The 57,671-nt window shown below is 46.5% G+C and carries 46 protein-coding genes, 4 pseudogenes and 1 riboswitch (1 of these 51 running past the window's edge); of the genes and pseudogenes, 28 read left to right on the top strand and 22 right to left on the bottom strand.

Annotation, left to right across the window (positions count from 1 at the left end; translation table 11 throughout):
* From V8Q34_RS23495 to V8Q34_RS23485, 3 genes are all read right to left on the bottom strand, one after another.
* On the bottom strand, positions 1-482 hold the 5' portion of the coding sequence (locus V8Q34_RS23495; RefSeq protein ID WP_033144066.1) for a TetR/AcrR family transcriptional regulator. The gene continues 97 nt to the left of window position 1, outside the view; 482 of the gene's 579 nt are visible here — the first part of the coding sequence; the start codon lies at positions 480-482; its stop codon lies beyond the left edge, outside the window.
* A gap of 78 nt (positions 483-560) precedes the next feature.
* Positions 561-1,448, bottom strand: a complete 888-nt coding sequence (locus V8Q34_RS23490; protein ID WP_227210195.1) for a DMT family transporter — start codon at positions 1,446-1,448, stop codon at positions 561-563.
* Positions 1,445-2,077, bottom strand: coding sequence for a PhzF family phenazine biosynthesis protein (locus tag V8Q34_RS23485; RefSeq protein ID WP_227210196.1), 633 nt, complete (start codon positions 2,075-2,077; stop codon positions 1,445-1,447). Before V8Q34_RS23485 ends, V8Q34_RS23490 begins: the two co-directional genes overlap by 4 nt.
* Positions 2,078-2,181: 104 nt before the next feature.
* On the opposite strand from V8Q34_RS23485, the gene V8Q34_RS23480 reads away from it, so the two are divergent.
* The gene (locus V8Q34_RS23480) at positions 2,182-3,051 is read left to right on the top strand and encodes a LysR family transcriptional regulator (protein ID WP_227210197.1); all 870 of its coding nucleotides are present in this window, start codon (positions 2,182-2,184) and stop codon (positions 3,049-3,051) included.
* 32 nt (positions 3,052-3,083) lie between these two features.
* Here V8Q34_RS23480 and V8Q34_RS23475 read toward each other — a convergent pair.
* A pseudogene (locus tag V8Q34_RS23475) lies at positions 3,084-3,929 on the bottom strand (nucleoside recognition domain-containing protein); the annotation flags it as partial.
* 91 nt (positions 3,930-4,020) lie between these two features.
* On the opposite strand from V8Q34_RS23475, the gene V8Q34_RS23470 reads away from it, so the two are divergent.
* From V8Q34_RS23470 to V8Q34_RS23455, 4 genes are all read left to right on the top strand, one after another.
* Positions 4,021-4,863, top strand: coding sequence for a tyrosine-type recombinase/integrase (locus tag V8Q34_RS23470; protein ID WP_033144069.1), 843 nt, complete (start codon positions 4,021-4,023; stop codon positions 4,861-4,863).
* Positions 4,864-5,243: 380 nt separating this feature from the next.
* On the top strand, positions 5,244-5,636 hold the full coding sequence (locus V8Q34_RS23465; RefSeq protein ID WP_227210199.1) for a hypothetical protein: 393 nt from the start codon (positions 5,244-5,246) through the stop codon (positions 5,634-5,636).
* A gap of 113 nt (positions 5,637-5,749) precedes the next feature.
* Positions 5,750-8,116, top strand: coding sequence for an alpha-xylosidase (yicI, locus tag V8Q34_RS23460; protein ID WP_227210200.1), 2,367 nt, complete (start codon positions 5,750-5,752; stop codon positions 8,114-8,116).
* A gap of 5 nt (positions 8,117-8,121) precedes the next feature.
* A riboswitch (purine riboswitch) is annotated at positions 8,122-8,219 on the top strand.
* 78 nt (positions 8,220-8,297) lie between these two features.
* Positions 8,298-8,948: a CatA-like O-acetyltransferase gene (locus tag V8Q34_RS23455; protein WP_227210201.1), complete on the top strand. Its 651-nt coding sequence runs from the start codon at positions 8,298-8,300 to the stop codon at positions 8,946-8,948.
* A gap of 39 nt (positions 8,949-8,987) precedes the next feature.
* Here V8Q34_RS23455 and V8Q34_RS23450 read toward each other — a convergent pair whose 3' ends face one another.
* Entirely contained in the window at positions 8,988-9,749 is a 762-nt protein-coding gene (locus V8Q34_RS23450; protein WP_227210202.1) for a GntR family transcriptional regulator, read from the bottom strand.
* A gap of 355 nt (positions 9,750-10,104) precedes the next feature.
* Between V8Q34_RS23450 and udp the strand changes: the two genes are divergently transcribed.
* From udp to V8Q34_RS23405, 9 genes are all read left to right on the top strand, one after another.
* Positions 10,105-10,872, top strand: coding sequence for a uridine phosphorylase (gene udp / locus V8Q34_RS23445; protein WP_103731584.1), 768 nt, complete (start codon positions 10,105-10,107; stop codon positions 10,870-10,872).
* Positions 10,873-10,958: 86 nt separating this feature from the next.
* Positions 10,959-12,470, top strand: coding sequence for an ABC transporter ATP-binding protein (locus tag V8Q34_RS23440; RefSeq protein WP_227210247.1), 1,512 nt, complete (start codon positions 10,959-10,961; stop codon positions 12,468-12,470).
* On the top strand, positions 12,464-13,561 hold the full coding sequence (locus tag V8Q34_RS23435) for an ABC transporter permease (RefSeq protein WP_227210203.1): 1,098 nt from the start codon (positions 12,464-12,466) through the stop codon (positions 13,559-13,561). The genes V8Q34_RS23440 and V8Q34_RS23435 overlap by 7 nt, the downstream gene beginning before the upstream one ends.
* On the top strand, positions 13,558-14,511 hold the full coding sequence (locus V8Q34_RS23430; protein WP_227210204.1) for an ABC transporter permease: 954 nt from the start codon (positions 13,558-13,560) through the stop codon (positions 14,509-14,511). Before V8Q34_RS23435 ends, V8Q34_RS23430 begins: the two co-directional genes overlap by 4 nt.
* A 14-nt stretch (positions 14,512-14,525) precedes the next feature.
* Positions 14,526-15,623 (top strand): BMP family ABC transporter substrate-binding protein, encoded by a 1,098-nt coding sequence (locus V8Q34_RS23425; RefSeq protein ID WP_033140259.1) that lies wholly within the window; start codon positions 14,526-14,528, stop codon positions 15,621-15,623.
* Positions 15,624-15,646: 23 nt separating this feature from the next.
* Positions 15,647-16,858 carry a phosphopentomutase gene (locus tag V8Q34_RS23420; RefSeq protein WP_227210205.1) on the top strand — a complete coding sequence of 404 codons (1,212 nt, stop codon included), beginning with the start codon at positions 15,647-15,649 and terminating at the stop codon, positions 16,856-16,858.
* A gap of 47 nt (positions 16,859-16,905) precedes the next feature.
* The gene (deoC, locus tag V8Q34_RS23415) at positions 16,906-17,559 is read left to right on the top strand and encodes a deoxyribose-phosphate aldolase (RefSeq protein ID WP_227210206.1); all 654 of its coding nucleotides are present in this window, start codon (positions 16,906-16,908) and stop codon (positions 17,557-17,559) included.
* Positions 17,560-17,591: 32 nt separating this feature from the next.
* Positions 17,592-18,005, top strand: coding sequence for a cytidine deaminase (cdd, locus tag V8Q34_RS23410; protein ID WP_033140257.1), 414 nt, complete (start codon positions 17,592-17,594; stop codon positions 18,003-18,005).
* A gap of 421 nt (positions 18,006-18,426) precedes the next feature.
* The gene (locus tag V8Q34_RS23405) at positions 18,427-20,040 is read left to right on the top strand and encodes a recombinase family protein (RefSeq protein WP_227210207.1); all 1,614 of its coding nucleotides are present in this window, start codon (positions 18,427-18,429) and stop codon (positions 20,038-20,040) included.
* A 7-nt stretch (positions 20,041-20,047) separates the two neighbouring features.
* On the opposite strand, the pseudogene V8Q34_RS23400 reads toward V8Q34_RS23405, so the two are convergent.
* The 4 genes and pseudogenes from V8Q34_RS23400 to V8Q34_RS23385 all read right to left on the bottom strand — a co-directional run.
* Positions 20,048-21,064 (bottom strand): annotated as a pseudogene (locus tag V8Q34_RS23400) (FeoB small GTPase domain-containing protein); the annotation flags it as partial.
* Between the two features lie 75 nt (positions 21,065-21,139).
* Positions 21,140-21,409, bottom strand: coding sequence for a FeoA family protein (locus V8Q34_RS23395; protein WP_052099190.1), 270 nt, complete (start codon positions 21,407-21,409; stop codon positions 21,140-21,142).
* Between the two features lie 75 nt (positions 21,410-21,484).
* A complete protein-coding gene (locus tag V8Q34_RS23390) occupies positions 21,485-23,086 on the bottom strand; it encodes a response regulator transcription factor (RefSeq protein ID WP_256129730.1) in 1,602 nt (533 codons plus the stop codon).
* Positions 23,067-24,833 carry a sensor histidine kinase gene (locus V8Q34_RS23385; RefSeq protein ID WP_227210209.1) on the bottom strand — a complete coding sequence of 589 codons (1,767 nt, stop codon included), beginning with the start codon at positions 24,831-24,833 and terminating at the stop codon, positions 23,067-23,069. The genes V8Q34_RS23390 and V8Q34_RS23385 overlap by 20 nt, the downstream gene beginning before the upstream one ends.
* 258 nt (positions 24,834-25,091) lie before the next feature.
* On the opposite strand from V8Q34_RS23385, the gene V8Q34_RS23380 reads away from it, so the two are divergent.
* The 5 genes from V8Q34_RS23380 (at position 25,092) to bglX (ending at position 32,693) form a co-directional block, all read left to right on the top strand.
* Positions 25,092-26,594, top strand: a complete 1,503-nt coding sequence (locus tag V8Q34_RS23380; RefSeq protein ID WP_227210210.1) for an ABC transporter substrate-binding protein — start codon at positions 25,092-25,094, stop codon at positions 26,592-26,594.
* 74 nt (positions 26,595-26,668) lie between these two features.
* The gene (locus V8Q34_RS23375; protein ID WP_033140252.1) at positions 26,669-27,625 is read left to right on the top strand and encodes an ABC transporter permease; all 957 of its coding nucleotides are present in this window, start codon (positions 26,669-26,671) and stop codon (positions 27,623-27,625) included.
* A gap of 15 nt (positions 27,626-27,640) precedes the next feature.
* The gene (locus tag V8Q34_RS23370) at positions 27,641-28,534 is read left to right on the top strand and encodes a carbohydrate ABC transporter permease (RefSeq protein WP_118593820.1); all 894 of its coding nucleotides are present in this window, start codon (positions 27,641-27,643) and stop codon (positions 28,532-28,534) included.
* Between the two features lie 45 nt (positions 28,535-28,579).
* A complete protein-coding gene (locus tag V8Q34_RS23365; protein WP_227210211.1) occupies positions 28,580-30,460 on the top strand; it encodes a beta-N-acetylhexosaminidase in 1,881 nt (626 codons plus the stop codon).
* Between the two features lie 7 nt (positions 30,461-30,467).
* A complete protein-coding gene (gene bglX, locus V8Q34_RS23360) occupies positions 30,468-32,693 on the top strand; it encodes a beta-glucosidase BglX (RefSeq protein ID WP_227210212.1) in 2,226 nt (741 codons plus the stop codon).
* A gap of 248 nt (positions 32,694-32,941) precedes the next feature.
* On the opposite strand, the gene V8Q34_RS23355 is transcribed toward bglX, so the two are convergent.
* From V8Q34_RS23355 to V8Q34_RS23320, 8 genes are all read right to left on the bottom strand, one after another.
* Positions 32,942-33,727, bottom strand: a complete 786-nt coding sequence (locus V8Q34_RS23355) for a creatininase family protein (RefSeq protein ID WP_227210213.1) — start codon at positions 33,725-33,727, stop codon at positions 32,942-32,944.
* A 28-nt stretch (positions 33,728-33,755) separates the two neighbouring features.
* Positions 33,756-34,604 carry a carbohydrate ABC transporter permease gene (locus V8Q34_RS23350; protein ID WP_227210214.1) on the bottom strand — a complete coding sequence of 283 codons (849 nt, stop codon included), beginning with the start codon at positions 34,602-34,604 and terminating at the stop codon, positions 33,756-33,758.
* On the bottom strand, positions 34,601-35,503 hold the full coding sequence (locus V8Q34_RS23345; protein WP_054351007.1) for a carbohydrate ABC transporter permease: 903 nt from the start codon (positions 35,501-35,503) through the stop codon (positions 34,601-34,603). Before V8Q34_RS23345 ends, V8Q34_RS23350 begins: the two co-directional genes overlap by 4 nt.
* A gap of 68 nt (positions 35,504-35,571) precedes the next feature.
* Positions 35,572-36,933, bottom strand: coding sequence for an ABC transporter substrate-binding protein (locus V8Q34_RS23340; RefSeq protein WP_103732990.1), 1,362 nt, complete (start codon positions 36,931-36,933; stop codon positions 35,572-35,574).
* A 102-nt stretch (positions 36,934-37,035) separates the two neighbouring features.
* Positions 37,036-38,616, bottom strand: coding sequence for a response regulator transcription factor (locus V8Q34_RS23335; RefSeq protein ID WP_103732989.1), 1,581 nt, complete (start codon positions 38,614-38,616; stop codon positions 37,036-37,038).
* Entirely contained in the window at positions 38,609-40,474 is a 1,866-nt protein-coding gene (locus tag V8Q34_RS23330) for a sensor histidine kinase (RefSeq protein WP_118593819.1), read from the bottom strand. Before V8Q34_RS23330 ends, V8Q34_RS23335 begins: the two co-directional genes overlap by 8 nt.
* The gene (locus V8Q34_RS23325; protein ID WP_306800695.1) at positions 40,471-40,722 is read right to left on the bottom strand and encodes a hypothetical protein; all 252 of its coding nucleotides are present in this window, start codon (positions 40,720-40,722) and stop codon (positions 40,471-40,473) included. Before V8Q34_RS23325 ends, V8Q34_RS23330 begins: the two co-directional genes overlap by 4 nt.
* Before the next feature lie 38 nt (positions 40,723-40,760).
* A complete protein-coding gene (locus V8Q34_RS23320) occupies positions 40,761-40,859 on the bottom strand; it encodes a hypothetical protein (RefSeq protein ID WP_335836449.1) in 99 nt (32 codons plus the stop codon).
* A gap of 249 nt (positions 40,860-41,108) precedes the next feature.
* Between V8Q34_RS23320 and V8Q34_RS23315 the strand changes: the two are divergent.
* From V8Q34_RS23315 to V8Q34_RS23285, 7 genes and pseudogenes are all read left to right on the top strand, one after another.
* Positions 41,109-41,499 (top strand): annotated as a pseudogene (locus tag V8Q34_RS23315) (flavodoxin family protein); the annotation flags it as partial.
* 735 nt (positions 41,500-42,234) lie between these two features.
* Positions 42,235-42,798: a biotin transporter BioY gene (locus V8Q34_RS23310; RefSeq protein ID WP_225305268.1), complete on the top strand. Its 564-nt coding sequence runs from the start codon at positions 42,235-42,237 to the stop codon at positions 42,796-42,798.
* A gap of 316 nt (positions 42,799-43,114) precedes the next feature.
* A complete protein-coding gene (locus tag V8Q34_RS23305; RefSeq protein ID WP_335836432.1) occupies positions 43,115-43,249 on the top strand; it encodes a hypothetical protein in 135 nt (44 codons plus the stop codon).
* Positions 43,250-43,540: 291 nt separating this feature from the next.
* Complete coding sequence (locus tag V8Q34_RS23300; RefSeq protein ID WP_033140243.1) at positions 43,541-44,287, top strand: DUF5714 domain-containing protein; 747 nt, start codon at positions 43,541-43,543, stop codon at positions 44,285-44,287.
* Positions 44,288-44,357: 70 nt separating this feature from the next.
* Entirely contained in the window at positions 44,358-44,891 is a 534-nt protein-coding gene (locus V8Q34_RS23295; protein ID WP_033140242.1) for a histidine phosphatase family protein, read from the top strand.
* Positions 44,888-45,247, top strand: a complete 360-nt coding sequence (locus tag V8Q34_RS23290) for an inorganic pyrophosphatase (protein ID WP_335836431.1) — start codon at positions 44,888-44,890, stop codon at positions 45,245-45,247. The genes V8Q34_RS23295 and V8Q34_RS23290 overlap by 4 nt, the downstream gene beginning before the upstream one ends.
* A gap of 37 nt (positions 45,248-45,284) precedes the next feature.
* The gene (locus V8Q34_RS23285; RefSeq protein WP_033140272.1) at positions 45,285-45,539 is read left to right on the top strand and encodes a TfoX/Sxy family protein; all 255 of its coding nucleotides are present in this window, start codon (positions 45,285-45,287) and stop codon (positions 45,537-45,539) included.
* Between the two features lie 136 nt (positions 45,540-45,675).
* Here V8Q34_RS23285 and V8Q34_RS23280 read toward each other — a convergent pair whose 3' ends face one another.
* From V8Q34_RS23280 to hutH, 4 genes are read right to left on the bottom strand one after another with little or no spacing between them, the layout of a single operon-like run.
* The gene (locus V8Q34_RS23280) at positions 45,676-47,670 is read right to left on the bottom strand and encodes a urocanate hydratase (protein ID WP_335836430.1); all 1,995 of its coding nucleotides are present in this window, start codon (positions 47,668-47,670) and stop codon (positions 45,676-45,678) included.
* Between the two features lie 21 nt (positions 47,671-47,691).
* Positions 47,692-49,692: an oxidoreductase gene (locus V8Q34_RS23275; protein ID WP_033140240.1), complete on the bottom strand. Its 2,001-nt coding sequence runs from the start codon at positions 49,690-49,692 to the stop codon at positions 47,692-47,694.
* A 35-nt stretch (positions 49,693-49,727) separates the two neighbouring features.
* Complete coding sequence (locus tag V8Q34_RS23270) at positions 49,728-51,074, bottom strand: YjiH family protein (protein WP_033140239.1); 1,347 nt, start codon at positions 51,072-51,074, stop codon at positions 49,728-49,730.
* A gap of 18 nt (positions 51,075-51,092) precedes the next feature.
* A complete protein-coding gene (gene hutH / locus V8Q34_RS23265) occupies positions 51,093-52,643 on the bottom strand; it encodes a histidine ammonia-lyase (RefSeq protein ID WP_033140238.1) in 1,551 nt (516 codons plus the stop codon).
* Between the two features lie 278 nt (positions 52,644-52,921).
* Between hutH and V8Q34_RS23260 the strand changes: the two genes are divergently transcribed.
* On the top strand, positions 52,922-55,750 hold the full coding sequence (locus tag V8Q34_RS23260; RefSeq protein WP_033140271.1) for a tetratricopeptide repeat protein: 2,829 nt from the start codon (positions 52,922-52,924) through the stop codon (positions 55,748-55,750).
* A gap of 39 nt (positions 55,751-55,789) precedes the next feature.
* On the opposite strand, the gene V8Q34_RS23255 is transcribed toward V8Q34_RS23260, so the two are convergent.
* Positions 55,790-57,094 (bottom strand): RNA-binding domain-containing protein, encoded by a 1,305-nt coding sequence (locus V8Q34_RS23255; RefSeq protein WP_033140237.1) that lies wholly within the window; start codon positions 57,092-57,094, stop codon positions 55,790-55,792.
* A gap of 397 nt (positions 57,095-57,491) precedes the next feature.
* Here V8Q34_RS23255 and V8Q34_RS23250 point away from each other — a divergent pair.
* A pseudogene (locus V8Q34_RS23250) lies at positions 57,492-57,671 on the top strand (Rpn family recombination-promoting nuclease/putative transposase); the annotation flags it as partial.

Here is a 57,671-nt window from a genome sequence, read left to right as displayed (position 1 = left end):
ATAAACTGGGAGAAAGATTTTGTGTCGGAGATGGAGATTGTTCCGTTTGCGTTCAGGCTGTCAAAAAACTCTGCGGCAAAGGGCAGCATATAGTCACAGATAGAGTAACTGAGCAGTGTGTGGAAGGTCCGGTTTTCCTCCTTGTGGAAAAAGGCATCGTATTTTTCTCTGCTGCCGGAAGTCAAAAAAAGAGCGGCGGCCCGGTCAAAAGCGGAGGACATATCTCCGCTGTGTTCTTTCAGGGCACGTACAATGGGAGCGCAGTAATCAGAGACGTACTGTCTGACTGCCTGTTCAAATAATACCTGTTTGGATTCAAAATAGCGGTAGCAGAGACCGGGAACAACACCCACCGCTGATGCGATATCCCGCATGGTGGTCTGCTCATATCCCTTTTCCGCAAATACACGCATGGCAGTGTCCATGATTTCCTGCCTGCGCTCTTCCGGGGGTTTGGAAACCCTGATCTTATCTTTTGCCATATGATCATCTCACTTTCTGAAAACAGTATAGCACGATGAGTGAACAAATGTCAATGAACAATAGTCAATAATACCGGATTAAAGGGATTCCGCCGGAATTTCTGCATTAACCGTTTCGGCAGCAGGCATAAATTTTGACAGGATCACACCGGAAAGTATCAGACCTGCGCCCAGATAATCTGTCCAGTCCAATATCTCATGTAGAATAAGAAAGGAAAGAACCGCGGAAAATACTGGCTCCAGGGAAAAAATCAGTCCGATTCTCTCAGCCGTGGTATATTTCTGGGCCACAGACTGCGCGAGAAAACCATAAGCACTGCACATCAGTCCAAGACAGAGTATGGCTGCCCACTGTGCGGGGGAAGCCGGGAGGGACGGCGTTTCAAACAACATCATACAGACGGAGGCACACGCGGCAATAACACCAAACTGGATGGTGCTGAGAAGGAAGGTGTCTGCAGTTTTAGAGGTTTTTTCAAGCAGAAGGATATAAACAGCATAAAAAAACGCACCTGCCAGGCTGTAGATGGCCCCGCCATTCAGGGAAAGCCCATTTTTGGCGGTCAGAAGATACAGGCCGGCTCCGGCAAGAAGAATACTGGACAGTACCAGCCTGCGGGGGAGTTTTCTCCATATGATACTCTCCAGAATGGGAATAAAAATAACGGTAGTGCTGGCTAAAAACCCTGCGGTGGATGCAGTGGTACGGCTGACACCATAAACCATCCCGGAAAATGTGAGAAACAAAAGAATTCCCATCAGAATCCCTTTTCCTATATCGGAAGGCTTGGCTGAGCGGTACTTTTTGGAAAAAACCAGTGTCATAAAAAGAAACGCGATTCCGAAACGCAGTGCGATCAGGTTAAAAGGGGCAATGCTTCCAAGCCCTATTTTCATCAGCAGATAAGAGGACCCCCAGACGAAAGAGACGCTGACCATCAGTATTTCAGCCTTTTTGCTGTTCATAAGTCATCCCGCCTTTCCTGCACATACAATTCAGCGACGGAGTATAGGGCGGCTTCTCCAGCAATGAAAACCCTGTCCCCGGAAAGACGGCAGTATAAAATACCGCTTCTTTCAGAAGCCTGCAGGGCGCGGAAATCCTGCCTTTTCAGCTTTTCTGCCCACATAGGGATGACATGGCAGTGACCGGAGCCGCAGACCAGATCACGTCCGAGCCATGCTTCGGCCGGCATAAATCCCACGGCCGCTGCCATCTCCTCTGTGACCGGTATTCGGTGCAGGGGATAGGACGGCATGTCCAGTTCATATCGTCCGTCCTTTTTTCTGACGGTAAGTTCTCCGCTTTTGGTCAGAAAGGATATCCTGGTCCTGTCCTTTATGACAAAACGCATCAGCACATAGGCAGCAGCGAGAGTGGCATGCCCGCATAAATCAATTTCCCCGCCGGGTGTAAACCAGCGCAGTTCATACGCATCCCCTTTTGTGACCGTAAATGCCGTTTCAGACAGATTGTTTTCCCTGGCAATATTCTGCATCAGCTCATCCGGTATCCACTGTTCCGGAAGACAGACAGCGGCAGGGTTTCCTTTGAATACAGTATCAGTAAAAGCGTCTGCAATGTAACATTTCATTTTCTTCCATCTCCTTGTCTTTGGTTTTATATTAGTATATACTGGTTTTTAAAATAAGGAAAATAAATAGATATTATATAAATATGCAGAAAGGTTATTTGAAAATGCAGCGTTATATTGCACTACAAAAAATAGTTGAACTTGGAAGTTTTACAAAGGCGGCCAACCTGCTGGGATACACACAGCCTGCCATGAGCCAGATGATCTCATCCCTGGAAAAGGAGCTGTCCATCAAACTTTTGTATCGTTCCCGCTATGGCGTTCATCTGACGCTGGAGGGGGAGAAATTGTATCCGTTTATCCAGAGGACCGTGGCACAGTACCAGTCCATGCTGGAGATGGTGAAGGAGATCCGGGGGCTGGAATCCGGGGTGATCAAGATCGGCACTTTTTCCAGTGTATCAGCACACTGGCTGCCAAAGCTGATCAAAAAGTTTCAGATACAGTACCCCAATGTACAATTCGTACTTCATCAGGGGGACTATACTACGATACCGGAGTGGGTGCGGATTGGGGAGGTGGATTTCGGATTTGTGAACCCGGACGCGGTCAAGGGGATCAGGACCAGGCTCATAAAGGAGGACAAACTGATGGCTGTGCTCCCCACCGGCCATCCCCTCTGTGAACAGGAGTATGTCACCATGCAGGATCTGGCAAAGGAACCGTTTCTTCTTCTGGAAGAAGGGGCTTTCAGCGAGACTCTGACTGCGTTTCATGCCGAACAGATAGAACCGGACATAAAACTCCGTGTCCATGATGACTACTCCATTTTATCCATGATTGAGGAGGGCCTGGGGGTCAGCATCATACCGGAGCTGATCCTGTGCAAATCCAGCCACCAGGTGGCAGTGCGGCCCATACAGCCGGTTGTGAAGAGAAAAATCGGGATTATCACACAGGATAAAAACACGATTCCCATTGCAAGCAAGGTGTTCATTAAGTTCTTACTGGAAAACGTGGATATCCTGCCTTAGGGCGTGTTCGTTTTGGCAGCGGGGACGGCTGTTCATATGAACAGTTGCACCATACAATTAAATAAAAAGCAAAAGACGAAGCCTAAAACCGTGGGAATGAGAAATGCCAAAAACGTCCATTTCAAACTGTGTGTTTCCTTTTTGATGGTGAGAAGTGTGGTGGCGCAGGGCCAGTGCATGAGTGTGAACAAAAGCATGGAAACAGCAGTAAAACAGGTCCAGCCGTTTTGTACAAGCAAAGTGTGCAGGGTTGCAAGACTGCCGGAATCGGTCAGTGTCCCCTGTGCCGTGTAAGCCATGATCATGATGGGTACCACGATCTCATTGGCCGGCAGTCCAAGGATGAAAGCCAGCAGAATGATACCGTCCAGTCCCATAAGCCGTCCCACAGGTTCCAGGAATCCGGCAAAATGCAGCAGCAGGGAAGTATCCCCCACAGTTACATTTGCCAGTATCCAGATAATGAGCCCTGCAGGGGCCGCCGCGATCAGTGCCCGCCAGAGTACGTGAAGGGTGCGGTCCATAACAGAGCGCACCAGCACACGGAAGAACTGGGGCCGCCGGTAAGGCGGAAGTTCCAGCGTAAAAGAGGAGGGAACCCCCTTCAGTACTGTCTTAGACAAAAGCCAGGATGAGAAAAACGTCATGAAAATACCCAGCAGTATGGTGGCCGCCAGTAAAAGCGCAAGGGACAGGGAAGTAAAAAGCCCGGTGCCGGCGGCAAAGAACATGGTGAGAACAGCTAAAATAGTGGGAAATCTTCCGTTGCAGGGAACCAGGCTGTTGGTCAGTATGGCGATCAGGCGCTCCCTGGGGGAGTCTATGATACGGCATCCGGTGACACCCGCTGCGTTGCATCCAAAGCCCATGCACATGGTTGGTCAAGATCAGGATTTTTTGATATCTGCGGAGCATAACTTTTTTCTGTATGCGGTAGAATAAGTAAAAACAGAGAAAGGAAGCAGGAAAATGAAAAGAAATACACAGAAAATTCTGGGAGAATATGAAGAACATTTGCTGTATCAGGAACGCAGCCAGAAGACTGTTGAGAAATACATCCGTGATCTGCGCGCCTTTTTTACGTTTCTGGATGGGAAGAAAATGGATAAAGAAGCAGTTCTGAGATGGAAGGAAAAGCTGAGAGAAACTCATGCGCCTGTCAGTATTAATTCTATGCTGGCCGCTGTGAACAGCTATCTGGAATTTGCAGGTATGCCGCAGATGAAGGTAAAGCCGCTGAAAGTACAGAGGGAGATCTTTTCCAGACCGGAAAAAGAACTGACCCGTGAGGAGTATGTGCGTCTTGTAAAAGCAGCAGATCAGAAGGGAAACAGAAGGCTCTCCCTTTTGCTGCAGTCTATCTGTGCGACGGGGATTCGTGTATCGGAGCTTCAGTATATTACGAAAGAAGCCCTGAGTACGGGACAGGCATTCGTAGCGTGTAAAGGAAAAAGCCGTACCGTTTTTCTGCACCGGGATTTATGCCGCGCGCTTCGGAGTTACTGCAAAGAGACCGGTATTGAGAGCGGTCCCGTTTTCCGCACAAAAAGCGGCAGACCTCTGGACAGGAACAATATATGGAGAGATATGAAATCTCTGTGCCAAAGTGCCGGGGTGGAGCCGAAAAAGGTGTTTCCCCATAATCTGCGCCATCTGTTTGCAAAGGCTTATTATATGCTGGAGAAGGATTTGGTAAAACTGGCGGATTTATTAGGGCACGCAAATATTTCCACGACACGTATCTATACAATGGAAAGCGGAAGAGAACATTTAAGACAGCTTGAAATGATGAAGCTTGTTATCACTACATGAATTGACTGCATAATGGTGATTATGCCATCATGCACCTGGAATCCTCAATGAAAGTTACATAGTGATATTCTAACATACCTGGTTAAGAAAAACAAATATTTGATCCGCCGGCTTATTTTCTGCCGGTTTTAGACGCCTGATGTATAAGAGAACATGGAAAAAAGACCGGAGCCGTTATTTTCCGCACACCGGTCTGCTTTTCATGTGTTTCTAAAACAATATGGCTGCATTTCTCAATGATAGAAAGAACATTACAGTTTTTGGGTATATGATATAGAATGCTTTGAACTGTAATTTTACGGCATAATCACCATTATGTACTCAACCCATAAATGAACAGATCACATAGGATAACCGACAGTACATAGGAGGATTGAGAAATGAAAGGCGGAGATTTTTTTATTCATGTGGAGACCATCAGAGAGAATACGCCGAAAGGATGGATCATGAACCCCAATTATAGTGAAATACTCAGGTTTCATGATTTTGGGGACATGCTGCTGAAAATAAACACAGTTTTATCCTATCTGGAAAACAGCCGGGCAGGAACTGCCGAACTGCCGGAGTTTCATTCCCTGCAGGATTCCGGATTTGGGAAAAAGGCGGCGTGCTTTTATCTTCTGCAGATATTCTGCACACAGCATAACAGCTGGCAGGGGCAGCTCAGGGGCGCGGACGGAAGGAGGAGGTATTTTAGAAGTGCGCTGGAAGCTCTGTGCATGATGGAGGAGGGAATCCGGGAGACAGCCAAGAATCCTGAAAAGACGAATTAGTCATGGTAGTATCGCAAACTTGTAATGGAAAATCAAACAGGATAGCTTACAATGGAAATATCAGCAGAAGCGGAATAGGCAATAGCTATGCATAGTTTGAAAGGAGATTGACAATGCGGTTTACAGACGGATTATGGGAGTCGAGAAACGGATATAAGCTTCACAGGGCTCATTCCCTGTGGGAGTGGAGGGCAGAGAAGAATCAGGTACATTTCATGGTGCCCTGTACGGAGATACGGTCACTCAGGGATACGATAGCCGGACCGGTCCTTCATTTTACCATCACTGCCCCGAAGGCGGACATACTGGCCGTCAAGGTCTATCATTTTACAGGCAAAAAGGAGTGCGGGCCATACTTTGACCTGGATGTTTCCTATCGGGATATGGAAGTATGCGAGATGGAGCAGGAAATCACTGTAACAAACGGCAGGATGAAAGCAGTGGTAAGGAAAACTGGAGATTTTGGAATCGCTTTTTATTTCGACGGACATTTCCTTACAAGATGCGGGGAAAAGGGAACGGCTTATGTCACAGACGCGGAATATGAGGCAGATAAGCTGTGTGACTATAATGGAAGAAACGGCAGAAGCAGCCAAAACGAAAACTATATTCGGGAAATGCTGAGTCTGGATGTGGGAGAATATATCTACGGTCTGGGAGAGCGCTTTACTTCCTGTATCAGGAACGGGCAGTCTGTTGACTGCTGGAACCGTGACGGAGGTTCCAACGGAAATCAGGCTTATAAGAATATTCCCTTTTATCTGTCCAGCAAAAGCTACGGTGTATTTGTAAATACCCCTGCCAGAGTGGGCTTTGAGGTGGCCAATGTGAGTGTGCGCCACGTGGAGATCGCAGTGCAGGAGGAGGAACTGGAGTATATGGTGATCGGGGGCAGCGAACCGAAAGAGGTTCTGTCAAATTACACGGCCCTCACCGGAAGGACACCGGTTCCACCTGCCTGGACCTACGGCCTGTGGCTCTCCACAAGCTGGATGCCGGATTCAGACGCGCAGATCACACTGGATACCATTGACAAGATGAAAGAATATGACATCCCCCTGTCCGTGTTTCATTTCGACGCGCGCTGGATGGATGATTTTAAATGCTGTGATTTTGTCTGGTCAAAGCGGTTCGGGGATGCCAAAAAGCTGCTGGATGCTATCCATGAAAGAGGTGTGAAGGTCTGTGTGTGGATCAACCCATACATAAGCCAGGAGTCTTATCTGTTCCGGGAGGGCAAAGACAATGGATACTTTTTGAAGACAAAGGACGGGGATGTGTGGCAGTCCGATAACTGGATGTCAGGGATCGCAATTGTGGATTTTACAAATCCTGAAGCGGTACGCTGGTATCAAAGCAAACTGGGTGCTCTGCTGGATATGGGAGTGGATGCACTGAAGACGGATTTCGGAGAGAGGATTCCAACGAATGTGGTCTATTTTGACGGTTCAGATCCTGCGAAAATGCATAATTATTATCCCTATCTCTATAATCAGGCGGTTTATGAGCTGATTCAGGAGAAGAAGGGGGAGGGATGCGTATTTTCCAGATCTGCTACGGCCGGAACCCAGAAATTCCCCTTTAACTGGGGCGGGGATAATGAAGCTTCCTATATTTCCATGGCGGAAAGTCTGAGGGGCGGTCTGTCACTCTGCCAGTCAGGGTACGGGTATTGGGCCCACGATATCAGCGGATTCTGCAGGACAGCGACACCGGACCTGTATAAACGATGGGTGCAGTTCGGCCTGCTGTCCACGCACAGCAGGCTTCACGGGGAGCAGAGCTACCGGGCACCCTGGTATTTTGACGAGGAGTCCTGCAGGGTACTGAAGGCGTTTACGAACCTGAAATGCAGGCTGATGCCTTATCTGTACAGCGGAAGTGTGCAGGTATTGGAGGAGGGAGTTCCCCTGATGAGGGCCATGATGCTGGAGTTTCCCCAGTGTCCCACTTCTCTGCATCTGGAGCGCCAGTATATGCTTGGAAGTGACCTTTTGGCTGCCCCTATTTTCAATGAAGAGGGCCAGGCGGAGTTTTTCCTGCCGGGAAATGGGTGCTGGACCAATTATCTGGACGGCGAAATCCTGGAGGGCGGCAAGTGGTACAGACGGAATTATGATTATTTCCATATGCCGCTGTTTGTCCGTCCGGGAACCATTCTCCCGGTGGGCGCAGAGGAGGATACTCCGGTCTATGATTACGCGGATGGGGTGACGTTTCAATTGTATGAAATACCCGAAGCGTTTGAAAAGGACTGCAGGGTCTATAATACCTCAGGGGAGCCGGTCCTTAAGCTGAATGTGAAACGCATGGGAGAAAATATAACATTGGAGCTGCAGGGGCAGGCAGGACATGTCTTTGTACAGCTCATGCATGTCAATGACATCAGATGTGACGGGGAAGTACGGAGAGAGAAATGTGAAAATGGTATCCGCTTCGAGATGCGGGAAGGTATCCTGGAATTTGCATTGCAATCATAACCGCAATCGTTTATAATGAAAACAGTTATATAAGCTCATAATATGGTTGAGCGTTTCTACCAACTGCCGTAAATAGTTGATTATAATTCTTTGGATTATAGTCATCTGTTTACGGCTTTTTTATTCATGCAGCAGAAAGTCCGCCGGGCGTACTTTTGGTGCTTTATTTCAGGAGGTATTTATGGAAAGAAAAAAACGAATTTTAAAGGATTACAAACGGGAAAGCCACTTTGATTATTTCAACAGTTTATCTTACCCGTACGTAGGAGTAACAGTCAATGTTGAGATAACAGATTTATTAAAAAAGGTTAAGGCAGAGAAACTGCCCTTTTTTCTCACGTTCTGCTACTGCGTGTCAAAGGCGGCAAACGGTGTCCCTGAATTCAGGCAGCGTATTGTAAATAACAGTATTGTAGAATATGAATCCTGCAGAACGTCACACACAGTGGCATTGGAGGATGGAACATACTGCTACTGTACTCTGGAAAGCAGTATGCCGTTTCCTGATTATCTGGACTACGCTGTACGGGCGCAGGAAGCGGCAAAAAACGAGAGGAGTATTGAGGAGGACAGGGAGGAGAGCAATGACAAAATATTTATCTCAACGCTTCCCTGGCTGACCTACACCTCGTTTATCCAGCCTGTCCCCATTCCTGCGGACAGCAATCCGAGGATCACCTGGGGAAAGTATTACAAACAGGAGGAAAAAGTCCTGATGCCAGTATCCGTGCTGTGTAACCATGCTCTGGTTGACGGAAAACATATGGCTGATTTTTATGAGGCTCTTGACAGGGAAATCTGCGCAGTCTGCGGGCCGGTATCACTTCTCTGAGCTGTTTCCGGCCTCTGGGTCTGTTTCCGGTTTCTGAGTCTATTTTCGGAAAGTCAGTACCAGGTTGCAGGATTCCAGAGGGATATAGTGCTTGGAAGCTGCCAGGGTGAGGCCGGAGTCATCGTACAGATTTTCCTGTATCATCAGAAATGTATTTTTTTCGGACAGCCTGTATTTCTGGGCCGTGAAGTTGCCTGTGTCTGATCCTCTCAGATTCAGAGTGGAGGAGACAGCATGGCTGTATACATCCTGGTTCAGAAATTGTGTCAGGCTGTCCGTGTCTGTAAAGTCAATATTGAACCTGGTAACTGTCTCGATAGGGATAAAGCTGAGGGAGTAGGCAAATGTGCTTCCCGGCTGGTCTTTATACCACCGGTCAATAATGGCGACTACAGGGGTTTTCCTGCCGATGATATTGCTGATAAAATCCGTGGGAGGTTCCAGGCGGTATTCTGTCTCCGTCTCTGTTATGGTCTGGCCGCATTGGAACACAGGATTGCATAGATTGGTGAAGTCTTTTACAGGCGCCTTCTTTGTTTCCTGTACAAAATTACCCTTTCCCTGTACGTTGTGGATCAGTCCGTCTTCTCTGAGCAGGGCCAGTGCCTGGCGGAGTGTCATACGGCTCACCCCCATCTTTTTAGACAGGTCCGGCTCGCTGGGGAGCTGTGATCCCCTGGGATATTCCCCGCTCAGAATCTGGGCATAGAGCTGATCATAGACCTTTACATGCTTCAATTTTCTTGATTTTTCTTCGGACATTCCTGTTTTGGGAACCTTGTTGTCTAGTGGCTCATTCATATCATTCTCCTCCGTCGGCAATATGGTAATATCAAAATAAGATATGACAATTATACAACTTTACATTATATTAGTCAATTTGAAAACATGTACTGATTATTCAGTCAGATCTGGGTATGCTGCTATGTGCTCTGCATCCTGCACTGGCTCTACACTAGGTCTGTAAAGAGTAACATGTCTAATGTTTGACGGATAAATGTAAGCACCTTAACAGATGGAGTTGTAATATGTGCACAAAATTAGCGGATAAATATTGTATATATTATGCATAGTAATTTGATTGACAGAAAATTATACAAGTGGTAATATACATGTATAGAAAAAATATACAGGTACAAACAAGGAGGAAATACATATGAATTACGCAGAAGAGGGTGTGCAGTATCATCTGAATATAAGGAAAGGGGATGTGGGAAGATATGTGCTTCTTCCGGGAGACCCTAAGAGATGCAGTAAGATCGCGGCATACTTTGACAACCCTGTACTGGTGGCAGACAGCAGAGAATATGTGACATATACGGGATATCTGGACGGAGAAAAAGTCAGCGTCACATCAACGGGAATCGGCGGGCCGTCAGCGTCCATCGCCATGGAAGAACTTGTAAAGAGCGGGGCAGATACCTTCATCCGTGTGGGCACATGCGGCGGTATGGATGTAAATGTAAAGGGCGGAGACATTGTGGTTGCCACAGGCGCCATCCGCATGGAAGGTACCAGCAAAGAATATGCCCCCATTGAATACCCGGCGGTCGCTGATTTCGGCGTGGCCAACGCGCTGGTAAAAGCAGCCCAAAACTGCGGATATGAGTATCACGCAGGAGTTGTGGAGTGCAAGGATGCATTTTACGGACAGCATGAGCCGGAGACAAAGCCGGTCAGCTACGAACTGATGAACAAATGGGAGGCATGGCTGAGACTTGGCTGCAAGGCTTCAGAGATGGAGTCGGCCGCACTGTTTGTGGTTGCCAACTACCTGAGAGTGCGCTGCGGTTCCAATTTCCTGGTAGTAGCCAATCAGGAACGTGAGAAACAGGGGCTTTCCAATCCGGTGGTCCATGATACGGATGCTGCTATCAAGGTGGCTGTGGAAGCGCTGAGAATATTGATCCGGGAAGATAAATAACGCAGAAGGCTGGAATCCCACACAAGAGAGGGGAGAGGCTGAAACACGGCGGAGGAGGTTTTTAAGTGGAGCAGTATGTAATTGAAATGGAACATATCACCAAGGAATTCGGCAGTTTCAAGGCAAATGACGACATTACGCTGAAACTGAAAAAAGGTGAGATTCACGCGCTGCTGGGCGAAAACGGTGCAGGAAAGTCCACCCTGATGAGTGTACTGTTCGGGCTGTACCAGCCGGAGCAGGGAACGATCAGGATGAACGGAAAGCCTGTGACGATCAATAACCCGAACGATGCCAATGCGCTGGGAATCGGAATGGTACATCAGCATTTTAAACTGGTACATAATTTTACGGTGCTGGAGAGCATCGTGCTCGGACATGAATCGGTAAAACACCGTTTTCTGAAAATGGATGAGGCCAGAAAAAAGGTGGTGGAGCTGAGCGAACGCTATAAGTTTAAAATTGACCCTGACGCTTTGATCAGCGATATCACGGTGGGAATGCAGCAGAGAGTGGAAATCTTAAAAATGCTCTACTGCGATAATGATGTCCTCATCTTTGACGAACCCACCGCTGTGCTGACACCCCAGGAGATCGATGAGCTTATGAAAGTCATGAAACAGTTGGTATCCGAAGGAAAATCCATTCTGTTCATCACACACAAGCTGGCTGAGATAAAGGCGGTGGCAGACCGCTGTACCGTACTTAGAAAAGGACGCTGTATCGGAACCATTGATGTGGCAGGTGCCATCAAGGAGGAGATGTCCGAAATGATGGTAGGCCGCAAAGTGGACTTTGTCGTGGAGAAGAAAGAAATGAAGCCTCTGGGAACAGCGCTCTCGGTTCGTGATATGACGATCCGCTCCAAACGTACAGGCAAAAATGTGGTGGACCATGTATCCTTTGAGGTGAAGAAGGGAGAGATCGTCTGCATTGCAGGAATTGACGGCAATGGCCAGTCAGAGCTTGTCTACGGGATCACCGGGCTTATGGGGATCGACGAGGGTCAGGTGTTTCTGAATGGTAAGGATATCACAAAAGAAAGTATCCGCAGAAAATGTCTGGACGGTATGGCCCATATTCCTGAGGACAGGCACAAGCATGGAATGGTTCTGGATTACACACTGAAGGAGAATCTGATCCTCCAGAATTATTACACCCCGCAGTTTGATAAGCATGGATTTTTAAGATTTGATGAAATCGACAAATATGCGGAGAAGCTCATAGAGCGTTATGATATCAGAAGTGCCCACGGCGCGGAGTCCATTGCCAGAGGCATGTCAGGCGGCAACCAGCAGAAGGCAGTGATCGCCAGGGAGCTGGACAGAAACCCGGAGATCGTGATCGCGGTTCAGCCGGTCCGCGGCCTTGATGTGGGGGCCATAGAATATATACACAGACAGATCATAGCACAGAGAGATGCCGGGAAAGCAGTTCTTTTAGTATCCTTTGAGCTGGATGAGGTCATGAATGTCAGTGACAGGATACTTGTCATGTATGAAGGGAAGATCGTTGCGGATGTGAAGCCGGAAGATGTGACGATCCAGGAACTGGGGCTTTATATGGCCGGAACAGGAAAGGGGGATGCGGCATGTTAAAACAAAAGAATAAGAAGGGAAATGAGGGAGTGGAAAGTTTTCTCTCCTCCGTGCTGGCGGTGGCAGCGGGGCTGCTGTTCGGACTGTTTATCCTTCTGATCACCAACTCCAATGAAATGTTTTCCGGTTTCCTCACGATTTTACAGGGTGGATTTGTGGACGGCATGAGCGGGATATCCCAGACTCTTTATCTGGCAACCCCCATTGTGATGACAGGACTTTCTGTTGGGTTTGCCTGGAAGACAGGGCTGTTTAACATAGGCGCATCCGGGCAGTTTACCGTGGGAGCCTATGTGGCGGTTCTCATTGGCGTGAAGTGCACCGGACTTCCGGGCAGTATCCACTGGCTGATCGCAATCTTAGGCGCAGCCGCGGCCGGTGCGTTGTGGGGCCTGGTGCCGGGATTTTTAAAGGCAGTGGCAAATGTAAATGAAGTGATCTCCTCTATCATGATGAATTATATCGGCCTTTATCTGACAAACCTGCTGATCACAAAGACGGTCTACGACCAGACTGGCAACCAGAGTGTCCCGGTTGCGAAGACCGCTTATCTGCCAAAGGCAGGTCTGGACAAGCTTTTTCCGGAGGCCAATCTGAATATCGGAATCCTCATCGCAGTCCTGTTCGTGGTGGGAATGTACATATTGATCAATAAGACGGCGTTCGGGTATGAGCTGAAAGCCTGCGGCAAGAACCCGGATGCCAGCCGTTATGCAGGCATCAATGCCAGAAAGAATATCATACTGTCCATGGTTATTGCGGGCGCACTTTCAGGTGTTGGCGGAGCACTTTTATACCTGTCTGATTTCGGAAAGCATATGCAGGTGCTGGATGTGATCGCGTCTCAGGGATTTTCAGGAATATCCGTTGCACTTTTGGGATTGTCCAATCCTTTCGGCATTCTGTTAGCCAGCCTCTTTATTGCACATATCACCATAGGCGGCTATAATCTTCAGCTTTTGAGCTTTACCCCTGAACTGATAGATATCATCATTTCCGCTATTATATACTTTGGGGCATTTTCCCTGCTGTTTAAGACATTTATCCGCAGATGGACGAAGAAATCGAAAAGGGAGGAGACAGCATCATGAACATTATCTATTTTTTGATACAGCAGACCATGTTTTTTTCCATTCCCCTTTTGATCGTGGCATTGGGCGGAATGTTCTCTGAGCGAAGCGGCGTGATCAATATCGCTCTGGAAGGTATTATGGTTATGGGTGCGTTTATCAGCATTGGGTTTATCAATGTATTTCAGGACCGTTTGAGCGGGCAGGGGCTGTTTCTGCTGGCATTTTTAGTGGCTGCGGTAGCAGGCGCTTTATTCTCTCTGCTCCATGCGTTTGCCTCCGTCAATCTGAAAGCAGACCAGACGATCAGCGGTACGGCACTGAATATGTTTGCACCGGCCTTTGCTCTTTTTATGGCGAGAATGGTACAGGGAAAATCCCAGGTTCCTTTTACGGATACCTTCCATATTGAAAAGGTGCCGGTTCTGGGAGATATTCCGGTTATTGGGCCTATGTTCTTCCAGAACTGCTATCTATCCACATACATTGGAATACTGATCTTTATTGCAGCCTCCGTTCTGATCAGCAGGACCAGGTTCGGTCTTCGGCTGCGTGCCTGCGGCGAGCATCCCCAGGCAGCGGACTCTGTGGGAATCAATGTGTATAAGATCAGATATGCGGGGGTTTTGATCTCCGGTGTCCTTGCAGGTGTGGGCGGACTGATCTTCGTGATACCGACTTCCACCAATTTTAATGCAAGCGTGGCAGGATACGGTTTCCTGGCACTGGCAGTGCTGATCTTTGGTCAGTGGAGGACTAAGGGGATTCTGGGTGCGGCGTTTTTCTTCGGTATTTTGAAGACACTTGCCAGCACGTACTCAGGGATTCCGGTCATCAAGGACCTGCCCATACCCAATGAGATCTATAAAATGCTGCCGTATGTGGTCACACTGATCGTACTTGCCTTTTCTTCCGGCAAATCAAAAGCTCCGAAGGCGGAAGGCATTCCATATGACAAAGGAAGCAGATAGGAGGGTATAAGAGAATGATGAAAAAAGTGATAAGTCTGTTTCTGGCGGCAGCGCTTTGTGCATCCCTGACAGGATGCGGGCTGGGCGCAAAGCAGGCGGCAAAGGTCAGCAGCGGAAAAGGTGCGGAGCTGGCCCTGAGTACAGACGTGGGAAGCATTGATGACCGTTCTTTCAACCAGGGATCATGGGAAGGACTTGCAAAATATTCGGAGGAATTCGGCATTACCCATAAGTATTATCAGCCCACTGAGAAATCAGATGAGGCATTTACCACCTCCATCAATCTGGCGGCAAAAGGCGGCGCCAAGGTGGTGGTGTGTCCGGGGTATCTGTATGAGATTCCCATCCACACCATGCAGCAGAAGCACCCGGAGGTGAAGTTCATAATTTTGGACGGGACGCCTCATTCCGCAGATTCTGCAGAACCGGATATCGGGGAGAATACAGCGTCCATCTATTTTGCGGAGGAGCAGGCGGGTTTTCTGGCAGGTTATGCGGCGGTCTATGAAGGCTGCACAAAACTGGGATTTATGGGCGGGATTGCAGTTCCGGCGGTTATCCGTTATGGCTATGGATTTATTCAGGGCGCGGACTACGCGGCAAAAGAAAAAGGCATGGCTCCGGGCAGTATTGATATGAAGTACACCTATGTGGGAAATTTTGAGGCATCCCCGGAGAACATGGCTAAAGCGGCATCCTGGTACAATGAGGGTACAGAGGTGATCTTCTCCTGCGGCGGCCCTGTGGGCAACTCCGTCATGAAAGCAGCGGAAAACGCAGGGAAAAAGGTGATCGGCGTGGACGTGGACCAGAGCGCAGAGTCGGAGACTGTCATGACCTCTGCCATGAAAAATCTGAGCAAAGCAGTCTATGACTATCTGACGGATTTTTATAACGGGGAATTTAAAGGCGGAGAGAGCATTACGCTGGATGCCTCAGAGGATGGCGTGCAGCTTCCTATGGAAACTTCCAGATTTACGGTATTTACACAGGAGCAGTATGACGCCATATACGAAAAGATAGCGGATAATGAGATCACCATTTTAAAGGATGAGGGAATCGCCGACGCGTCAGAAATAGAAGCTGAATATGTGAATGTGAAACTGATTTAAGAGCAGAATAAAGGAGACAGATTATGGAGAAATTCAAACGTATCTTTGTGGTTGTGCTGGATTCCCTGGGTGTAGGGGCTATGCCGGATGCGGTGCAGTTCGGAGACGCAGGTGCCAATACCCTGGGCCATATAGCGGATTACAGATACAGGAAAGGGCAGCCTCTTCGGATTCCCATCCTGGAGAAAATGGGGATAGGGAATATCCTTCCCCTTAACGGGGTTGACAGTACGCCGTCTCCTCTTGCCTATTATTCGGCCATGAGAGAGGCCAGCAGCGGAAAGGATACCATGACCGGACACTGGGAGATGATGGGGCTTCGCACTACCAAACCCTTCCAGACTTTTACAGAGCATGGTTTTCCGGAAGAACTGATTCGTGAGCTGGAAAAGCGCACCGGAAGAAAAATCATCGGAAATAAAAGCGCCAGCGGCACGGAGATCCTGGAGGAGCTGGGGGAGGAAGAAGTGAATGAGGGTCACCTCATTGTCTATACCTCCGCGGATTCCGTCCTGCAGATCTGCGGAAATGAGGAGACCATGGGTCTTGAGAACCTGTACCACTACTGCGAGATCGCCAGGGAGCTGACCATGCGGGAGGAATGGATGGTGGGCAGAGTGATCGCCCGCCCCTATGTAGGCAGAAAAAAAGGAGAGTTCAAACGCACGGCAAATCGTCACGATTATGCGGTGAAGCCTTTTCAGAAAACGGTTCTGGATGCGCTGAAAGAGGCATCCTGTGATGTGATCTCTATCGGGAAGATCAAGGATATCTTCGACGGAGAGGGGATTACCCGGGCATACAAATCAAAAAGCTCCCTTCACGGGATGGAACAGACCATAGAGGCGGCGGGGAAAGAATTTCACGGACTCTGCTTTGTGAATCTGGTGGATTTTGACGCCCTGTGGGGACACAGAAGGGACGCGGAGGGATATGCCCGTGAGCTGGAACAGTTTGACGAAAAGCTGAGCGTACTGCTTGGCAGTCTGGAAAAAGAAGACCTGCTGATTCTGACAGCGGACCACGGCAATGACCCCACATATACCGGGACGGACCACACACGGGAGAAGGTTCCGTTTCTGGCGTATTCACCTGCATTTCAGTGCGGGGGAGAGCTGGAGGAGAGCAGTGACTTTGCAAGGATCGGGGCCACCATAGCAGATAATTTTCATGTAACAATGCCGGATGGTACTATAGGGATTTCCTGTCTGGACAAACTGACAGTATCGGAATAGAATAGAAGAATATCATGACAGTGAAAAATTATGAGGAGGATATCAGAATGGAACAGAAAGAAATATTAAGTAAAGTTGACCATACACTGCTGGCGCAGACAGCTACCTGGGAGGAAATAAAGGTTATATGCGATGACGCGGTGGCTTATCAGACGGCATCTGTCTGCATACCGCCGTCTTATGTGAAACAGGCAGCAGAGTACCTGGGAGACAAAATGCCGGTATGCACAGTTATCGGCTTTCCCAATGGGTACAATACCACTGCAGTGAAAGTTTTTGAGGCTGCGGACGCTGTGAAGAACGGAGCAGAGGAAATTGACATGGTCATCAATCTGGGATGGGTGAAAGAGGGCCGATATGATCTGGTTAAGGAAGAAATCCAGGCGGTTAAGAAAGCCTGCGGCGGAAAACTTCTGAAGGTCATTATTGAGACATGCCTGCTCACAGAGGAGGAGAAGATCCGCATGTGCAGAACAGTCACAGAGTCAGACGCGGAGTACATCAAGACTTCCACGGGCTTTTCCACCCATGGGGCAACAATTGACGATGTGAAGCTTATGAGAGAACACACGGGAAGCGACAAGAAAGTAAAAGCAGCAGGAGGAATCTCCTCCTTTGCCGACGGGGAAGCGTTTGTAAAACTGGGGGCGGACCGCCTTGGCACCAGCCGTCTGGTAAAGGTTGCAAAGGCACAGCAGTGACAACGGGAAATAGACTGAAACGGGGTGAGATTATGATTCCAGTAAAAGAACTGATCAAACAGGCGGTTAAGGCAATGGAGAACGCATACACGCCGTATTCTAATTTTAAAGTGGGGGCAGCACTCCATACACCGGAGGGGAAAATATATAAGGGCTGCAATATTGAAAATGCATCTTATACCCCCACCAACTGCGCGGAGAGAACGGCATTTTTCAAAGCGGTCAGCGAAGGCGAGCGCGAGTTTGATGCCATCTGTATTGTGGGCGGGAAAAATGGTGTCCTTACAGAGTACGCGGCTCCCTGCGGTGTATGCCGGCAGGTGATGATGGAATTCTGTGATCCGGAGAGTTTCCAGATAATCCTGGCCACAGATACGGAACATTATGATATCTATACATTAAAGGAGCTGCTGCCTTTGGGATTCGGACCGGCGAATCTGGCGTGACAAAGCAGGATTCGATCAGTGTGGTGTGGCAGCATATCTTGTCAGTGACAACTGTCTGAAGGCTTCTGTTGAATAAGAGCTGATTTTTTATGAAAGGGGTTGTGTATTATCGGTTAGCCGGTAGTACGCAGCCCCTTTTAGAATCTTTCGGGAAGAAATCCTGTTTTTGAGGTTCAGCAGATATCATACCGTACAAGCAGAGCATCATAAATTATCTATGAAGAACCTATGCATAGTTTTCTATGTAAAATGTGAGAAGGGATAGGATATGGATGAGAAAACCACAGGTATTGTTGCGGAAGTAAGATTTTCCGACGGACCCACACTGAAGGAGCTGCTGCTGGAGATACTGACGGAGAAAATAGGCGCTGCCGACAGTTGATGCCCGCCGCCGGAAGATTTGCTCTGAAGGGGGAATAGCTTGAGAAATCATATGCTGCCTGAAAACAGAAAGTATTTTGCGGCTCTCTATATGCGCCTTTCAAAAGATGATGAAGGAAAGGGCGAGAGTGCCAGTATCACTACGCAGAGAAAAATGCTCAGGGCTTACGCAGCCGAGAATCATTATCCTGTCTATGATGAGTATGTGGATGACGGCATTTCGGGCACCACCTTTGAACGCCCCGATTTCCGGCGTATGATACGGGATATAGAAAGCGGCAGGGTCAATATGGTGATCACCAAGGATTTGTCGCGTCTGGGGCGCGATTATATTCAAACCGGACAGTATACAGAAATTTATTTTCCGACGAAAAAGGTGCGGTATATTGCCATCAATGACGGATACGATTCCGACAGCCCCTGTACGGATATCGCTCCGTTTAAAAACATTATCAATGAGATGTACGCCAGGGACATCAGCAAAAAAATACGTTCATCCTTTACCACTCACATGCAGGAGGGGGCTTTTGTCGGTGCATTCGCTCCTTACGGCTATATGCGGGACCCTGCGGACAAACATCATTTGGTCATAGACAGGGAAGCGGCAAAGATCGTAAGGGAAGTATTTCTTAAGGCTTCGGAGGGTATCCTGCCCATTGACATTGCGCGGGAACTGAACCGGCGGATGGTGCCTACCCCTCTGGAATACCGCCGGAATCAGAGGCCGGCAGAAGAGGAGGAGTTTGAAAAGCGGAGAGGCTGGACATCATCGACCATCACGAAAATGCTACGCAATGTGGTATATCTGGGGCATATGGCTCAGGGAAAAACTACAAAAATATCTTTTAAAAGCCGGACTTCCGTTAAAAATCCAAAAGAAGACTGGTACGTAGTAAAACACACACATGAGCCGTTGGTCAGCCGGGAGGTATTTTCCATGGCGGGACGCAGAAGCAGACAGCGCACCTGCGCCGGGAAAGGGGAGTTTACGAATATATTTTCCGGGATTGCCAAATGCGCAGACTGCGGCAGGAATATGTCCATTGTGGGAACAAGAAAAAGAGACGCCTCCGGGAATCTCGCCTGCGGTGCATATAAACTCTATGGGACAAAAGGGTGTACCAATCATTTTATGGATTATGATACGCTCTGCCGTATCGTATTAACCGCTATCCAAAAGTCTGTCCGGATATCCGAACAGGAGGAGCGTGAAATTCTGGAGCATGCCCGGAAGTACCTGGAAAAACAAAATATCCAGACAGACAGGATACAAGAGCTTTCCGCCCTAAAAAAGCGCCTGCATGAGCTGGACAGACTGATCGAAAAACTCTATGAGGACCATGTGGAGGGACTGCTCAGTGAGGAGCGGATGAAGAAACTGCTGAGGAGATATGAGAGCGAGAACCGTGAGGTTTCTTTTAAGATGGAGGTTTTGAGGAGAGATACAGGCACAGAAAAAAAGGAAGATGCCATGGAACAGCTGAGAAAGATGCTGCACGGCTTTACGGAGCCGGAGGAATTATCCAGGGAGCTGCTTTTTCATTTTATCGACCATATTGAGATCGGGCAGGGAAGTTTCCGGGAAACGGAACAGGGGCGTATAAAGGAACAGACTGTGAGGATTTATTTCAGGTTTGGCAGGGACATATCCTGATATCAACCATCCACATGGTGAGCGCCTGCTTACCGCAGGCACAGCACTTCTGGAAACAGTGGTCCAGATTAAAGGCTACACGGGGAAGATACCCATAGTCCTCAAGCAGAGTAAAAAGCGGGAAGAAAATAGCCATGGGAGGGAGCATCACGCTTACCACCCAGGCTGCGACCCGATATACTCCGTAGATCAAAACCTGACAGAGGATTTCAGGAACTCCCAGCATGAGAAGGCCGTGGTAAAAACGCGGCTCCAGCCAGAACAGCCCTTGATTCAGCAGGTCAGAGGGGACATTTGCCCCCACAATGGTGATCCAGAAAATGCAGAGCAGGAACAGGAGCATAATGGGAAACCCCGTGCATCTGCTGGTGAAAATCCGGTCCAGTTTCCTGTCCCTTCTGGCATAATCCGGATTTTCCAAAGTGACACAGGCCCTGCAGATCGCCGCGGCCTGCTGGACATAGGTGCCGCAGTATTCCGCGGAAGCGCAGCACATCTCCGCGTTTCCGCGGTAAATGTCGGGAACCGGGGAAACGGCCTCTGTGTTGGAAAGGGCATCTTCAATCCCCCCGAATATGCGTTCCAGGCCTTTCCGGCTCCTGGCCGTTATGCCGATAACAGGAATCTTCAGTTCTTTTTGGAGCCGCAGAAAGTCTATGCGGATATGCTTTTTTCTGGCCTCGTCCATGAGATTTACACACAGGAGCACATGGGGGGTAACAGCACAAATCTGGAGAACCAGATTGAGATTTCTTTCCAGACAGGTGGCATCGCAGACAGCCACCACCACATCAGGATGGCTCTGCAGGATATAATCACGGGAGATCTCCTCCTCACTGGAGCGGCAGGAGAGGGAATAACAGCCCGGCAAATCTACAAAACGGTATTCCCGTCCCCGATAGATCCTGTTTCCTGCGGCGCATTCCACTGTTTTTCCGCACCAATTCCCTGTATGCTGATGCATACCGGTCAGCGCGTTGAACACAGTGCTTTTACCTACGTTGGGATTGCCGATCAATGCTATATTACGGAGGGGAACCTCCTTTTTCTTTTCTTTCTTCAGAACTATTCACCTCTTAATTCATAGGACAGAAGAATGTCACAGCACACTTCTGTCCCGGATTTTTTTAACAAGAATCAGTGAAGCCTCTTCTTTTCTGAGAGCCAGGACAGCGCCCCGGATGAGAAAAGCCTTGGGGCTTCCAAAGGCACTCACTCCAACACAGGTAACTTTCGTGTTTTCAATCAGACCTAGATCCATAAGGCGTTTGATGGTCTGCTGCTGCGCCGGACTGGCATTGTCCGTCAGAATGGATTTGACAATCCCTGTCTCATCCGGAGACAGGGTAAAAAGCGGAGTAAGAGACATTTTTTCCTCCATTACCGACCGGAAAATCCCGGACGGGAGAATCTATTGTATAGTATGCAGAGGGGAGAAAGAAGTTCAAAAGGGAGGAGAATCTTTGCCGGTGCTGTCTGCTGCCTGGGACTGTTTCCTGTAGTTCATGGGAGTCATCCCGGTGATCTCCCTGAAAATCTTGGAAAAATAAGCAAAATTACCATAGCCAACCTGAAGCGCCACCCGGTTGATGGGCATACGGCTTTCCGCCAGAAGGCTGCACGCAGCCGTTATACGTTTTTTCGTTACATACTGCATAAGGGATAGGCCCGTTTCTTTTTTGAATAGCCGGGACAGATGATCAGGGCTGACAAACACAATATCAGACAGATCATTTCTCTGGATATCCTCTGCATAGTGGGTATCTAAAAAGTTCTGTATGATTTCCACAGCGCTTTTGGAATTGTCAGTGATAGTGGCATAACAGAGGGCGCGGTCAATCAGGTAACTGCAGTAAGCGTACATATGGTCAATGCTCCGGACTGCGTTTTGATAGAGGCGGTCACTTTCGGCATCACCGAAAAGCCGGTGGGCCTGGATCTCTTTCTGTTTTAAAAAGCTGTACACCATCTGGGCAAAATCCTGACGGATTTCCTGCATATTTTCCGGTGTGAGAAGCGAGGCTTTGGACTGCAGGAAGGTATACAGGCTTTTTTTCAGAGCTTCTTTGTCCGCAGACTGCAAAAGAGTCTCCCAGAGCCTGATTTCGGACTGGGTGCAGGTGGTGCCGCGGGGGAGAGTTTGATCTTTGTACAAAATTCTGCCTCTCCGGTTCATGGTGCTGTCCAGCAGCTTTTCAAGTTCCGACACTTCCCGGTAAATATCTCTATAGGACACGGCATTGCCCATACTGATACTGAGTTCCATATGCATGAATTTTCCCGCGGTATCCTGCAGAACATCCAGACGCTCTTCCAGGGGGGAGAGGTCTGTCTCCGGTCCGCTTACGATGCTGACCACAGCCAGCCAGCGGCCGGGAGTCAGGGAAATGACGCACCGGGGCAGCAGGTGCTCCTGTTCCAATATCTCATAACCTACATTTTTGACAGCATACTCCCACATGGGGTCATCAATCTGGCTTCGTCTGTCATCCTGAAAGGCTTCGATCAGAACAGGAGTGAAAAGCTGGGTTTCCCCGTATCCCAGTTTCCGGGGCAGGGAATAGACCTCAGCCAGAAAACCACGGGCAGTTTTGTTCCAGAAATATTCCGCCGTATTTTTTTCCTCATCCAGCCAGTACTGGCTGTATTTCTTTGCCGTGTTCATCTGGCGGGACAGCTTTAACCTCTGTACAGCTTTTTCCACCGCGCTTTGCAGCGGTTCCGCGGAGACGGGCTTCAGCAGATATTCCACCACATTTAAGTCTATGGCACGCCGGGCATACTCAAAACGGGCATAGCTTGTCAGAAGAATACAGGGGATGCCGCTTTCCGAGTTCTGCAGTGTCTCCATGAAATCAAGCCCGCTGCTTCCGGGCATTTCAATGTCGCATATAATGACGTGCACAGGAACCTGGGCGATCATTTTCAGGGCTGAGGCGGTGTTTTCGGCGGTATAGACTTTCTGGAACCCAAGCGCGTTCCAGTCCAGGATTTCCTTTAGATCCTGGAGCATCAGCACATCATCATCAACCAGCAGTAAATTCATTTTGCTCCTCCTTACAGGGGAGGTGCAGTTCTGTCACTGCGCCTCCCAGCGGACTGTTGTATAATTTCATCACAGCATTTTCATGGTAAAACAACTTAAGACGTTTGGAAGCATTGGCGATTCCGATATGAGAGCCGCCGCTTCTTGCCAGGTCTTTTCCCTGAGCCCATACATCCAGACATGTTTGGGGATATCCGGGACCGTTGTCCGTGATAAAGATGGTCAGCATTTCCCTCTGCCCGGATGTTTCCGTGCATTCGATCAAAGCGGAGATGCTCAGTTCCATTTTGGTATCCGCCGTGATTCCGTGCTTGACGGAATTCTCCACAAAAGTCTGGAGAAGAAGGGGCGGTACTGCCTGCAGCAAGGCCTCCTCCTCAGCGAAAATCTCATATTGGAAATGGTCCGGGTAGCGGATCTCCATAATGGACAGATAGTCACGCAGATGATTCAGTTCCTGTCCAAGCTCCACACAGGAAACATCACTCTGGAAAATGTACCGCAGATAACTGGCTGTGATCTCGCTTAGCCGGGCTACGTCCTGACAGTTTCCGTGGCTGGCCATGGAATGGATCAGATTCAGGCTGTTCAGGAAAAAATGCGGTTTGATCTGCATCTGCATGTAGTCCATCTGTATTTTCTGCCGTTCCAGCTCCTGCTCATAGGCACGGATACGCAGACGGTTAATTTCTTTTGTGAGGTTGTTGAACTGCCTGCTGGCTGCGGACAATTCCTCCAGTTCCGAACTCATCTCTATGAGTACCGGCTTATCCGGATCATAGGATTTCAGCCTTTCCGTAAACAGGCGGAGAGGGCGCAGTATCTTTTTCTGGGTGTAGGACATGGCCAGTATGACAGCGCTTAACAGGATAACGATGATCACCAGAACCCCGGTCTGGAACAGCACAGCCTTCTCGAACTGCCCATAATCCTTGATGAACAGCTTCAATTGAAAACCGGTGTCCGATACAGAGGAATCCACCACCAGCCACCGCTGGCCTTTATGCCAGAAAGGTCCGCGGCCTGCAAGGGCTTTATCCGGTGAGAGCCCTTCACGGGAAAGATTCCCGGCACCGGCGGCAAGTTTTCCGTTTTCTGTGAAGAGTACAGGGAAGCTGACACTTTTGGGATAGATGCCCACCAGAGGTTTGATGAGGGCCTCCGCCGGAATACAGCTTCCGTTCCACACATCCTGGTACTGATAAAGACGGATGGCATAATAGGTATCCCCCACCGGAAGCAGGGTCCACTGGTCCGACACGCTGCTGGGGTGATAGCCGGAGTCGAGAAGTTGGATCACAGCGTCCTGCAGCCCTTCTCTCTGGGGATAGGCAATGTAGCGGGAGTGTACGGCAGTTAAAAATTCCCTGCTTTTGGGAAAATAATAGAAAAGTGAGTAGTCATTTCCGGAATTTCCCGATATATAAATAAGGCTGTCGATCAGCGTCTGCCGCGCCTGTATCCTGGTAAGGGAATCTTCGCTTTGAGCCTGCGAAAGGGCAGTGCCCTGTCCCTGCGTCACCAGGGTCTGTTTTAAATGCTGGTTCAATATGAAAAAATTATTCTCCACCTGTTCCATACGGTTCTGGACCATAACACTGGCGTTCTGGGCCGTTTGTTTTCGTACCATGTGAATGGCCCACACACTGACACTGAGTTCCAGAGCTGTGGCAGCCACCACCATACAGAGCAGAAGTTTGTGCCGTCCGAAGGCGGAATGTGTTTTTTTCCTGTGTTCCTTTTTCATATCTGTCCTTTCCCGGATTTTAGCCTGTGATTTTATCAGGATTTATAGTAATGTTTAATTATACACGTTTGAAAATGCAAATTCAATTACGAAAACGATGGGGAAGTATAAGAAAAACGACGTATTTCGGGGCTTTGCAAAGGAGCACGTTTTTGTGATAACAGGATGTCGGTATTGTGATTGAAAGTGGTTTGGGCCGGAAGTAAAATGAAACCACAAAACAGGCAGAGACCTGGAAATACGAAAAGGAGAATGAAGATGAAAACGAAATGGATTGCAGGACTCATGACTTCCGTGCTGGCAGTTTCCATGCTGGCCGGATGCGGCAGCTCTGCGGATACGGAAGAGAAAAGCAAAACAGAATCCGCCGGCAGCAAACAGGATGGCGGGGAGGAGCCTTACACAGTGACTATGATGTTCATCGGAAACACACAGGACGATGAACAGAAGGTGGAGGAGGCTATCAATAAGCTGACCATGAAGGACCTGAACATGAAGCTGGATATTATGCTGGTTCCCTGGGCCAATGCCAATGAGCAGCAGCGCCTTATGCTGTCAGGAGGGGAAAAGCTGGACCTGATGGTAGGACAGGCGTATCAGGCAGCCAATTTTGTCTCCACCCAGGCCGTCTACGACTTAAGTGAAATGATAGACAAATACGGCACCAATATTAAGGAAAATATGGGTGACAACGCAAAAGTGGCAAATATCAACGGATTCGTGTACGGCATTCCAAATGTCTGTGACTGGTACCGCCAGGCGTCCATTATGGTGAGAAAAGACTGGCTGGAGGAGGCCGGTTTTCAGGAAGAGGATATTAAGAGTGTGGATGACCTGGAAGGGGTATATGAGGTGGTTGCCAAGAATCATCCGGAGGCAGCCATGCTGGCTATGAGCAAGGGACAGAAATTCGACTCCGACTGGTATCAGTGTGACCCGCTGGGAGATGGGTACGGGGTACTGCTCAACTACGGCGAAAAACCGGTGGTGGAAAACTGGTATGCAAGTGATGCGTATAAAGCGTTCCTGGACCGTCAGTACCGCTGGGCACAGAAGGGATGGATCGGAAAGGACGCTGCCACCACCACAGATTCCATTGAGGTGCAGATGAGCAATGGCAAGGCCTTCAGCCTGGTTTCCACCTATCAGCCGGCAATAGCCAATGAGGCCTCTGTTGCCTATAAGACAGAGATGGCGGTGATTCCGCTGTACGATGCCTTTACCACCAGCAGCTTTACGGCAGGTTTTTACTGGTCAGTGGCACGCAACTCCGAGCAGCCGGAAAAAGCGTTCCAAATGCTGGATTATATCTATGGAAATCCGGAAGCGGCAAACCTTCTGAACTGGGGTATCGAGGGAGAACACTACAAGCTCACAGAGGACAGACATGTCACCTTCCCGGATGGAATGGACAAATCCAGTGATCCCTACAACGCTTATTTCGGATTTATGCTTCCGAACCAGTACATTTCTGATGTATGGGAAGGACTTCCTCTGGATGTGGGAGAGCAGGTCATGAAACTGAATGAGGAGGCAAGAAAATCCTGTGCTTATGGGTTTACCTACGACGGCACCGCCCTTGCCAATGAACTTGCTGCCCTGGACAATGTGAAAGGCCAGTATATTGATGCTCTGAACACAGGTTCCGTGAATCCGGACGAGGTACTTCCGCAGTTTTTGGCTGACCTGAAAGCAGCCGGTCTTGATAAGGTCATGGAATCCAAACAGCAGCAGCTTGACGACTGGCTGGCTAAACAGTAATCGTATCAGAAAACATATCACGGGCGCCGCTTGGTAATGGCGGTGCCCCTTTTTTACCACAGGAGGAGTTTTTTATGTCAAATACTGCTGTTTACGGACGTCCGGCGGGGCAGAGCCGTTTCAGAAAATGGAAGCGCTGGGTACCTCTTTATCTGATGATGCTGCCGGGACTTTTGTATCTGTTTATCAACAATTACATACCCATGGCGGGCCTGGTGGCTGCATTTAAGAATGTGAATTTCGCGGACGGAATCTGGCACAGTGACTGGGCAGATCCGCTGCTTAAAAATTTTGAATATCTGTTTGTGACAAAGGATGCCTGGGTCATCACCAGGAACACCATATTGTACAATCTGGCATTTATCATCATCAACACAGCAGCCGGAATATTGATCGCGATCCTTATCTGTGATATTGCCTCGCGCAGGTTAAAGCGCCTGTATCAAAGTTCTATTTTGCTGCCGTTTTTAATGTCCTATGTGATCGTTTCCTACATTGTGTTTGCCATTTTGTCCAATGAGAACGGTCTTCTGAACAAAAGTCTGCTGCCAGCGCTGGGTATGGAACCTGTGCAGTGGTATGCTTCGGCTAAGTATTGGCCGTTCATTCTGGTCCTGGTGAATTTTTGGAAGGGCATGGGATATAACTGCCTGATCTATATTGCGTCAATTAACGGTATAGACCCGTCCCTCTATGAGGCAGCCAAACTGGACGGTGCCGGACGCTGGCAGCAGATCAGAAATGTTACGCTCCCGGGGATCAAGAGCAGTGTCATCACCCTGACCATGCTGAATATCGGGCGTATCTTCTATTCGGATTTCAGCCTGTTTTATCAGGTGCCCCAGAATTCGGGCCTGATATATTCCACGACCAATACACTGGATACCTATGTTTACCGTGCTTTGCTGAATTCGGGAAATATTCCTATGGCCGCTGCCGCCGGATTTTACCAGTCGCTGATCGGCTTTGTGGTTGTACTGGCTGCCAATCTGTTCGTGCGGAAGATCAGCAAAGAAGACGCGCTGTTTTAAAGGAGGAGTGAAAGGATGCATATCAGCAGACATGACAGGGTTTATCAGACCCTTGCAAATATATTTCTCATTATTCTTGTAGTTGTTATCATTTTACCGTTTCTCCTGTTATTTATATCATCCATAACAGAGGAAGGCACACTGGTCAGGGACGGATACACCCTGTTTCCGAAGGAATTAAGCCTGGCAGCATACAAATATATCTTTGTCAACAGCAATAAAATTTTCAGGGCTTATGCCATTACCATCGGCGTTACCATAGTGGGAACCGCACTGCATTTGATCTTGTCTTCCATGCTGGCATATCCCCTGTCCCTGAAAAAACTGCCGGGGAGAAACTTTTTTTCCTTCTTTGTCTTTTTTACCATGTTGTTTAACGGCGGTCTGGTGCCCACTTACATGATGTATTCAGGTACCTTTCATATAAAAAATACTATTTTCGCCATGATCGTTCCGGGATTCTTGATGAGTGCCGTAAATGTACTGCTGATCCGGACATATTTTTCCAACAATATCCCCGAGGCTCTCTATGAAGCCGCGGAGGTGGATGGGGCAGGTCATTTTACGGTGTTTACAAAAATCGTGCTCCCTCTGGGAAAACCGATCCTGGTGACTGTGGGGCTGTTCGCAGGCCTTGGATACTGGAATGACTGGACAAATGGTCTTTACTATATATCAGACCCGGATCTGTGGGGCATCCAGAATCTGTTAAACAAAATGATCAGTGATATCCAATTTCTGCAGAGCGGCAATTCCACAGTCACAACAGCCATGTCCATGGGGCCTCTGCCAAGTACCAGCGTCAGAATGGCCATTGCTTTTATTGCCATGGTGCCGATCCTCATCCTATATCCGTTCCTGCAGAAATATTTTGCCAAGGGAATCGCTATGGGCGCTGTGAAGGGTTAGAAAAAATACCATTATATTGAACTTACGAATAAAGGAGAAAAACAGATGGAGAAACCATGTCTTATTCCAAAGCCTCAGGTTTACCTGCAGAGGGCCGGATATTTTGTAAAAAAGGCGGCAGTGTCTAAGGAGCGTATGCCCAGTGGACTGGAAGCGCCGCTGGCTGTGATCTGGCCGGAAGTAACAGGTACTGAGGATACGATACAGTTTACGGAAAAAAAGGAACTGCAGAAAGAGCAGTATGTCCTGGAAATCACGGAGGAGGGGATTGAGATATCCTGGGGTTCCCCAGCAGGGGCATTTTATGCTGTGATGACGCTGCACCAGCTTGTACTTTTTTCTGAAGGGAAAATAGCCTGCTGCCGTATAGTAGACTTCCCCGGCCTCAGGGACAGGGCCGTGATGATAGACATTTCCCGGGGGAAAGTACCGAAAGTGGAGAGTCTGAAAGCAATGATCGACCTGCTGGCCGGCCTTAAGATAAACCAGTTTCAGCTCTATGTGGAGGGCTTTTCTTTTGCTTATCCATCCTTTTCGGAGGTGTGGGAAAAGAGGGCAAAGGATTACCTGACACCGGCAGAGATCAGGGAACTGGATGCCTACTGCGCAGAGCGGTTTATAGAACTGGTTCCCAATCAGAACTGCCTGGGGCATATGAATGCCTGGCTGGAGACAGAGGCCTTCGGACATCTGGCGGAAAATCCGGGTGGGCTTCAGATAAAGGGAACCACGCTTCCCCCTGCAACAATGGACCCCACAAACCCGGAATCTCTGAAGCTGATCGAACAGATGCTGGATGATCTGCTGCCATGTTTTCATTCCCGAATGTTTCATGCGGATTTGGATGAGACCTTTGACCTGGGGTATGGAAAAAATAAAGACAAAGCCGAAAAAGAGGGTGTTGTAAGCATTTATCTGGACTATGTAAAAAAGCTCAGTGAAAAGGTTAAGGCCCGTGGCCATAACATGATGATGTGGGGAGATGTCCTGAGCAAAGAGGAGGATGCCGCAGCGCAGCTTCCGAAAGACATAATCGTTCTCGACTGGGGATATGAGAAGGAACACCCGGTACGCAGACGGGCGGAAAGGCTGCAGAGGGCAGGCGTTGAATTTTATCTCTGCCCGGGTACAAACAGCTGGTGCAGTTTTACGGGAATCACGGATAACATGATGCAATGTACGGAGAACGCGGTGTCTGCTGCCTATGATTTTCATGCCAGAGGGCTGATGGTCACAGACTGGGGTGATTTCGGGCATCTCCAGTATTCCCTGTTTTCCCTGCCGGGCATTCTGTATGGAGCTGCAGGGGCCTGGAACAGAGAACTTGTGACGGAGGAGGAATTGGCAGAGGCTCTTAACCGGTATGTGTTCAGGGATGAGACGGGCATTTTCGGGCGGCTGTGTCTGGAGGCCGGAAGATACAGCCGAAAAGAAGAGTTTTTATTCCCATGCAGAACGCTGGCGTTTATGACACTGCAGACTGGATGTGTGAGCAGAGACCGATTTGAAGCGTCTATTAAAAATATGGTGGATTCCATGCGCTTTTTCGTGGAACCGTGTGTATATCTTCCCTGTGAGGAGGCATATGCAGGGCGCAGCGGGATGGAGGAAGAGGCAATTCTGGAGTATCTGGATGAGCTGGCTGTACAGGCTCGGAAAGCAGACCCTGCCTGTCCGGATGGTACTCTTCTGAAAGAGGAGATGATAAACGGGCTTGCCATGGTGCGGGCTGCCACCAGAACCAGAGCGCTGTGTTACGGGCTGGAGGACGGCAGCGGACTGGAAAAAGAGATTGAGGACCTCTGCGAAAGACACAGGAATCTGTGGCAGAGGCGGAATAAGATAAAGGGACAGGAGGACAGTCTGCTGGGATTTACCACACTTCTGGAACAGCTCAGGGAGAGAAAACAGGAAGAAGAGGAGTAGCGGGAAAATGAAACAGGAAGAATTAAAAAAACTGCTGGACACCATGTCACTGCAGGAGAAGATCGATCAGATGTTTCAGCTTACCGGAGACTTTTATCAGGACGCAGACAGCGTTCTCACAGGTCCGGCAGTACAGCTTGGGGTGACCGGGGAGGATGTCCATATGGCAGGCTCCATACTGGGAACCTGCAGGGCGGAAAAACTGATCAAAATACAGAAGCGCTATATGGAGAATCATCCGCACCACATTCCGCTGCTCTTTATGATGGACATTATACACGGCATGAAGACCATATTTCCCATTCCGCTGGGACAGGGAGCTTCCTTTGAACCGGAGCTTTCCAAAAGATGTGCGGCAGCAGCGGCGAAGGAGGCGGCTGTATCAGGCCTTCATGTGACCTTTGCACCTATGGTGGATCTGGTCCGGGATGCCAGATGGGGGCGTGTTATGGAGTCCACAGGGGAGGATACCTGGCTGAACAGTCTTTTTGCAAGAGCCATGGTGGAAGGCTTTCAGGGGGATGACTTAAAGGAGCCTTATAAAGTAGCTGCCTGTGTTAAACATTTTGCGGCCTACGGGGCACCTCAGGCGGGGAGGGAATATCACACGGTGGAGCTGTCTGAAAACACGCTCCGGGAGTATTATCTTCCCGCTTACCAGGCCGGAATTGATGCCAAAGCTGCCATGGTCATGACCTCTTTCAACACAGTGAACGGCATTCCGGCCAGCATCAACAGATGGCTCATGCGTGATATTCTGAGGGAGGAGATGGGATTTGACGGCGTGCTGATCTCAGATTTTTCCGCCATTTTGGAAACCATTGCCCACGGCTGTTCCGAAGACAGCCGGGAGGCAGCGGTAAAGGCTCTTGAGGCCGGGGTGGATATTGATATGATGACAAATGTATACGCTGCCAATCTGAGGAAACTCACTGAGGAGGGCGTTGTACAGGAAGCCTGGATCGACCAATGTGTTATGCGGATCTTGGAACTGAAGAATAAACTGGGATTATTTGAAAATCCATACAAAGACGCTGATACAGAGAAGGAAAAAGAAATTTTTCTGTGTCCGGAACACAGGGCACTGGCAAGAGAAGCGGCTGTGAAATCTTTTGTCCTTTTGGAAAATGACGGCGTTCTGCCTCTGGATATGGGCAGAAGAACGGCATTTATCGGTCCCTATATGGACAGTAAACAGATAAAGAGCAGCTGGTCTTTTACAGGAGATGACAAGGACTGCGTAAGTATAAAAGAGGCAGCGGAAAAGGTCTTTGATGGCAGCCGCACGGTATATTTAAAAGGCGCTCCTGTACTTGGGTCTGACAGTAAAGAGAGTGAAGCCAGGCTGACCGGATTTACGGGGGATGAATGCGGGATCATGACGCGTGAAGAAGAGGAACAGATGCAAAAAGAGGCTGTGGAGGCGGCAAAAGAGGCAGATCTTGTCATTATGCCGCTGGGAGAGCATTATCTGCAGAGCGGTGAGGCAGCCAGCCGTGCCCAGATCACAGTGCCGGAGGTGCAGATGGAGCTTTTCAGGGCAGTACACAGGGTGAATAAAAATATTGTGGTGGTGCTGTTCTGCGGCCGCCCCCTGGATATAAGGGAAATCAGCCAAAAGGCCAGAGCCGTGCTGGTGGTGTGGCGCCCCGGGACGGAGGGAGGCAGCGCTGTAGTGGACGTGCTGACGGGAAAAGAAAACCCCTCCGGCAGACTGCCCATGAGTTTTCCGTACTGTGTGGGCCAGGTGCCTGTCCACTACAATGAGTTTTCCACAGGAAGACCGGACCGGAAGGGAATACAGGAGCGTTTCCGCTCCAAATACCTTGATATTCCAAACGAACCACTCTATCCTTTCGGCTATGGCCTTGGCTATACACGGTTTTCTCTGTCTCAGGTAAAACTTGATAAAACAGAGATGAGAGAAGGGGATACCATCCATGCCGGAGTAATGCTTAAAAATATCGGAGAACGGAAGGGAACAGAGACTGTACAGTTCTACATCCGGGATATGGCGGCCAGCGTGGTCCGGCCTGTAAAAGAGCTGAAAGGGTTTGAAAAAGTTACCCTGGAACCGGGAGAGGAACGGGAAATTATCTTTGCGGTAGAGGAGCCTATGCTCAGGTTTTATACGGAACAGAACGGATTTGCCAGCGAAGCGGGGGAATTTCTGGTATTTGCGGGAACGGACAGCAGGACAGAGAACCGGGCTGGGTTCAGGCTTGTAAAATAGAAAATTACAATGTATGAAAAGAGCTGCGCTTAGATATCTGCGCAGCTTTTTTCTATTAACTTGTTACCGGCTGGCTGGAAGCAGCATAAGGAGGGAGGAATTTTGAAGTACCTTCTGCGGCTCAGGGAGCAGGGGGTAGTCTGTCATCCGGGAATGGGATGCGTCTGTTCAGCGGATTTTAAATAATGAAAATGCTGTAACAATGCAGCATTACGTGCCGCTAAAAGCTGCTAAATGAATAATCCAGGTTAAATTAAGGGTATGCCATGTCCCATATATGGTTTAGGGTTATTGAGGCATAAAAAAACATGCTCTGTTATTTTTTTTACCGCAGCATCGTAAATTTCATTGCCAAATTGAGCTGTAGCATGCAAAGGATTTCGTGTGCTCATGATTCCATACTGTAATTCATTTGCTGCAGCTTTTAGATTTACTGTCTCAGGATGAGAGGCTAAGAGATGAGAAGTTTCCCATCCCCCTGCATGGTCACCTGGAGAAGTATATTCGTCTTTAAGTAAAAGATAATCTGCGGCAGCCAACCCTGTTATACGCTTCCATTCTTTATCGTAAGCCCATTGATTGTATAAGATAATTGCACTGCGTGCAGACTCTATTAATGGATAATGACCAATAACAAAGACTACCAGATCAAAACCATAAGATGCAGCTTCTGATATAATATGAATCAAATGATGCTGATAATGTTCAATCTGTGCGATTCCACTGTAGGGAAAGCGGTCTGCATCAAATTGGTTTTTGTTTAATGACAGTCTTTCACAAATACCAGCCTGATATTTGGGGTCTGTTTCAAGTAAAGAATTTACCCTGCTCTCTCCATAATAAACAGTTGGGAAAACAACACCACCTTGATTAGCACACCTCAAAGCTAATTCTTCGGCCTGCAGTCCGTCAGCGCCTATTGGATTATGTAAGCCATGCCATTCTAAGGTACCAAGCGGAATATATGCCACCGGACATTTATCTCTTTGCTCTATGATTTGCTCAGGCCTGAGCATATGAAATCTTTTTTCCATAAATTATCTCCTTTATTATTTATACAGATCATCCTTTGATGCCACCCGCGATCATACCCTCCATAAACAATTTTTGGCAGGCAAAAAAGATGATCATAACAGGTATGACAGATAAAACTGCTCCGGCAAACAACAGGTTATAATTATTTCCATATGGTGACAGATAGGTTTGAAGTCCTACTGTCAAAGTGAAATTTTCGTTTTTGGACATTACAATAAGGGGCCAGAGAAAGTCGTTCCATGCATTTGTGGCCTGCAAAATAGTCATGGAGGCAAAGGCAGGTTTCATTAATGGGACCATTACTGTTAAAAATATTCTTATTTCTCCGCACCCGTCAATCCGTGCTGCATCCATAAATTCCGGAGACAGTGATTGGGCATATTGCATAAAAAAATAAATTGTAAATGCTGAGACTGCAAAAGGAAGGACAACTCCTAAATGTGTATTTAACAGGTTAAAGCTTTTTATTTCGTTGTATAACGGGATCATAAGTGTCTCTACGGGAATCATCATCGTACTGAGGATAAGAACTACTAATAATTGTTTTCCCTTAAATTTGTACATGGAAACACCATATCCCACCATGGAGGAAAAACCGATAGAGAGCACTGTGAATAAAATAGTTATGATACCACTATTTTTAAACCAACTGAAAAACATGCCATTGTTATCAGTAAAGAGTAATCTGTAGTTGCCTATGTCCAGCATATCTGATGTTATTTTTAGAGCAATACCGTTTTTAAAAACAAGGCTCATATCATTCACACAAGAAGTAATAATCAAATATATAAAAGGAATCAGAGATATGGCAGCTATGATACAGAGCATAAAAGTTACAAATATCTGATATAACTGTTTTTTCTTTTTATCTATCATCTCTTTTCCTCCTTCCTGCCTATACCCAAGGTTTTAATATAAATAAAGTTTAATACCATCAGGCAGATAAACAAAACTACAGACATTGCGGAAGCATAACCCATATCAAAATGTCCAAAGGCAGTCCTGTATATATAAAGTACAATAGTCAATCCGATGTCCCCGGGAGTTTTGCTGTTTGGCCATAAAACATAACTCTCTCCAAACATTCTTAATCCACCGTATGTAAGTATGGTTATTACAAAAATGAGAATGGGTTTTACACCGGGCAGTGTGACGTGGCGAAAACGCTGCCAGGCAGAAGCACCATCCACGTGGGCGGCATCATATAATTCAGGTGATATCGTTTGCAAAGCGGATAAAAAATATAAAACATTGGTTCCCAGATATCGCCAGGTGGAAGTAAATACAAGAGCAACAATACCGGTTATTTTAGTATCATATAGCCATTCTTTGGGGCTCATTCCGATAAACTGCATAAGTGTATTCAACGGGGTGTCAGAATTGCTTGCAAAAAACAGACGAAAAAAAATGCCTGCCACTATAATGGATGTCAATGCCGGGATATAGATTGCGGAACGGAAGATATTTTTAAGAGGAGTAAATTTATGATTTAAAAGTACGGCCAATAATAAAGCCAGTACAATATTTACGATAATGATACCAACCGTAAACCCCAGGCTATTAAAAATGGCAGCACTAATATGAGTATCAGAGGCAAGCCTTTTGTAGTTATCCAACCCGGAAAAATTATATGTATTAATACCCTCCAGTTTGAAAAAACTTGTATATATCATATTGATCATGGGATACAGCATAAAAACTAAAAAAGAGCAAATGAATGGTGCACAAAAAATATAAGGTGCGGTTTTCTGAGTTATTATTTTTTTTCGTTTCATATAAATAACCCTCCCGGTCAAAAAGATTGGGCTGCCGCAGGACAATTTCGGCAGCCCATGATTATTAGTTACTGAGCATTTTTTATCTCATCCGCAGCACTGTTTAATGCTTCCTCAGGAGTTGCACTTTTCTCACCTAATACTCTAAACAGGATGTCACTGGAAATAAGTGAGTTGGCCAGAGAATATTTAGGAGATGCAGTGATATTGGATGTATGGAATTTATCTTTCATGCTGATGACAACGTCAAAGATATCTTTGCCAAAATAGTCAGTATATTTATTGGTCTCTTTCATTACATCAGTATCCCAAATATCCCATCTGAGAGGATCAAATCCAAGAACATTCCATATTTTCGCGGCACCTTCTTTACTTATTTTAGCTTCAGCCAAAAAGCGTTTTGCCAAATCTGGTACTTTGCACTGTGTTGTGATACTTGTCGCGGTTCCGCCAAAAACCGGATATTGGCTGTTTTCATCCCATACAGGCGGTGCTGCCACTTGGATTTTTCCTTTTAATTCCGGCATATAGTCTGTGAAGCGTCCCATATACCACAGGCATTCCAGCATAGATGCGGCTCCTTCCTGGGCCATGAAACCATAATATTCTTCAGTATGGAAACCACCGCCAGGAGTAGTTACAGCGGTACCATCTTCAAGCATACTCAGCATAAAATCAAGTACCTCTGCATTCTCTTTACTATTTATAATACAGGTACCGTCTTTGTCAAAATAATCTCCACCTTTTTCGCCAGTCATGATATAGTAACTCCAGGAGTCATTTACTTCAAAGGTTATAATTGGCTTTCCAGTAGCAGCAAGGACTTTTTTTCCTGCCTCGTGCAGGTCATCCCATGTAATAATATCTTCAGCTTTTACTCCTGCCTGATCCAAAATCTCCGTATTATAGAACATGATAGGGGCACCTACATGATACTCAATACCGTAATAATTTCCGTCATAATTATAAATATCCAATACCGGTTCAAGAAAATTTTCCTTTTCAGGTTCAATAATATCGTTCAGTGGTACAAAAACTTCGGAATCACCCTGAACAAAATCACTGAATCTTGCAACATTAACATCAACCAGATCGGGAGCTCCATCTCCGGACTGCAAAGTGATCAGCAGTTTACTGTGCATATCTTCAGTTGGATAAGTTTCAGTCTGTAATTCAACTAATTCATCCGGATGATTTTGGTTCCATGTTTTTACCGCATCCTGCATAAATTCCGTATGCTGTTCCACATAAGTCCAAAATGTAAGTGTAGTTACATTATCGGTGGAATCCTTGGTATCCTTAGTCTGCTTATCATCCTTATTTTGTTCGCTTTCTGTTGATGAGGCATCTTTGGATTCTGAACCGCAGCCAGATAGTGCAGAAAAGGCTAATGTGCCGCAAAGCAACAAAGAAATAACCTGCTTTTTCATAAATCTTCTCCTTCTTGTGTGTTTTCTTGAATTTAATGACGTCATTAATCTTTTTGATAGATATATCATACACAAGCAGCTATTGATTTACCATTAACAAATTTATCCTCTATTCTCATTATTTTGTTCAACTATTTTAATATATTCAGAAGGTGTATACCCATAGGTTTCTTTGAATAGTAAATAAAAATAGTTGTAGTTATGTATGCCGACGTCCAGGGCGATTTCCTGAAGTGATGTATTACCTTGCAGGATTTTTTCCTTGGCATGTTCCATCCGTATCTGGTTTATAAAGTTTATAATATTTACACCCTGGGTTTTTTTAAATATGCGGCTCAGATAAGAGGGGCTGACCGCAAATTTTTCTGCAATACTTTGCAGGCTGATTTTATGCTGATAGTTTTCTATTATATAATCAGATATTTTTTTACATAAGGAGCTCTGTTTTAATACCTGGCGTTTTTCCTTTGCCAGACGTTGGAGGGAAAACAGGGTTTCTATAAGGGAATTTTCCATATCCTCAAGTGTGTTAAATTTATCAAATACATCATAAGGATTCGTTTCTGCGAAAACTAATGCATTGTCAAGTTGATATTCGTTCACTTTTTTAATGATATAACTAATGAACTCAACATAAAATACCTGCAATTGATGCTTCATTATTCCTGAGCTTTTGATGTCGGTAAATAGTCTGGAAATATAGTCATTGATATCGTTCTGACCCAGAAAGATTAATTCTGTCAATTGTTGTTTTTGTTTTGGGCTGAAACGTAATATATTCTTCTCAGTGATTGATGTATTTTGAGAAAGAAAATTTTTATTTCCTTTAAAATATTCCTGAAGCAATAAGTTCTTTATATAGTCACTTTTTGGTTTGATCATTTTGTGACCGGAAAGAAAATCTGATATTACAAAGGATAAGTCCAGATTGCAAAACCTTTTAAGTACAGTGCGTATTTGTTTTGCAAGGTCAACAACTTCATCTGTAGAATTGCCCTTTGCCTGAAATACCAAAAGAATAATACCTTTATCTAAGGATACCAGAAAGAAGTTGTGATAATATTTTATGGTTTCATCTATTAACATTCGTATAGTCGTGTCGTCTATTGATACTTTTGAGGAATCTTCAAAATAAAGGTCAATACCACATATAGCAAGAATTAATTCGCCTTTCACCCAGCCAAGGGCAGTTTTTTGAATCAGTTTTTCTAAGTAATCTGTATCTGGCATTTCTTTACTGACAAGTTCGTAGATTAAGTGCTCACGTTCTTTCGAGATGGAAAATCCATCTTTGTCCTTATTTTCTGTATTTATTTGCCATATAGTTTTTTTTATAATATCATTGATACTATTTTCGGTTATCTGGTATTTTAATAGATAATCAACTGCACCGTTTTTCAGACTGCTGCGTACGTATTCAAAATCATCGTATGCGCTTAATACTATGATTTTTGTCTCTTTAAATCCATTGCTTATATAATTGATCAAGTCTATGCCGTTAGATCTTGGCATACTGATATCAGTGAGTATAATATCAGGTTTATACGTATTGAAAGCATCTATTGCCTGTTTGCCATCAGATGCTTCGGCAACCATTTCACAATTTAATGTTTCCCATTGTATCATTTTCTTTAATTGTACTAATACTATGGGGTCATCATCTACTAACATAATTTTATACATGGTGTTCCTCCCTGGATTCGGATATAGGATTTTTTGTGATAACAGGCAGATTAATTAAGATAGTTGTATAACTTCCTTTTTCACTTAAAACTTTTAAACCATATTGGTCACCCATCATAAGTTTTATCCTGTTGTTTACATTGCTGACACCTAATCCGCTGAATCTTGAATTCTTTTCCACAGTATTATTTTTGGAGTCCAGCGCTAATTCTTCTATTCTCATGCCAACACCGTTGTCTGTTATAGAGAATATCAGTTGGTCATTTTTGCATTTGCCTGCTATAGTGATGAGCCCTCTTCTGCAAGAAGGTTCAATACCGTGGATAATGGCATTTTCTACGATTGGCTGGAGGATAAAGCGCGGCATTTGAAAATCCAAAATCTGTGGGGATATTTGGAATTCCACATCAAATTTTCCCATTAAACGATAGTCCTGGATAATTATATAGTTTTTGATCAAAGAGATTTCTTCTTGTACTGTGTGGAGGCTGTCGTCATTTTTCATGCTGTCTCTGAGCAATTCAATAATTGCGTTTATAATAGTTTCTATGGATGTTTCCTTTTTTAACTTGGCTATAAAAGAGACAGTGTTCAAAGTGTTTGCTAAAAAATGAGGGTTGATCTGAGCTTGTAAAGCCTGGATTTCCAACTTCCTCTTTTGACGCTCATTCATTTTTATATTATCCAACAATTGAGTTATTTCTTCGGCCATTTTGTTAAATTGCCTTGTTAGGATCGTAAGTTCATCATTTCCATCCTCCACTAATTTTAATGAAAAGTCTCCTTTTTCAAATGATTTAATTCCTGTTATCATTTTGTTGATTGGCGAGATTATGGTAATGGAGAATGCTAAGGTAAAAATGATACCAAATATGATTCCTATAAACCCTACCAAAAGAAAATTTTTCAATATAATCTTTAGATCAGATTGAAGATAGGTGAGTGGAATAAGTGCGGCCATTTTCCATTCCGCTTGCTCTATAGGAAAATTATATATCATTGTATTTAATTCGGAGAAGTGGTAATTATTACCAGTAATGTTGTGGGAATCCTGAATTTCTTTAAGTACATTATTATTTGGATATATTTCTCCGACGGGAGTATTAAGATCGGCAGATGAAATAACAATGTCATTATTGTCTATGATGAATACCTGCATGTTCATGGTACTGGAAATTTTTTCGTATATATTTCGGATTTTATCTTCTTCTATAGCCATTATCATATATCCGATAATCTTACCGTCAGATTTCTTTTTGATGGCTTTACCTAAAAGTATATAATTTCTATCATTATTTACACCGGAAGCAATTCTTTTTTCGTAATTATGATTAATGGCTTTCCAGACACATGCACCGTTGTACGAGTGGCATATGTCTAAAAATTCATTAAAATAATCAGATTTTAAATTTACAGTGAACGTGTTATTTCCATAGACATTGAGTTTTGCTCCTGTTAATGTGTAAAGTGTTATTTCGGATACAATATTGTCAAAGACATATTTTTTGCTCATTTTATCGGTAACGGCTATTTTTACTTTGTTTTTCATTCGCTCATTATAATCATTGTAATTGATAAGTACATCTTGGATTTCTTCAAGATAACTTATTTCTATGCTGTCATTTCTTACTTTTTCTATTTTTTCATTTATACTTGTACTTATTTGTGTTAATGCTTCACTGATTGAAAGATTGACTTTATCCTGAATAATCTCACTGCTTTTATTATAGAGCAGAATCCCATATAGTGTTATAGGGAGCAAAGTTACAAAAATAAACATAACAAATAGCCTTTTAAAAATATTAACAGTTCGTAATTTTAAGATGTAAAACTTGAAAAAATTTTTCCAGTGTTTCATTGGTCTATTAGCTCTCCCCTCAGTGCTTTCTCTACAGGTATTAAGTTGCTGACATAAGGATGTTTGCCAGAAAGAACGTCATCATAAAACGCCTGCTTCCAGTCAATATATTCAACATGGTCTTTCAATTCTTCAATGGAAGCTAAAAGAGCGTTCCGTTTTTTAGTAAACATTTCTTTCCTTTGATGAATCGTAGACTCGTCCTGCATACATAAATCCAGATATTCTTTCATTTCCTGAATGTTCATATCACATTTTTTCAGACAAATCAGGTTTTTGCTCCATTTCAAATCTCGTTCATCAAAAATCCTGCGGTTGTTTTATCTCGTTTTACATTATGAACTAATCCTTTATTACAGTAATATTTTAAGGTCTGATAAGTCATATTGGCTTCTTTACAGACCTGCATCATAGTATACATTTTCCAATCCCCCGTTTCATACATAAATAAAAATAGAAATTTACAAAAATCTCTTGACCGATAGTTATAATCGGTTGATACAATCATAGTGTACAGCAATGGGTAACAAAAAACAATGGTGCAATTTTATGAAAGTGTGTGGTCTGCCTGCAAAGTCAAAAGAATTAAAATCAAAAGTGGAGATTGCATAAGAAAAAAGGAGGACATAATAGTGAATGTGAAATCATCCATGTAGGAAACAAAGGGATTCGGGGATGTACAGCCTGCCGGGCATGTGCCGAGAAGGCCAAATGTGTGTTTGATGATTATGTCAACGAGATTGCGCCTAAGTTTGAGGCCTGTGATGGACTTATTATTGGCAGTCCGGTATATTATGCGTCCGCCAATGGCACGCTGGTGTCATTTCTGGACCGGTTATTCTTCAGCACGCCCTTTGATAAGACAATGAAAGTGGGAGTAAGCGTTGTGGCGGCCAGAAGGGTTGCAGGGAATACGGACACTGGCAAATAATATGTCATTTCTTATAAAATCCATTGCACTTGGGAAAGAGCGGCTGGGGATGCCGGAAAAGGAAGCTATGCAGCATACAAACTTTATCCGTTAAAAAGGATTATTATCTGAATCGGATGTTTATAGAAATACGGTTTATGATATGACGGAACCCGAGTGACAATCGGCTTTAGCAGTGTGATATAGGCGGGAATTTGGCTGCGGGCAATCCATACAATGTGACAGGTGTACTATAATTAAGGGAATTGTGCTTATATGATAGTAATATCTGCGCAGCTCTTTTTCTGCGCCGATGGAGTATTTTACCGCTGATATTATTTATTGCCAGGATAGCGATTTCCGTCGTCAAAAGGCGGCAGGTTGTTTCATAGGAACACCCCGCAAACCTACATGAAATCAGCCGACACCCCGGGATTTGTCAATTTTTTTACCTTTAATATTCCTGATCCCAATAATAACAAAAGGGATGCCAAACACTATTCAAATTAATAGCTCATTTCGTTTCATTACTTCATGCTGTTGCTCATAACTCTGATTGTTCGCTTGGGCACCATTTTACCCTTTGCAGGACGGTTTTTTACAAAGCAGAATTTTTGGTGAATGAAATAATGTAGATTTTATAATGTTAACTTAAATTAAAATATAAGTTGACAATTTGAGGATGATTGATTATACTTCTTTATGTAAAGAAAAGCACAGCCACAAAACAAGCGGTAAAACCGTAAAAAATGTTTGAGAAAAGCTTTTCTATAAAATCAGGAAAGATTTATGCCGTCGAACAACAGGCGGAAAAGTCGAAATAAGTTTTGCAACCTCGGAGGAAAAGTATATGGAAACAGCAATGCCCAGTAAAAACAAGAAAATGAGTACCAGACAGATGACGATCATTGCACTGATGACAGCGGTAACCTGCATTTTAGGCCCCCTGGCCATACCGCTGCCGTTCAGCCCGGTGCCGATCAGCTTTACCAATCTGGCCATCTATTTCAGCATTTTTGTGCTTGGCACTTATTCAGCAACCGTCAGCTATCTGGTGTACCTGCTCATTGGAATGGTAGGACTTCCGGTGTTTTCCGGATTTGCCGGAGGATTTGGCAAAATGGCAGGCCCGACGGGCGGATACCTGGTGGGATTTATTTTCATGGCGCTGATTGCCGGATTTTTTGTGGACAGATTTCAGGGAAAAAGAGTGCTGCAGGCAGCAGGAATGGTTCTGGGAACCGTGGTGGCTTACCTGTTCGGGACTGCATGGCTCTGCGTTCAGGCCAATCTGTCCTTTGGCGCGGGCCTGGCAGCCGGGGTGATTCCCTATGTGCCCGGTGATCTGATCAAGATTGCGGCTGCGCTGGCTGTGGGACCGGTACTTCGGAAGGCTGTGAGAAGAGCAGCGTAAAATAACAGATACAGAGAAAAGACAGTGTGATGTGGACACTGTCTTTTTTTTGCAGTTCGGAAAGGAATCCGTGGCTCCCTATATAACAAAAAGATCCGGGCGCTGCCGTCCCTTCCCGGGGAAAGGTGCATGATGCGCAGGATAATCTTAAATAACTGTAAAAAACACTTAAAATATATAAGGGGAATATTCTGAAAATGAGTTATAATAAACAATAATATTATGGGCGGAGGGAGAAAGGACGGAGCAGTCAAATTAGGGCCTGTGGAACAATTGTGTTCTTGCGGCATTTGCGGAAGATGATAGGGGCAATGTCATGGCGGAATCCATGGATCTTGTGGAGATGGAAAGACGGATCACCTTCCTGGGAAGCGGAAAATTATCCTGTATCTCAGAGGCGGGGATACTTGTACTGAAAACGGATACCTTTGCAAGATGCATTGCAGGATGATGCCCGCAGGCGACTGTGCTCCGGCGCGTAAGTCCGGCTTAGAGCGTGTTTGAAAGTAAGGATTTATGTGGAAAACCAGGATTATAAATATATTTTGATATATAAATAATATCTTATCTCTGATATAATAAAAAACAGATAACAAGAGGTATTGGTAAATTTTGAAGGCCCCTCTGTAGCAGACTGTGCTGATTTAAATGTCAGTATCCGGGGCGCATAAATGTTTTAGTGTGATATCTGTGTCCGGACACCGGAAAAATTTACCTCAAAACAAAAAAGCGGAGGAAGAGTATGGCACATTCAAAGAGTCAAAATGCCTGTCTTGTATGCGGCAAAGAGTTAATTTATCATGAAGAAAGCGTGGAAATGGAGTGCATATACTGCCATAAAAAATTTATGAGTAATGCGGCCTGTGCGGACGGCCACTATGTATGTGACACCTGCCATTCTAAAAAAGGGATTGAAGCCGTAAAAGAGATCTGTCTGCATAGTAAATCAAAGAATCCGTATGAAATTGCGGTTCAGATGATGGAAACCCCATTTATCCATATGCATGGTCCGGAAAATCATGTGCTGGTGGGAGCTGCTCTGCTGGCAGCTTATAAAAATGCAGGCGGTGACATCGAATTGGATACGGTAATAGAAGAGATGAAAAAACGCGGCAGTCAGGTGCCGGGAGGTACATGCGGCTTTTGGGGATGCTGCGGTGCAGCAGTCAGCACCGGGATCTTTGTCAGTCTCGTCACAGGTGCCACACCTTTAAGCGGAAAAAGCTGGGGTCTTTCCAATCAGATGACATCCAGGGCGCTGGCACAAATCGGAGCCATTGACGGCCCCAGATGCTGCAAGAGGAATGCTTTCCTTGCCATGAAAGAGGCCGTGCGGTTTGCAGAGGAGCATTTACCAAACGCAGAAGGCAAAAAGATTCAGATGGAACTGCCGGATGAGATCATATGCACGTTTACAAGTAAAAACCATCAGTGTATCGGGAAAAGATGCCCGTTTAATGCGGTAAACCATAAAAAGAAAACAGAATGATTACGGCTGCAGCCAGATAAAGGGGCTTTCATCGGGTACAGTGGATAGATTCCAAAATGAGGTGAAACATATGATTATATACACAGCAAGACACGGACAGACAGAATGGAATGCCCTCCATAAAGTCTGCGGCAGAACAGATGTGGATTTAACCCCGGAAGGATATAAGCAGGCTGAAGCATTGGCCGAAAATGTATCCGGGTGCCGCATCCATATGATCTATTCCTCACCCCTGCGCCGCGCGGTGGAAACCAGCAGAATAATTTCAGAGCGAATGGGAATCCCCTATTTCACAGACAACAGACTGATGGAACAGGACTATGGCATTTACGAGGGCGTGGATAGAAAAAATGAGGATTTTCTGAGGAATAAGAAAAATTTTGCGTTCCGTTATCCCAGCGGGGAATCCATGATGCAGACTGCCGTTCGTGTGTATGGGCTGTTGGATGAGATCAGAGAAAAAGAGGCGGGTAAAAATGTTTTACTGGTCAGCCATGGCGGAGTCTGCCGGGTCATCAGATCTTATTTTGTGGATATGACAAACGAGGAGTATTTCAATTATACGCAGAAAAACGGAGCTCTGGAGGTATACGAATACAGATGAAAGACAGTTTGAACAGGGTATTGGGCATGCATGTCAAAGTGATCATAGACAGGCCTCTGGGCAGCTATCATCCGGAACACAAAGACCTGTATTATCCCATTAATTATGGATATATCGAAGGAATCCTGGCTGCTGACCAGGAGGAACAGGACGTCTATTTTATGGGCATCCATGAACCTGTCGAATGTGCGGAGGGTGTTATCATCGCTGTGATCCACCGGAAAAACGATGTGGAGGATAAGTGGGTGGCAGCTCCTGAGAATATGAAATTCAGCACTGATGAGATAGAAAAGGCAGTGCATTTTCAGGAACAATACTTTGATCATGAGATTCTGATGCAGGATACGCATGAATAAAAGGGTATCAAACACAAACAACGAAAGAAGGGATAAGATGGGAGAACTATCAAAGCTTCTGAATATCGGCCCGGTGGTAGAAGAACAACTCAATCAGGTCGGAATCACCACTTATGACCAGTTAAAAGAAATAGGAAGCAGGCAGGCATGGTTAAAGATCAAAGCCATCGATGATTCTGCCTGCATCCACCGTCTGTATGGTCTGGAAGGGGCAGTACAGGGAGTGAAAAAGAGCCAGCTTTCACCGGAAGTAAAAGCCGAATTGAAAGAATTCTATCATCACTGTAAATAACCGATAAACAAATCCTGCCGCCCGTAAAATCCACATGCCGGTTCAGGAAAGAAATACAGCCGCACAGTATACGGAAGAATCATACTGTGCGGCTGTTTTATGTCCTTATGCTTTAGAGGGTGCATGAGACAATTGTTTACTTACTTAAGCCGTTAATCATTTCAGAAAGTTCCTGATCATCGCAGCTAAAAGGAAGGGTGAGTGTATTTCCCGGTTCCTGATAGAGAGAGACAGTTTCCAGTGCGTGGGGATTACCTGCCCAGGCACGCCTTGCGACACCACACATGACATCATAGTTCACTGCACGGCAGATGATTTCATCCACCTCAGGAGAACCGTCCAGGAGCAGGCCGTAGCCGCAGCTCTGAGAATTGCCGATGCCGGTTCCGCCGCCGTTGTGCATGGTCATCATGGTCATTCCCATGGCAGCGTCACCGCCGTAGACAAGTGCGGACATGTCTGCGGTTATGTTGCTGCCGTCATGGATGTTGGAGGTTTCTCTTGAGGGTGCATCCACACCTCCGGTATCCATGTGATCCCGGCCCATCATGATAGGCCCGGTTTTGCCTTCCCGTACCAGACGGTTGAAGGCAAGCGCGATCTTTTTCCTTGTCTCGCCGTCCTGATAAAGGATTCGGGCCTGAGTACCGATGACCAGATTGTTTTCACCTGCGTGTTTGATCCACAGATAGTTGTCATAGTCCTGGAACCGGCGGTCTTTGTCAATACAGTCCATTGCGGTCTGGTCTGTAAGTGCAAGATCTTCCGGTTTTCCGCTTAATACAACCCAGCGGAAGGGTCCGTAACCATAATCGAAGAGGGTCGGCCCCATGAATTCTTCCACAAAGGATTTGTAGATGAATCCATCCAGATCATTTTCTCCGTTCCGGCACACTTCTCTGATTCCGATGTCATACATTGTAGTAGTCAGACTGTTACCGTAATCAAAGAAATAGGTGCCTCTGGAACGCAGGATTTCGATCAGTTCGTGATGCCGGAACAGTGTTTTCTTTACTTTTTCTTCAAATAAAGGTTTGTTTTCGGCAAGCATTTTTGTCCGCTCTTCAAAGGTAAGACCCTGTGGACAGTACCCGCCGTCAAATGCCACATGGCAGGATGTCTGGTCTGTGAGCAGGTCGATTTTCTGGTCTGTTTCCACTGCGTATTCCAGCAGATCTACAATATTTCCATGGAAGGCAATGGAGACAGGTTCCTTTTTTTCCTGATATTCTCTTGCAAGGGAAAAGGCTTCTTCGGGGGTACGTGCCATGGATTTTATCCATCCCAGGCGCATACGCAGTTCTATTTTAGAGACGTCTACCTCTGCGATGATGCCAACGCCCTGGCAAAGCTCAATGGCTTTACCCTGCGCCCCGCTCATGCCCCCAAGGCCTGCTGAAACCAGCAGGTTTCCGCGGAGGACTTCCTCATTGCTTTTGTGAAGGATCTGCCTGGCTGCTGCCAGGAAGGTAGAATACGTACCGTGCACAATTCCCTGGGAGCCGATATAAAACCAGCCTCCGGCGGTAAACTGACCATAATTGGTGACTCCAAGGGCAGCGCAGCGATTCCACTGTTCCAGATTATTATATTTACCTACCATGAGACCATTGGCAAGAATGACCCTGGGGCAGGAGCGGGCTGATTTGAAAAGTCCTACGGGATGACCGGAGCTGACCACAAGAGTCTGTTCTTCTGTGATTTGTTCCAGGTATTTTTTTATGAGCCTGTACTGCATCCAGTTCTGGCATACCTGTCCGGTTTCTCCGTATGTGACCAGTTCGTAGGGATAAAGTGCCACATCAAAATTCAGGTTATTGTCGATCATGACCTGAATGGCCTTTCCGGCCAGGCATTTCCCTTTGTATTCGTCCACGGGTTTTCCGTAGATAGCTCCGTGGGGACGGAAACGGTAGCCGTAGATCCGGCCGTGTTCCATAAGTTCCTGGTAAAATTCAGGAATGATCTCCCGGTGGTATTCAGGGGGAATATAACGCAGAGCGTTTTTGAGGGCAAGCTTTACGTCTGCCTCACTCAGTGCAACCTCCCGCTTCGGTGCCCGGCGTACTGCCGGGTCGAAGGTACCGGGGGAGGGGAGAGGCCCCTCCCATGCATATAAAATAGTGTCCATATTGTATATCCTTCCCTGCCTTTACAGACTGCGTGCCAGCTCGTAGGCATCCCAGACTGCATACATAATATTGCGTACTCTCCGTGCGTCACCCAGCAGATAAATCTCATTTTCTTCCAGGCTTAACTGCTCGTAAAGTGAATTGTTGGAGGTATATCCGATGGCACAGACAAATGTGTCAGCGTCTAATTTGTGCTCTTCACCGTCTTTTGTGTAGGTCACCGTGTTTCCTTCGATGCATTTGACGCCTGCGCCTGCAATCTGCTGTACATGGTGGAAGTGCAGCAGATCCTTCAGCATGATCTTATTCATATGGGGAACCGGTGCCCCTGCAGATAAAATCTCAGGCAGGGCTTCCAGTATCGTCACCTGTTTTCCGTTTTCAGCCAGGTCAAGGGCCAGTTCGCATCCTACAAGACCGCCGCCGATGATGACGGTATGGCTGCCCGGTTTGATCTCGCCGGAGAAGATGCGCTCTGCAGGGTACATATCGTGATTTCCCGGCAGACGGAGGGTCCGCGGCGTGGAACCGGTGGCAACGATCACGGCGTCATGGGGATAGGATTTCAGGGTTTCTGCCGTAACAGCAGTATTGTAATGAATCTCCACACCCATTTCCTCCAGGGTTCTCTGATACCAGTCAATCAGCTTTAAGTCATCGTGCTTGAATGAAGGTGCACCTGCCAGATGAAGGGAGCCGCCCGGCCGGCTGCTTTTTTCCAGGATGACAGGGGAATGTCCTCTGAGTTTCAGGACTCTTGCTGCCTCCATACCTGCCACGCCGGCGCCGATGATGAGAATCTTTTTCTGTACACATGCGGGCTTCAGATCATAGTATGTCTCTCTTCCGCAGGAAGGGTTCACTGCGCAGGAAACAGGTTTGGCGGTGATAAGCCGATTCATACAGCCCTCATGGCATCCGAGACAGGGGCGGACAAACTCGAATCTGCCGCTTCGGATTTTATTTACCGTGTCAGGGTCAGCCAGAAGACTTCTGCCCAGGGCGATCAGGTCGGTTTTGCCATCCCGCAGGGCTTCGGAAGCCAGGTCCGGATTTTCCATGCGTCCGGCAATGAGGATGGGGACATCCATTTCTTTTTTCAGAATTTCGCCGAAGGGAAGGTTCATTCCCTTTTCAAAATACATAGGCGGATGGGACCAGTACCAGGAATCATAGGCTCCGGCATCCACATCCAGTGCATCGTAGCCTGCTTTGACCAGAATCTTGGCAGCTTCGATACCTTCCGGGATATCACGGCCGAGTTCTTCAAATTCTTCGCCGGGAAGGCCACCTTGGCGCACGCCTTTTATGTAGGATTTTAAACAGTAGCGAAGGATGACCGGGAATTTCTCACCGCATTTTTTCTTGATATTCTGTACTACTTCACAGGCAAACCGGAGACGGTTCTCCAGGCATCCGCCGTATTCATCCGTCCGTTTGTTAAAGAACGGAATGGCAAACTGATCCAGAAGATATCCCTCATGGACGGCATGGATTTCAATACCGTCAAAGCCTGCCTGCTGGCAGATTTTTGCCGTATCGCCGCATCGTTCTACGATGGTATGGATCTCATCCACGGTCAGTTCCCTGCACATAAGGTTCTCATCCCAGTAACTGCTGATCGGGGAGGGGGCGATGGGGGGCTGTCCGCAGAGAAGGTGAGGTTTCAGCACACGGCCGAAGCCGGCAGTGAGCTGAGTGAAAATTTTGGAGCCGTAAGCGTGGACACGCTCACACATTTCCGCTGTGTTCATGATAAATGTGGAAGGGTTGTCCGTGGGGCACGGCATGGTTCCGTCCACTGCTTTTTCAATATCGTTTTCCGCGTAAATGGTACCTGTGATGATGAGGCCCACACCGCCTTTGGCCCTTGCCACATAGTATTCAATTCCGCGTTCGTTAAATGTATTCTCAGCGGTTACCATACCGCCGGTGCCCATGGCTGCCATCACATATCTGTTTTTCAGGGTACAGCCTGCCAATTGGTAAGGCTCAAATAAAATTTTATGGTTTTCTTTCATGATTTTCACACTCCGAATATAGATTTACCGGTTTGTCACACCAGTATTTTTGCCATCAGCGCTACCATTGGAATCAGAATGATGGTGCGGATGAAGAAAATTTTAACAAGGTCTCCGAAGCCTACGGGAATATCAGATTCCAGCATGGCGTTGGCACTCTCCGTAAAGAATATGATCTGTGATGTGGACAGCACAACAACGAAAAACGCACTGGCCGCAGCCACAGCTTTGCCTTTGATCAGGGTTGCCGGTATGGACAACGCAAAGATTCCCACAATGGAGGAAGCAGCGATCTGCTGTGCATCCGGAAGTCCTAAGAGACTTAAGATCGGTGCCATGGGAATGGCGATCCATTTGGCAATAGGTGTATAATTAAAAATCAGAAGGCAGATAACGGAAAGGGATACAATAAAAGCATTTACCTTGATACCAAACATAAAAGAAGATTTCAGCTGTTCTAAAAATACAGTGAATTTTGTTCCCGATGCTTTTTCCAGAGCATCCTGGTACGCGGTGGGAAATGTCTGGCCACTGTAGTGTTCCGGTTTTCTCTGGGCCTCTGTCTGTACGGTTCCGTCAATATAGGTATCCGGTTTTCTGGACAGCGGAGGAATACGGATCATAATTGCCGCCAGTACAAATACACAGATAAAAGCCGCCAGTACAACCTCGCTGTAGAGATTTTCTATTCCTGCAATGGATGACAGGAAGGCAAAACCGCCCAGACTGGCAATACTGAAGTTGGTGGTGATGGAGCTGGCTTCTCTGGCTGTATATACTTTCTTCTGATACAGGTCATTGGTGATCATAACGCCTGCCGCGGGAGCTGCCACAAAGGAAGAGATAGCATCCACAGCCGATTTGCCGGGTACCTTATAGACACGGCGCATGATCGGCTCAAGCAGTTTTCCCAGAAATTCCAGAAAACCGAATTCTGTGATAAAGGCAACCAGGGTTCCGGCTACCATGATGGCAAAGAACGAATCAGCGGCAATGCTCAGAGAGGTCTCTCCGATCTCCGGGTCTATAATGGGAGCAGGCCCAATCTGGAAGATAGCCATGACACTGAAAATAGCTGCAGTGACATAAGTAAAGTAGGAGAAAAGATTATCTTTCTGATAAGTACTTTTCAGGATGCCGGGTACATTTTTTCCGTATTTTACATAGATGCTGGCTGCCAGTACAACAAGGCAGGAAATCATAACAAAAATATACTGGACTTTTGGACCAAGTGCAGTCTGAATGATGTCCATGATATGTACCATGGGCACTTTTTTGTTGCCATTGTAAGGAATGGTAACAAAGAAAAGAAAAACACCAATAATACTGCAGATAAAGAAACGTACTTTAATGCTTGAGCTGTATTCTTTTTTATTTTCCATATTTAACTCCTATATTCTTTAAAAGACGATGGGGCCGCAGGCGTTTTCCACTGCCTGGAGCAGGCTGTCATCAGCAAGCAGTTCTTCACAGGTATTGATTTCAGGGTAGAGCTCACGGTCTTTGTCATAGAATGGGATTCTGCTGCGGACCATGTCATAGGCTGCTTTTGTTCCTTTTCCAAGCGCACCCTTTTTACCGGCATCTGACTGGCTTCTTAAATCAATTGCCTGGCAGGCACAGAGAATTTCCATAGCCAGTACACGACGTACATTTTCGGCAATATCCCGGGCTGTTCTTGCGGAGATGGTGCCCATGGATACATGGTCTTCCTGGTTGGCGGAAGAAGGAATGCTGTCCACGCAGGCCGGATGAGCCAGTATTTTATTCTCAGATACCAGGGCAGCAGCACAATACTGCACGATCATATAACCGGAATTCAGTCCGCCGCCCTCTACCAGGAATGCGGGAAGTCCGTAGTTGAGGGCCGGATTTACAAGACGCTCAATACGGCGTTCTGCCACATCTGCAAGTTCAGCGACAGCGATACCGAGGAAATCAAAGGTGAGAGCCATGGGCTGTCCGTGGAAGTTTCCGCCGGAAATGACCTCCTGGGTCTCCGGGAAGATGATCGGGTTGTCTGTTACCGAGTTCATTTCCACTTCTATCTGGTCAATAATGTAATTCAGGGCATTTTTAGATGCACCGTGAATCTGGGGCAGACAGCGCAGGGTGTATGGGTCCTGTACGCGAAGCTCGCCCTGCTCTGTCGTCATCTGACTGCCTTCCAGCAGTTCATTTAAAATGCGGGCGGTGTCGATCTGGCCTTTGTGCGGGCGGGTGAGATGGACCTGTGGTTTCAGCGCTGTTGTGATACCGTTCAGTGCTTCAAAGGAGAGGGCTGCCGCGATATCTCCGTATTTGATCAGGCGGATGGCATCATATACTGTGAGGGCTCCCACAGCGGTCATGACCTGTGTTCCGTTGATCAGCGCAATGCCTTCTTTTTCATGAAGGTTGATGACAGGGATCCCTGCTTTTTCCATGGCCTCTCTGCCCGGATAAATGTGTCCCTCATATTCAGCAAGCCCCATGCCCATCATGGGAAGCACCATGTGGGAGAGCGGAGCCAGATCGCCGCTGGCACCCAGAGAGCCTTTCTGCGGAATGACGGGGTGCAGATGTTTGTTCAGCATGGCAACCAGGGTTTCCACTGTCTCGAGACGTGCACCGGAGAAGCCTTTTGCCAGATTGTTCAGACGGAGCAGAATGATGCCGCGGACTACTTCTGCCGGGAATGCCTCTCCGGCTCCCACTGCATGGGTCATGATCACGTTTTTCTGAAGCTGTACACAGTCCTCTTTGGAAATGACAACATCGCTGAATTTGCCGAATCCTGTGGTAACGCCATAAACGACTTCTTCGCGTTCTACAAAGTCATCAATGATTTTTCTGGATGCACGGATGCGTTCCACTGCCTCCTTGTCCAGTTCCACGAAAGCGTCAAAACGGCAGACTGCCACCAATTCGTCCAGCGTCAGTGTTTCTCCTGTTATTACTACTGTTTGCATAAAAAATCCTCCTCTTTTTTATATGTGGTTTTTCTATAAACTTCACACGCTTTTCTTTTATTATAGACAACAGATGTCAGTTTATCGTCACTTTCTGACTTGACATGTCATGCAAATTAAAGTTTTAACAGGAAAAAGTGAAAAAGGAGGAGATGTTCAGGATGACGATTCAATGAATTCTTTACGGAATGCGAAAATTCAGATATAATGTAAGGCAGATATTTCAGATATGTTCCAGTGACATAAACTATATATCAGCAAAGGGGAAAACAGGAAAAATGAAAATTACGGTTCATTTTCTGGGAAAACCGGAGATCATCAGGGACGGGGTCCGGGTGGTGATCCCGCAGAAAAAGATTCAGGCATTGCTATTATATCTTCTTTTTAATGAGAGCTGTTCCAGGGATGAGCTGGCAGCCCTGTTCTGGGAGGAGCAAAGTGAGGAGGGAGCCAGGCGAAATCTGCGGAACAGCCTGTATAAGCTGCGGACACTGTTGGGGGATGGTGTTCTTGTGACCATGGGGAAAGAGTATATCAAGCTGGACCCGGAGATAGAGATTGTCAGGGATACCGATGTATTTCTCATGGACAATGGTGAAAAATATCTGCTGCAGATGGAGAACTGCTGCTTTTTAGATAAGTTTCATCTGAAAAATTGTGTCGGGTTTGAAAAGTGGGTGAGCAGTATTCAGAATGTGTATGAGAAGCTGTTTGTGGACCGTTTTCTTCCTGCCATGAAAAAATGCATGGAGAGAGAGGATTACACTGCGGCGGAGGGATATGCAAGGAAAATACTGCTCCTGGACCCTTATCAGGAGAGGGCCTGCTGTGCGCTGATGCAGATTTATGCGGCGCGCAGGGATTATAACAAGGCGGTACTGGTCTATACCGGGTTTGCGGAGAATCTGAAGAAGGATGTGGGAGTGGAGCCGGAGCCACGTACAAAGGACCAGTATGAAAAAATCCTGCTCATGCGCAAACGGCGCAGGGAGGAAGGGGACGGCTCTCTCTACGGCGGCCATCTGCAGGCTGTGGCAGAGCTCTCCAAGGAGTATCTCAGATACAGCCGCAGGGAGGAGGCGGATATCTGCATTCTCTGCGGAAGTGTTGGCATGGGGAAATCCATGGTCTTAAAAACGTTTATTGAGAGTATGGAGAACGCAAGGGTGATCTCCGTGGAGTTCCAGGTTTCAGACCAGCAGGTCAGATATCTGGCTTTGGAGAAAGTGATGGAGCAGATCTGTGACAGATGCCGTATTGCTCTTCCCCAGGAGAATATGGAATTCTTCGGGGGAAACAGTGATATCTGTTACAGGAACCGGATGGAGATCATGATGAAGGCGGTCAGGAGAAAGGACGGCAATTATATTCTGCTGCTGAGGAACATGGAATCCGTGGATGAACAGAGTCTCAATCTGCTTATCTCCTGTTTTTTTGAGCGTTACAGAAGAGACTTCTTTATATTAATGGAATACTGCCCCAATTTTCAGGCACAGCCGCAGCTTCTGGCACGCCTGGAATCTGTGTCACGGGTGAGGGTGGTGAGACTCCGCCATCTGACGGAGGAGGAAAGCAGAGCATATCTGGTGGATGCCCTGGGAGAAAAGTTTCCGGAAAAACTCTCCTCCCACAGCATCTATGAATATACAGGCGGAAACCTGAGGTTTCTGAAGGATGTGGCGGAAAATATCCGTGTAGGGGCAGAAGAGAATTTTCAGTTTCTGCCGGAGACGGAGAGGACACTGGAGAGGCTGTTTTCCGGATTCAGGCAGGAGGAATACGAGTATCTGGAGTATTTGTCTGTGATGGAGCACGGTACCGATGTACAGCAGCTTAGCAGTATGCTGGAAGAAAACTCCGTGAAGGTGATGAAGATCCTGGATTTTCTCATGCGAAGAAGGCTCCTTTCCGAGACCGGCGCGGGAAAGCACAGGATGCTGAAAATACGGGAAAAAATGGTGCGGGACATGATATATGAACGCACCTCCCAGTTTAAGCGGCTGGAACTTCACAAGCTGGCGATCCGGTATTATGAAAAGATATACCAGAAGAACAGAGGGGTATATTTTTATCTGTCCGAACTGCGGTATCATTACAGTTTTACAGACTGCGAGTATGAGAAGCTGTATTATGATATTATGAATCTGCAGTATGTGCTGGACTATTACGATGAATTTTTCCCTACGGTGGTCAATGATGAAGATACGAGAAAGAGTTTAAGGCTGGACAGGGAACGCATTTATCAGGATATGGACGAGTATACCCAGCGCCTGGAAGCCATGGAGGATGAGGTGGATTTCAGGGATTATGAGGAGCTGCATATGGTCCTTGATTTCCTGGCAGGGCGTTCGCTCACACGTGACGGCAAGCGTAAGCAGGGGATCGTGTATATCCAGGAGATGATAAGGCGCGCCAGGGAGCTGGAACGGACGGATATGCTTCTCAAGGGATACGTGGAATTGATCTGCTTTGGCCTGAAGGAGGGCAGTGTCAAGTGGATGGAAAAGTATCTGAAGGAGGCAAAATCCACAGAGAACCTGAAGGCTTATGCCAGGGAGAGAGGGGTACTGCTGAGGCTGGAGGGATACTGCAATATCCTGAAAGAAGAGTATGACAAGGCAGAAAATCTGCTGCTCTCCTCCATCCAGTTATTTGAAAGCCCGAAGATGAAACGGGCCAATTATTTTAATGTGGCAGGCGCCTATGACTATCTGGCGCTGATCTACAGGCGGCGCGGGGAGTATGAGAAGGCCGGTAAGATCATGGAGAAAGCCATCTGTCTCTGCCAGGAAAAACGCGTGACAAAGAGCCTGGATCTGTTTTATGAGGATTACGGATATATTTTATATCTGCAGGGGAACTATGGGGAGGCAGAGCGGTATTTTCAGAAGAGCGCCAGAATCTACGATGAGTTCGGTACCTATTGGCTTCGTTCGGTGGGGGAATGCTGCATGTCCGTCATCGCCCTGTCCAGAAAAGAGGAGGACAAGGCGCTGGAACATTTCCGTATGGCTGAAATCTTTTCACAGAAAGATATGACAGCGGAGGAACTGAAAATGCTGGAGGATACCAGGGCAAGGCTGAAGGCGGCAAGAGTTTTGAGGTGAGACAGTAACGGTTCGGTGGTCTGAATGGTTACTCGTGATTTATTGGGCAATGGTATACCGGGTATTTTTGCCTCTGCCCTGTTGGGATAAAAGTTTGTACTGCAGCATTCGTTTGATAAGACGGTTGGAGGTGGCCTGGCTGACAGTCAGCAGGTCCTCCACATCCCGACGGGTGACAGCACCCTGCGTTTTTGCCAGGCTTAAGACCTGTTCCATCATTTTGGATTCCGGAGTCTGTTCTGTACTTATCCTCGAATCTGCATTGAGATTGGGGAGTATGATTTTAAATGCATTACTGCTTGTCTTGATCTGTGGTGTCTTCCCTGTTCCCCAGTAGGCACTCATGATTTTTTGTATACCGGTACCGTAGGCTTCAATAAGTTGGAGACGGTAGAATATGTTGGCCAGTTTCGGGTTGCGGCATACAGAGAGGCCAAGCATAATATCATCCAGAGAAATTCCGTCCGGCAGGCCGCCGATGGAGACAAATTCCAGCCGGTCGGGATATATGCTGATTAGAGTGGCCGCACTGTAAGAGTATTCGCGGTGGACTAAGGCGTTGAGTAGTGCTTCACGTACAGCAGATTCCGGATAATCGCGGTTGTCAATACGTCTCAGTTTGTCAAATTCCGCATGGGTTTGATTTCTCAGGTCAATATAATCATACACATCAGTGAGCTGCTTGAGCAGGGAGCCGGAAAACTCTCGGCGGTCTTTAAAAACGCTCTGGTCATCTGTTTCAAAAACAGCAGCCTTGATCGTATGGGTGCACTGGTCTGAGAGAAGCTGGCCAAGATTAGTATAGAGATTATCGTGATTCAGGATACCAAGTGTTTTTTTCTGTGTGGTTTCAAAAGCAATCTCTCTTTGAGAAAATTCTGAAGCCGCGGCATAGAAAGTCAGCTCCTGTTCCAGAGAACGTATGGATTCAAAACTGTCTCCATCGGTGTCTTTTATCATACGACGAATCGCAGTGTCTGTTGCCGGTACAGAGGAGGTGCCCTGCCTTACATAGACGCCCTCCGGGCGCAGTCCTTTTTTGGACAGGTAATAAGGACGTTCTGTACCACGTTGTATATGGATCGCTGTTATATTTTTGCCATCATAATTTAGTGTTTCATAATGAAGAAACATGGTAATATCAGGTTTAATGCTGTCACGCACCATATTTGCAATCTGCTGTATTGTCTCATCGGGATTGTGAATTCCAGTGATATTACCGCTGTCATCCACTCCTATATATAAAATACCGCCGTTGCTGTTTGCAAAGGCAATGATTTCTTTTTTTATATCGTCCACAACAATTCGTTTCAGTTCTGTTGTTTCATTTTCCTGAAATATCATAAAAATACCCTCCTTTTCTTATTTTACGTTTTACGCTGTTGTTCGGATTTCTGTTTTCTTTGTAACGCATGTACGTGGATTGCATTACATTCTAACATCCGGCTGTCTTCTAAACTGCGATATTCTAATTACATTCTACTCATTCTTGTCATACTTGTCAAGGCAATGAGAATAATAAATATTTGCGGAAAGAATGTTTTTTTAAGATTAATGCAATAGGGAAAAATGTTCTTTTACTAATAACCGGAAAATGATTCGTAAGTTTGCAAATGCTGATTTTTATATGGTATAATAAAACAGACTGTGCTATAATCAAAACAGAATTCCTCTGCCTGTGCGGAGGTTATATATAAATCAAAACAGAAAACCGGCACAACTTTTATTTAAGGATAATTTTATGTTCGATGCAGTTATGGTGCATGAGGAAATCTGCCGTGATTTTCTGGAATTAGCTGTAGGCTTTCCAATCGAGAAGGTGGAGATCAGCAAAGAGAAAAGCATGATTTACCATCCGGAATACCGGGGCATACGGCTTGACATTATCGCCCGGGATGAAAACAGGACCCACTATAATGTG

The organism is Blautia sp. JLR.GB0024, from assembly GCF_037000545.1.
Lineage (GTDB): Bacteria > Bacillota > Clostridia > Lachnospirales > Lachnospiraceae > Blautia > Blautia celeris.
Note: the sequence above shows the minus strand (reverse complement) of the source record. Positions and strands in the feature narration are given on the sequence as shown.

Bases quoted from the DNA above. Each gene is read 5' to 3' on its own strand.
- V8Q34_RS23370 (WP_118593820.1), top strand. From the start codon at position 27,641: ATGCATATCAGCAGACATGACAGGGTTTATCAGACCCTTGCAAATATA.
- V8Q34_RS23450 (WP_227210202.1), bottom strand. From the start codon at position 9,749: ATGAATGAGCCACTAGACAACAAGGTTCCCAAAACAGGAATGTCCGAA.
- V8Q34_RS23395 (WP_052099190.1), bottom strand. From the start codon at position 21,409: ATGTCTCTTACTCCGCTTTTTACCCTGTCTCCGGATGAGACAGGGATT.
- V8Q34_RS23255 (WP_033140237.1), bottom strand. From the start codon at position 57,094: ATGATATTTCAGGAAAATGAAACAACAGAACTGAAACGAATTGTTGTG.
- V8Q34_RS23280 (WP_335836430.1), bottom strand. From the start codon at position 47,670: ATGGACACTATTTTATATGCATGGGAGGGGCCTCTCCCCTCCCCCGGT.
- V8Q34_RS23425 (WP_033140259.1), top strand. From the start codon at position 14,526: ATGATGAAAAAAGTGATAAGTCTGTTTCTGGCGGCAGCGCTTTGTGCA.
- V8Q34_RS23295 (WP_033140242.1), top strand. From the start codon at position 44,358: ATGATTATATACACAGCAAGACACGGACAGACAGAATGGAATGCCCTC.
- yicI (WP_227210200.1), top strand. From the start codon at position 5,750: ATGCGGTTTACAGACGGATTATGGGAGTCGAGAAACGGATATAAGCTT.
- V8Q34_RS23285 (WP_033140272.1), top strand. From the start codon at position 45,285: ATGGGAGAACTATCAAAGCTTCTGAATATCGGCCCGGTGGTAGAAGAA.
- V8Q34_RS23290 (WP_335836431.1), top strand. From the start codon at position 44,888: ATGAAAGACAGTTTGAACAGGGTATTGGGCATGCATGTCAAAGTGATC.
- V8Q34_RS23320 (WP_335836449.1), bottom strand. From the start codon at position 40,859: ATGACTTATCAGACCTTAAAATATTACTGTAATAAAGGATTAGTTCAT.
- V8Q34_RS23385 (WP_227210209.1), bottom strand. From the start codon at position 24,833: ATGAAAAAGGAACACAGGAAAAAAACACATTCCGCCTTCGGACGGCAC.
- V8Q34_RS23335 (WP_103732989.1), bottom strand. From the start codon at position 38,616: ATGTATAAAATTATGTTAGTAGATGATGACCCCATAGTATTAGTACAA.
- V8Q34_RS23340 (WP_103732990.1), bottom strand. From the start codon at position 36,933: ATGAAAAAGCAGGTTATTTCTTTGTTGCTTTGCGGCACATTAGCCTTT.
- V8Q34_RS23485 (WP_227210196.1), bottom strand. From the start codon at position 2,077: ATGAAATGTTACATTGCAGACGCTTTTACTGATACTGTATTCAAAGGA.
- V8Q34_RS23440 (WP_227210247.1), top strand. From the start codon at position 10,959: ATGGAACATATCACCAAGGAATTCGGCAGTTTCAAGGCAAATGACGAC.
- bglX (WP_227210212.1), top strand. From the start codon at position 30,468: ATGAAACAGGAAGAATTAAAAAAACTGCTGGACACCATGTCACTGCAG.
- V8Q34_RS23435 (WP_227210203.1), top strand. From the start codon at position 12,464: ATGTTAAAACAAAAGAATAAGAAGGGAAATGAGGGAGTGGAAAGTTTT.
- V8Q34_RS23305 (WP_335836432.1), top strand. From the start codon at position 43,115: ATGGCGGAATCCATGGATCTTGTGGAGATGGAAAGACGGATCACCTTC.
- V8Q34_RS23455 (WP_227210201.1), top strand. From the start codon at position 8,298: ATGGAAAGAAAAAAACGAATTTTAAAGGATTACAAACGGGAAAGCCAC.
- cdd (WP_033140257.1), top strand. From the start codon at position 17,592: ATGATTCCAGTAAAAGAACTGATCAAACAGGCGGTTAAGGCAATGGAG.
- V8Q34_RS23300 (WP_033140243.1), top strand. From the start codon at position 43,541: ATGGCACATTCAAAGAGTCAAAATGCCTGTCTTGTATGCGGCAAAGAG.
- V8Q34_RS23355 (WP_227210213.1), bottom strand. From the start codon at position 33,727: ATGGAAAAAAGATTTCATATGCTCAGGCCTGAGCAAATCATAGAGCAA.
- V8Q34_RS23275 (WP_033140240.1), bottom strand. From the start codon at position 49,692: ATGAAAGAAAACCATAAAATTTTATTTGAGCCTTACCAATTGGCAGGC.
- udp (WP_103731584.1), top strand. From the start codon at position 10,105: ATGAATTACGCAGAAGAGGGTGTGCAGTATCATCTGAATATAAGGAAA.
- V8Q34_RS23375 (WP_033140252.1), top strand. From the start codon at position 26,669: ATGTCAAATACTGCTGTTTACGGACGTCCGGCGGGGCAGAGCCGTTTC.
- V8Q34_RS23480 (WP_227210197.1), top strand. From the start codon at position 2,182: ATGCAGCGTTATATTGCACTACAAAAAATAGTTGAACTTGGAAGTTTT.
- V8Q34_RS23310 (WP_225305268.1), top strand. From the start codon at position 42,235: ATGGAAACAGCAATGCCCAGTAAAAACAAGAAAATGAGTACCAGACAG.
- V8Q34_RS23270 (WP_033140239.1), bottom strand. From the start codon at position 51,074: ATGGAAAATAAAAAAGAATACAGCTCAAGCATTAAAGTACGTTTCTTT.
- V8Q34_RS23465 (WP_227210199.1), top strand. From the start codon at position 5,244: ATGAAAGGCGGAGATTTTTTTATTCATGTGGAGACCATCAGAGAGAAT.
- V8Q34_RS23260 (WP_033140271.1), top strand. From the start codon at position 52,922: ATGAAAATTACGGTTCATTTTCTGGGAAAACCGGAGATCATCAGGGAC.
- V8Q34_RS23430 (WP_227210204.1), top strand. From the start codon at position 13,558: ATGAACATTATCTATTTTTTGATACAGCAGACCATGTTTTTTTCCATT.
- V8Q34_RS23380 (WP_227210210.1), top strand. From the start codon at position 25,092: ATGAAAACGAAATGGATTGCAGGACTCATGACTTCCGTGCTGGCAGTT.
- hutH (WP_033140238.1), bottom strand. From the start codon at position 52,643: ATGCAAACAGTAGTAATAACAGGAGAAACACTGACGCTGGACGAATTG.
- V8Q34_RS23390 (WP_256129730.1), bottom strand. From the start codon at position 23,086: ATGAATTTACTGCTGGTTGATGATGATGTGCTGATGCTCCAGGATCTA.
- deoC (WP_227210206.1), top strand. From the start codon at position 16,906: ATGGAACAGAAAGAAATATTAAGTAAAGTTGACCATACACTGCTGGCG.
- V8Q34_RS23470 (WP_033144069.1), top strand. From the start codon at position 4,021: ATGAAAAGAAATACACAGAAAATTCTGGGAGAATATGAAGAACATTTG.
- V8Q34_RS23325 (WP_306800695.1), bottom strand. From the start codon at position 40,722: ATGAACATTCAGGAAATGAAAGAATATCTGGATTTATGTATGCAGGAC.
- V8Q34_RS23330 (WP_118593819.1), bottom strand. From the start codon at position 40,474: ATGAAACACTGGAAAAATTTTTTCAAGTTTTACATCTTAAAATTACGA.
- V8Q34_RS23420 (WP_227210205.1), top strand. From the start codon at position 15,647: ATGGAGAAATTCAAACGTATCTTTGTGGTTGTGCTGGATTCCCTGGGT.
- V8Q34_RS23350 (WP_227210214.1), bottom strand. From the start codon at position 34,604: ATGATAGATAAAAAGAAAAAACAGTTATATCAGATATTTGTAACTTTT.
- V8Q34_RS23365 (WP_227210211.1), top strand. From the start codon at position 28,580: ATGGAGAAACCATGTCTTATTCCAAAGCCTCAGGTTTACCTGCAGAGG.
- V8Q34_RS23490 (WP_227210195.1), bottom strand. From the start codon at position 1,448: ATGAACAGCAAAAAGGCTGAAATACTGATGGTCAGCGTCTCTTTCGTC.
- V8Q34_RS23345 (WP_054351007.1), bottom strand. From the start codon at position 35,503: ATGAAACGAAAAAAAATAATAACTCAGAAAACCGCACCTTATATTTTT.